Below are 57,671 nucleotides of genomic sequence, written 5' to 3'. Positions count from 1 at the left end.
TGGCATGTTGACCGGCGAGGAGGGCGTGAGCTGCTGGTCCAGCAGGACCTCCTCGACGCTGATCTTCCGCTTGACCACGACGCGGGTGGTGTTGGAGACCGTCCAGGACAGGGCGAAAGTCGACGTCGGGCAGCTGCCTGACACGTTCAGCGGCGTGACGGTGAACTCGTTGATCCCGGCCGGTCCCGACGTCCTGGCCTGGAAGGTGACGGGGTTCTGCGCCTCGCCCCCATCCCTGACGGGCCGTACGGCGATCAGGTAGTCACCCAGCGACCGAAGGCCGTCGACGCGCTGGTCGATCCGCCACGTGCCCGCGTTCGCCGGCACCTTCCGCACCTGGGCGTCGGAGGTGTCGAGGTCGACGATCCGCAGCTCGAAGGAGTCCTCGTCGCCGCTGTTGTCCTTCCACCGCACGGTCAGGGCCTCGTCCTCGACCTTGGAGACCGTCAGCTCGCTCGCCGCCGCGGGCGCGGCCTTGATGGTCCTGGCCTCCGCGACGACGGGCTCGGCCGTGCTGCGGTAGTTGTAGGCGGTGACGCGGTAGCGGTAGCGGGTGTCGGGCTTGAGCCCCCGGTAGACGTACTGGCGCGGGTTTTCGAGGGTGTCGTGGACGACCCACTCGCCCTCCCCGCGTTCGGGCGTCTCCATCGACTCGAACCGCACCCATCCGGTGGCGTCGCCGAAGGTGACCTTGACCGGCGTCTCGGTGGCCTTGGTGGGAGCGGGGAAGGTGACCTGCGGCTTGCTCACGTCGTCGGGAGCCACGAAGTACTGCTGGCCTATCGGCGCGTCGGGCCCGCCGATCTCCGGGGTCTTCACGGCGACCACCGAGTAGGAGTGGATGCCCACGGCGGCGGGCGCGGGCACGCTGGTGGTGAAGGCGTGGCCGGGGCCGTAGTCGGAGTACTCGGCGGCGACGTCGTCGGTCAAGGGGGCGTCGGCGGTGACGGTGGCGATGACCTTTCCGTCCTCCAGGATCCGTACCTGGATGGGGGCCTCGGTGTCCCGGTCGATGGCCCAGCCGCTGAGCGTGAGGGTGTCGCCGCCGCTCCAGGACAGCTCGGTCAGCGCGCCGACGGGGTCGGCCCGGCGCGGGGTCCGCTGCTCGAAGACGACGGGTTCGGCGGTGCTGCGGTAGTTGTAGGCGCTGATCCGGAAGCGGTAGAGGGTGTCGGGTTTGAGCTGCTTGTACAGGAAGGTGTTCGGGAGGTAGAGGGCGCCGTGGGCGACCCATCGGCCCTCACCGCCGGACGGGACCTCCATGCTCTCGAACCGGACCCAGGGCCTGGCCTCCCCGGCGTTGCTCAGGCTCACCCGCGCCTCCGCGGCCCGCACGACGAAGCTCACCGCGGGCGCGGTCGCGTCCGCGGGGGCCACGTAGTACTGCTGGCCCACCTGCTGGTCCGTGCCGGTCGCGCTGTTCACGGCGACCACGGTGACCGAGTGCACGCCCTGGCCAGCCGACGCGGGGACGCGGGCGGCGAAGCCGTGATCGGGGCCGTGGGCGGGATAGCGGGCGAGGACGTCCTCGTCCAGCGGGCGGTCGGCGGTGACCGTGGTGACCAGCCTGCCGTCGTCGAAGATCCGCACCTGGATCGGGTCGGCGGTGTCGGGATCGATGGCCCAGCCCGTGACCTCGATCTGGCCGTCGTCCGACAGGTCCAGGCCCGTGATGGCGCCGACCGGGTCGGCGATCACGAAGCTCGCGCACATCTCCGGGCCCGGCACGCTGCCCGTGCGGTCGTAGAGGCGTACGCAGAGGGTCTGCTGCCCGGTGCCGGCGATCGGGACCATCAGGTCGAAGCCGTGGTTGTCACCCGTGCCCCAGTGGGCGACGTCGGGGCGATGGGCGTCGGCGGTGGTCCACCAGGACGAGGTCCTGTCGTAGACCCGCACCTTGCTCGGCTCGGTGGTCGTCGCGTCCTGCATGGCCCAGCCGACGACGCGAACCTGGTTCCCCCAGCCCGGCTGGTGTTCGACCTTCTCCAGCTCGCCGTACGGGATCGAGGTGGTGGCGGTGTCCCCACTCTCGCTTCCGTCCGACTTGCGTACCTGGTCGGGGGGTTCGAAGCCGTCGGGCGGAGCATGGGTGATCTCCAGGTTCGCCAGGCCGCTCGGCGCTTGCCTGCTCTTGGCGGGAGCCTCGATGACCTGGGGGGACGGCTCCGGCTCGGGGGCGGCGTAGGCGTACGGGGCCGTGAACAGCAGCAGCACGGGGGCCAGCAGGGCGGCCGACAGCCTGGATGTCTTTCCTCTGAACAACCTTTCCATCCTTCACGCCTTGATCAGGTGCGGAGCCGCCGGCCGTACGGCGTGGCAGCCGGCCGCCGGCCCCGCAGCTGTCGTGCCGGCGGCGGGCGGGAGTCCATCCGAGCTCGAGCGACATCTCGATCACTCAGAGGCTCACGGGACGCGTCCAGGCTCCACGACCGCCCTTGAGATCCAGATGGAGCCGTCCGGTCACGTATCGGGCCCGTCGACTGAGAACCGAAAGGATTCACTGGTCAGCCGCAGGTCCTCACAAGTGGTTCGCAAGGTCGAAGGAAGCCTGTTCGAGCGGCTCCCAACCGATCCGGCCGCGACGTCCCTGACCCCCTGCCGAGTGCGCCAAGGGGGAGAACCCCACCGTGCTCGCCGCCATCTGATCGCCTCGCAGCGTCACTCGGCGCGGTAGCGCCACCAGGTGAGACTGTTGCGCTGTGCCAGGCGGCGCAGGAGTGCGCGGTGCCGGGCGGCCGTCTCGTGGTCGCCGGCGGCCGAGGCGAGCAGCGCCAGGTACCAGTCGACCGGCCCCATGCACATCACGGCCGACATCGCGGAGATCCGCCCACTGAACGGCAGCAACGCCGCGTAGCCGTCCCGGCAGGCCTCGGCCTGGCCGAGCGCGGCCCTGGCGGCGGCCTGGAGGCAGGTCGCCGACAACCACGACCAGTCGGACGGCGGCGTGAGCCAGCCCCGGGCAGCCAGCGCCCTGGCCTCGTCGTGGCGACCCTGGACACAGAGCCGCAGAATCCGTGCGTCGTTGCCCAACGTCGGATGCACGCCGGAGATCTCGTCGATGAGCGGACCCGCGTCGGCGATGGCGCCCTGCTGGTGGCATACGGCAAGCCGGCCCATGGCCACGGCCGCCCGCGCGTGCCACACCCCGAGGCCTGCGGCTTGGCGCTCCGCCTGCTCGTGCAGCGTCTCTGCGTCGTCGAAGCGGCCGTCCAGGGCGTGCCGGTTGGCCCGCCACAGCGTGTGCTGGAAGCGCGGCCAGGGCAGCGGCAGGCGTTCCAGCAGGTCGTCGCAGTGGGCGGCGGCTTCGTCGGCGCCCGCCAGGTCGAACATTTCGAGCTGGTTGTGGCTGCGCAACATCTGCGCCAGCAGCTCGAACGCCGGTGCCTGCGAGCTCGTGGCCAGGTCGTGCAGTTCGTCCCCGATCGCCACCAGCTCATCCAGGCGCAGCGGCTGGGGCAGCGCCAGGTGCCGGGCGTTGAGCAGGCGCATCAGTATGCCGCGGTCGCCGAGGCGCCGGGCCATGGCCACCGCCTGGGCCGACAGCTCGTCGCCGCGCCGATGCCCCCTGCCGTCATACAGCTCCTGAGCCAGGCCGCCCAGCAGCCGTGCCCGTTCGAGGCTGTCGCCTTCGGGCAACCGGGCGAGCACGGTCTCGAAGCGGTGCACCAGCCCCAGTTCCACCGCCTCATACGGGTCGCGCAACGTCCACAGGGAAGGCGCGTCGAGCGCCGTCAGCGCCCGTACGGCGAGGTCAGGGCGGGTCTCGGCCCGGTCCGCCACGCGTACCGCCGCCGCCCTGGCCTGCCGCGCGCCGATCGCGTCCCCCGCCTCCAGGAGGGCCCGCACCTGCCGCAGCAGCAGTTCCACGTGGGTCTCCGGATCGCCGCCCGAGCTGTCGTGCGCCTTGATGACCTGGCCCCACCAGGCCGCCGCCTCCTCGTACGCGAGGCGCAGGCCCGACTGCTCGGCCGCCGCCCTCGCCCAGCGCAGGGCCTCCTCCTGGGCCACGGGACCCGCCTCGACGGCGTGATGGGCGATGACGGCCACGTCGGTGCCCGGGCGCAGCGCCAGGCAGGCCGTCACGTCCCGGTGGATCATGCTCTTGCGCAGCGGGGGGATGTCGCTGACCAGCGTCTCGCGGACCAGGTCGTGGGCGAAGGCCATCCGCCCGGAACCGGGGACGAGCAGTCCGCGCCGGGCGGCCTTGTCCAGCAGGTCGTACGTCCGCGCCGGGCCGATCTCCGCGACCACCGACGGGTCGAAGTCCCTGCCGATGACGGCGGCGACGCGCAGGGCCTCGACCACCCGCGGCCCGAGCGCGGCCAGCCGTCCGCGGATCAGCTCGGCCACCCCGTCGGGCACCGCCTCCAGCGAGCGTCCCTGTGCCAGCAGGCGCGCGCATTCGCGCACGAAGAACGGGTTGCCTCCCGTGCGGCCGGTCAGCCGGTCCACGAGCCGGTCGTCGGTCTGGACGCCCATCTCGCGGGCGATCTCCCGTACGGCGCCGGGCCCCAGCCCGCCCAGGCGGATCCGCAGCAGGCCATAGCAGCTCAGGCTGCTCAGCAGCTCGTCGGCGCCGTGCTCGGACGGCAGATCGCGGAAGGCGGTCACCACCGTGATCGGCGCCTGCCCGGCCATCCCGCCGATCAGCACCAGGACATCACGCAGCATCTCCAGCGATGCGCGATCGGCCCACTGCAGGTCATCCAGGACCATCACCAACGGCCGCACCCGGGCCACAGCCACGAGCCACTGGGCCACCGCCCGGTTGCGCCGCACCAACGCCACGTCCGCCGCTGCCGCACGGCCCTCATGCAGCGGCCCCGGCGTACGACCTTCGGCCAGTAGCCCCGCCAGCGCCTCCCCATCCTCAGGTGCGTGTTCCCGCTCCACCGCCTGCAGCAGCTGTAACCACGGCCACAACGCTGGCATCCCCTCCGAGTCATGACACCGCCCCCGCACCACCAGCCATCCCGCTTCCGAACGCGACCGGGCGAAGGCCTCAAGCAGGCACGTCTTGCCGATCCCCGGCTCCCCGCTCACCGCCGCGACCACCACCGCAGACCTCTCCGCCAGCGCCCGCAACTCCGCCAGCGGCTCCTCCCGCCCGTACACCGCGGGGCCGTCGGCCTCCGACGTCTCCTCGGCGGCCATCGGGATCAGCAGGGGTGCCGATGGGCCGGTGGGCTCCAAGGACCGGGCTTGCCGCAGGATGTCATCCTTGAGCTTGCGGAGTTCTGGCCCGGGGGCCAGCTCGTACTGGTTGACGATGATGTTCGTGGCCTTGCCCAGCACGGCCAGCGCATCAGCTTGGCGGCCCGTGCGATACAGCGCCCGCGCCAGCAGACACCACAACCGCTCGCGCGACGGCTCCACCCCCACCTCCGCCTCCAGATCCGCCACCGCCGTCCCCGCCTGGCCTACCTCCAGCAACGCCTCAGCCCGCCGCTCCACTGCCACCCACCGCAGCTCCCGCAACCGCGCTACTTCCGCTGACGCCCACGGCTCTTCACAGAATTCGCCGAAGGGCACTCCCCGCCACGATCCCAGCGCCTCCTCCAGCAACCCCAACGCCGCCCCTGCCGGCACCACCGCCGACCGCCGCACCAGCTCCCCCAGCCGCACGGCATCCACATCCTCCGACACCAGCACATAGCCTGGCGGCCGGCCCACCAGCACCCGCGACGGCGAGCGCGGCACCCGACCCGGGTCCACCACCCGCCGCAGATGCGACACGTACGACTGCACCGTCGCCACCGCCGACGCCGGCACCGCATCCCCATAAAGATCGTGAATCAACACGTCGGTCGGCACGACCTGACCCCGCGCCGCCAGCAACCGCGCCAGCACCGTACGCTGGCGGCGCCCGCCCAACTCCACCACCACCCCGGCCTCATCATGAACCTCCACCGGACCCAGAACCCTGAACCGCATCCCCGCTCCCCACTCCCCGCTGCTCCGCCCGGCCAAGGCGCCCTCGGCGCTCACAGCGCGCAACTGTAGGCGGCGTCCCCTTTCGTGACCATCCGTCGCACGGGTGACCCGACCGACCAGGCCCGCCGCCCGGACGGCCACCAAATCGCCTCACCACGAACGACCACTGGTGATGCTGTACGACGGGCGGCCGGGGCCGTCACAACGGCCTACGATTGCGAAGGCATCGCCGTCCGGCAGAACAACGAGTGCCCGCGCACCAGACCGTCCCCTCTGAGCGGGCTGGCCTTCGGATGCCATTCCGTGGGCCCTGACATGACGTCTCGCATGCGCCATTGGGCGCGTGCCATGCGCCCATGTCGGGTTCCACCGAAGGGCGCGCAGTGGATTACCGGGGGCGTGGCGTGAGGGCTGCGCCTTGGCCACGGTGCAGAGTTCGTACATCACACTCGCGTGCCAATAGGTGATCGCACGGCGTTGGGTGGTGGAGAGGACGCTGGCTTGGCTGACCGCCTGTCGCCGTCTGGCCCGTGACTACGAACGAGACCCGAAGGTCTCCGAGGCCATCATCCGCTGGGCTGCCATCGCCGGTATGACCCGCCGTCTCACCCGCACGGGCCCCGCGCGGCGACAGGCCAGAATCGTCTGCGGACTAACGAAGATCGCCGATCTCAAACACTCACTTAGATCTTGCAACAGCGGTGGGCAGGGACGGAAGCCGGGGGACCCGCTGGGGACCACACGCCCTGCTCGCGCCCGCGCGACCTGCAGGCCGACGAATGGCGTGCTCAATGCAAGAGTGCGTTTGACGTGCGGAAACGGCTACCCCCGTGTTCTGGGGGTCAAGGGGTCGCAGGTTCAAATCCTGTCGTCCCGACGGTTGCAAAAGGCCGATTGACTTGGGCGTAAGCCCAGGTCAATCGGCCTTTTCTCGTTCCGCGATCTTGAGGGTGAGCTCCTAGGCAACTCGCAGCTGGGGACCACGTCGCCGCCATGTGCGCGCTGAGCGCACTCCCGGCCTCGGCGATGGCGCCGAGGTCCGGATGGAGGTAGCGCTGTGTAGTCGTCAGAGATCCGTGTCCGGCGATCTTGCGAAGGACATGGAGGGAACCCCCGCGTCGGCCATCCACGTCAGTCCCGTGTGGCGGAGATCGTGGCGGCGAAGATGTTCGTAGCCGAGCTTAGTGACGACCTCGTCCCAGTGCGTCGCGTCGCGGAGGACCGCGGTGCTGACGCGACCACCCCGTGGCCCGGTGAACAGCCGAGCCTCAGGATCATCAGTGTCGACGGCTGCGAGCCTTCGCCCGGGGACATCATCGAGACCGGCACCGACTCCTACCGCCTTGCCCAGACCCGAGCCAGAGCCGAACAAGCCAGCTGACCACACTTGTCGGCTCCCCACTCGGGTCCGTGTCACCAGCCGTAAACTAACGCTGAGTAACCGCCAATGCTTTGCGTGGTCGCTGAGATTGGTCATCTCAGGGGAGGCTGAACACGCCGGATCGCCGGGGTTTGCGGCTGATCGCGGCTCGCGGGCAGGTCGGGCCGAGGTGCGCGGCTGGCGGGTTGTTGAGGTGGTCACCCCACAGGACGCGCCAGCTGCAAGATCGCCATTCTCGAACACCCACATGGCGCGGCAGACGCCCCAGCACCATGGCGGCCCTCAGCGGTCGACCCTGTGATCACTGTGTGTTATTGGTCAACTACATGACATCTCTTGCTGGGGAGCCATGCAACCTGCGTCACCATCGGCCGACCAGCCCCCGGGAAGGAGGGGCAGGGCAGCGGGGTGGCTGCCTCGACCCGGTTGAGGTGCAGGATCACGTCGAAGGCCGCTCCCAGGGCCAGCGGCCGGTTGAACTGCTCGGGCACGTACGTGGCCGGGATGGTGAAGGTCGGACGGGCGGTGTCCAGCCACGCTCGGGTGGACGGAGTACGGCCGGCGCGGCGCAGGTCCACGTAGTAGTCGCGGTAGCGCACCCGGTCCAGGACGGCCTCGCTGCTGTCCGGGACAGGGGTGCCGGTGTCGAAGACTGCGACCTGGCCGGTCTTGGGGTCGATGGCGCGGAAGCGGCCGCTGTGGATGGTGGTGCCGATCGCCACATAGGAGGTGCCGGCCAGGGAGCGCAGGACGGCCCCCTGGGTGACCGGGTACAGGTCGGGCCACGCCGAGACGTAGCCGATATGCCCGTTGTGCGCGGCCGCCACGGTCTTGCTGCCGGTGTGGCGCTGCCACCACACGGTGTTCTCGGCCATGGCCCGGTCACGGTGACGGTGCAGGGCCGACCCGTCCAGTGCGTACATGGTGGTCATCTGGACGATGACGCGGGCCTCCTGCAGGACCCGCAGGCTCGCCTTGCCGCTGCCGTCCAGCAGGCGGTAGGCGGCCTGGGCGTCGGCGGCCAGGGCGGTGCGCCGCTCGGCCGGCAGTGCGGCCAGGGTGTTCATCCGTTCCTCCACACCGGCGGGCAGGGCGAGCAGGCCCGCGTAGCGGCGACGCAGTTCGGGCTCCAGCGACGGCTGGTGTTGCTTGGCCCAGGCGAGGATGCGCCGGTACTGCTCGGGGTGGACGTCGCCGATGTCGAAGCCCATCACGCGCAGCTTGCGTGAGGCGGTGCGGTTGTAGTCGCGCATCCACTCATACAGGTCCATCCATTCCTGGGTCTTCCACGCGCCGTAGGACTGCTGGAACTCCTCGGCCATGATCGTGCGCAGGTCGCCCTTGCCGGTGCGCACATACGCGTCCAGGCGGACGCCGGCCGACCAGGTCGCCTCCAGCGCCAGTGTGGTGAAGCCCTGGGTTTGCACCAGGTGCCGGAACATCCGGTGCCGCAGCGTGAACAGCTCCTTCGAGCCGTGCGTGACCTCGCCGATCCCCACGATGGTGGCGCCCTTGGTCATCGCCGACAACGCCCGCAGGTCGCGGGACGGGCCGCCCGGGACGGTGCTGCGCAGTTCCTGGGCGTTGCGCTCCAGGTCCGCCACCACCCGCTCCTGACCGGCGCCGACGGCCGCCGTGGCGACGCGGGCGGGGGCGGGGGCAGAGGTGGCGAATGCCGGAGCGCTCACGCTCGTCAGACAGGCCGCCAGCGCCAGGGTGGCCGGCACGGTGCGACGCAGAGTGTTGCTCGTCAAGACAGATCCTTACGTTGGGTGTCGGGTGAAGCAATCACCAACGTAGGGAGCGGCGCGGGCGGTTTCGATCCCGCCCGCTGGCAGGTCGATGGTGGTGCTGGCTACCGCACGCGGCCCGCGGCCCAACTCACAGGACCGTCTCCCGGAGGCCGGGTGTCAGCGGCCGGCCTCAGGCGCCGAGGTAGCGCAACACGGCGGCGACCCTGCGGTCGAGGCGGTCGCTGGGAGCCAGGCCGAGCTTGGCGAAGATGTTGCGGATGTGCTTGTGCACCGCTCCCTCGGTGATCACCATCTTGTCGGCGATGGCCAGGTTGCCCAGTCCTTCGGCCATCAGCGCGACTACCTCGCGCTCGCGCGGGGTGAACTCCGCCAGGGGGTCGCGGCGGCGGGTGAACAGCTGGGCCACCACGTCCGGATCGATGGCGGTGCCGCCGCCGGCGACCCGGTCCAGCGCCTCGATGAACTGCTCGACCTTGCCGACCCGCTCCTTGAGCAGATAGCCGACCCCGTGCGTGCCGACGGCCAGCAGGTCGGTCGCGAACGCCTGCTCGACATGCGCCGACAGCACCAGCACGCCCAAGTCCGGCTGCAGGCGCTTGGCCGCCACGGCCGCCCGGATGCCCTCGTCGGTGTGGGTGGGCGGCATGCGCACATCCACCACCGCCACGTCGGGCCGGTGCTCCTCGACCGCGGCCAGAAACCCCTCCGGGTCGCTCGCGGCCGCGGCCACCTCGATGCCCTCCCCGCTCAGCAGCAGCACCAGGCCCTCGCGCAGCAGCGCGTCGTCCTCAGCGATCACGACTCGCACGGCAGTTCCACCTCGATCACAGTCGGCCCCCCATCGGGGCTGGTCAGGGTCATCGTTCCGTCATGGGCCTCGACGCGGCGGCGGATCCCGGCCAGCCCGGTGCCCGCGCCATCGCGGGCGCCGCCCTTGCCGTCGTCCCGCACCTGGACGCGCAGTACCGGGCCTGCCCGTTCGACGACGACCTCCGCGTGCTGGGCGCCGCTGTGCTTGCCCACGTTGGTCAGCGCCTCGGCCACGGCGAAGTAGGCGGTGCTCTCCACCGACAACGGCACCTCGGCTAGCTCACTCACCCGCACCCGGCAGGGCACGGAGCATCCGGCGGCCAGCGCGTCCAGCGCCCCGGCCAGCCCCTTGTCCTCCAGGATCGGCGGCAAGATCGCGCGAACCACGCCGCGCAGCTCCGCCAGCGCCTGCTCGGCCGCGTTCCTGGCACGTTCCAGCGCGTAGGCGGCCCGGGCGGGGTCGCGCTGCAGTGCACGCTCGGCCGCGGCCACCGTGACCACGACCGCGTTCAGCCGGTTCTGCGCGCCGTCGTGCAGGGCCCGCTCGATCCGGCGCAGCTCGACGGTATGCGCGCGCAGCGCCCCCGCGCGGGTCGCGGTCAGCCGCGCGATGCGCTGCGACAAGTCGATCGAGGCGTGCGGGACCAGCAGTTTCCTGGCGGGCAGCGCCTGCAGGCGGGCCAGCGTGGGGAAGAGCCGGGCCAGGGCGACCACGACGGCCAGGCCGATCACCGAGGTGGCGATCGCGCCCGGCCAGGTGGTGACCGGGACGGCGAAGTTGGTGAGCTGATCCTCGCGCGCCAGCAACCGCCAGTAGAGCGGGTAGGTGACTTCCCGCAGCGCCGCCACCGGCATGACCAGCCCGAGCAGGCCGCAGGCCGGGCCCACCACGGCGTAGAGGGCCAGCCAGCCCAGGTCGCGCAAGGTCGCCGGGTCGGCACGGGCCGCCCGCATCCTGGCCGCCCAGCCTCGGGGCAGCTGCTCGGCAGGCAGCCGGTACGGGCTGACGATCTCGACACCCGCGCCGGACAGGCGCCTGCGTTCCCACTCGGCCACGCCCCTGGTCATCGCGATCATCGCCGGCACCAGCGCCAGCCCGACCCCGACCAGGCTCAACGCGGCCACCACCAGCCAGCACAGCGCGACGACGACGGCCATGAACGCGGTGCCCAGCCCTCCGGCCAGCCGTTCCAGGCTTTCAAGGATTCCCCGCAACACTATGGCGATAGTAGGCCAAAACGGACACAGCTTGCTCCAGCTCGCTATACCGCGGCCAGGTAGCGTGCGGGATTTCCGCGGATCGGGCCCGTTTCTAGGGTTCTGACCATGACCGATCCCTACCGCATCCCTAGCCCTGACTCCGACCCCGCCACCTCCCGGCCCACCACTTCCCGTTCCGCGGCGCGCAGGCCCGCGCTGAGCAGAGGCGCACTCGCGCTGCGCGCCCTGCTCTGGCTCGTCCTGATGGCCAGCGCGGTCGTCAACTTGATCGCCAACAGCATCGACCGCGCCTGGCCGCTTGGCCTGGCCTCGGGCGGCGTCGCCGTCGTGTGCATCGCCGCCCTCATCGTGCACCACGTGAGCAGGCGCAAGACATGAACCACATCGTCCCCCTCGCCGGCGTCACCAAGAAGGAAGCCCCATGGCATTCCCGCGGAGCTATGTCTGCTTGTGGACCGAGGACGACTTCGACGGCGAGATGTTCGGCTACAAGCCGGCTACTGCGACATCGCCCCGGCTCAACCCGTCCGGACCATCTTCAACAACACCAGCCAGCCATGTGCGTTCTACCGCTACTGCGTCCAGGTCCATCCCGACATCAACACTGTCCGATCCGTGCCGATCGCGACCCTGTACTTCGGCGCCGACTAGGGCAGCGAGATCTACGCCGCCGCCCGCACCGTGGGGCGAGGTGACGACCTTGCGGGCGGTTCAGCCCAGGTAGAAGTCCCGGCGAGCGGCCACGAACGCCTCGATCGTCCCGGCCGGCGCGCCGGTCACCCGTTCGACGTCGTCGGAGGCGCGGTCGTAACGGTTCTCACGGTGGAGCCGCACCATGGTGGCGATGTGCTCCTCGGTGTGCGGCGGCAGGCCCGCCTTGGCAAGCACCTCGGCCCGCCATCGGTCCAGGGGGACGTCCAGGTAGGACACGGTACGCCCCAAGGCCCGCGAGAACTCCTCCGCCATCTCCGTCATGTCGACCGTGCGCGGCCCGGTCAGCTCGTAGACATGCCCCACGTGCGGAACGGGGTCGCGCAGCACGGTGGCGACCACCCGGGCGACGTCGTCCACGGCGATCGGCGACGTGCGCCCAGTGCCGAAAGGCAGCTCGATCGTGCCGTTCTCTCGGATCGACCGTGCCGCCAGTGTGGTGAACAGCGGATTGTCCAGGAACGCCGTCGGCCGGATGTGTACCACCGGCAGGCCGGACCAGTCGAACACCTGCTCCGCCAGCCAGTGCAGCCGCTGCTGGTGCGACTCGGCAGTGCTGGTGGCGGTCATCTGCGACACCGTCATCTGCGACATGTCGACCAAGCCCGCCAACCCCCCGTACTCCTTCGCCACGGTGGCCACCACGGTCGCCGCCAGCAGGTGGTCCGGCGACACGGGCATCGCGAAGTACATGCGCCCGGCTCCTTCCAGCGCGGCGGCGACGGTCTCCGGCCGGGTCAGATCGCCCACGACCACCTCCGCGCCCCGCGCACGCAGGTCCGCGGCGCGATCACCGTCCCGGTGAACCATGACGCGCACCGGCACGTCCTGCGCGCGCAACTGGTCCAGGACCGTGCGGCCGACGTCGCCGGCCCCGGCGATGAGAACAAGGTTGCTGACGGCCATCGGTCGATCTCTTCCTGGTGGTTGACCATCTGTGCGAAGGTGCGATCGCACGGGCATGTCGGTGTGAATCGCGCAACGTGATCCCACGGCAGGTGTACCCCGCTTGAGCCGGATGAGCCAGGAGGGAGAGAGGTGGCGCGCTCTCGCAGCGGCCGACATCTGCCCGGCCGACGGTCGGTCGCCTGACTTGCCCCCACGTCGAACATCTTTTCACGCTCGCCCGGGTGTGGAGACTTCCGCCCGCATCGTCGCTGAACACGACCTATGGCACGCGGCCGCCGTCCCGTCGACCACCCGCACGTTTCTCAACTGGCGCGTGGCGGCTCCTGGGCCAAGATCCCGGCAGCGTGGCCGGGCGCGGGCGGATGCCGCTGGGAAGATCGGCTGCGCGCTGGGAAGGGATGTCGCGACCGGCTGTGTCCATCGGCACGCCGCGAGGGCTTGCTGGGACGGTCTCCTGTGTGGTGTCCAGGCGGCACGGAGGCCGCTCGGCGTCCTCGTCTGAAGCCATTGTGCCATCGAACTGCTGTCCGCTTGCTCCCTGTCAATGTCCGGAAGGGACAAGAAGGACGCCCGTGTGCCATTACGTTTTATGGGGCTTCACTCAATCTGCTCGTAAAGGTTTGCCCGGAAGCGGCCCTGAAGCGTATTTAGGATATCCAGATGGGATGCTTAACGATCGCTGATATGTGAGTAAGATCACGATCTCGTTGCATAGAATGACATTCCGGTTAGTCGACGGTAGCGTTCCGATGTGGGCAACTTGGACATTTCCGCTTGCAAGGAATGGTTCAGCGTCGCTTATGTGGAAGCGCTGGCGTACGCCGCGGGGTACGCTGTGACCATTGTCTATGTAGACCATTTCGGAGTTGATCTGGAGCTTCGCGATCGGGCTTTACGGGTGGATGTGCAGATGAAGTGCACTAATGAGCCGGAGACGAAGTCTGACCATATCGCCTACTCCCTCGACACGCGTACTTACAACCTGCTCAGCGATCCAGGGAGGAATGTCCCGGCTTATCTGTTCGTCGTGGAGGTGCCGTCGAGCAAGGCGGACTGGGTGAGCTGCGGCACCGATGGAGTGCATCTGCGGCGCTGCGGCTACTACACCAGCATGTCCACGCTGAAACCAACCCACAACAAGTCCGTCAAGGTGGCGAGGGCGAACCGGTTGACGGTCGCGTCGCTGGACCAGCTCATGCGCAAGGCAAGGGGCGGGCGGTGACCAACATCGACGCGCTTGCTTCCGAAGTCACTCCGGCAGGTCTACGGGCCTACCTGAAAGCCAACTCCTGGCATTTCGAGGGCAAGCCGCTCCCGCGTATGGAGTTATGGGCCAGAGATTCATGGGAAGTTCTGATCCCGCTGAACCGCCAGGCCTCGGACTATCCACGGAGAATCAGGAACTTCATCGAAGACATCGCAGGCGAACGTGGCTCCAGGGCCGAGGAGATCGCGACCGAACTCCGCTACATCGAAGATGACGTCATCGACCTGGAGTTCGATGACGATCGCTCCCGAATCCCGCTCTCCGAGGCGGCGAAGCTCATGGAAGGCGCCAGATCGTTCGCCGTCGCCAACGCCTGCTCGGCCATGCACCGCCGTTCCTACCACGGCCGCTCGCAACCACGCCGCGCCCGTGAATACGCCGATTTCGTCGGTATGGGACACACGCGGGAAGGCAGCTTCATCATCCCCATCGTCAGCCCGATCGGTGTCATGAAGCCCGTGATCATCGAGGGCGACCAGGAACCGTTGATCGACGTCCAATCGGAGATCAACTACTTCCCGAGGCGCGTCACCGGCATCATGGCCGACGTCCTGCGTGAGATACACGAGCTGGCCGTCGTCAGATAACGGATACCGCCGAAGGAAGATCTGAACCGTGCAGTCGTCGCCGGATTGTCGGCCGACGCGTGCGCCGCCCTGGCGGCGATGGTCTCCGCACCGAATGGCAGTGACCTGGACATCACCTTCCAATGGGCCCTGACGGCGGCCCCGCCGCGGGCGGGCGGTGACACCGTCGAGTTCCCGACGGAAGCAGCAGGAGCCATCAGAGAGATCGGCCACCTTCTTCGTGACCATGTCAGAGTGGAGGACACCGTCATCTACGGGTTCGTCAGCTCCCTCGATCGGGATCCGGACGACGAAGAAGGCGTCGTCAAGGTGAAGGCCCTGGTCGGCAACCGGGTACGGCCCGTCAAGATAGTCTTGAGAGGGGACGCGTACCACACCGCGGTGGAAGCGCACGACCTCAAGCTCCGTGTCATCGTCACCGGGCCCATGATGAAGACCGGCGCAGGGACGCTTTCCATGCCTCGAGTGCATCTCTTCAGAGTCGACGACTACCTTCCCTTGGAGACGAGCGCGCAGAGCCGATCGGCGTAGGAGAAGAGCCGCCGTTCCACCCCGTTCAGATGACGCGGCTGATCGTTCCCACCCCCTCGGATTCGGGGTTGCGCCATCCCGTCGTCAATGCGACATTCCTGAAGGTTCGGCCTGGTTGTCGCCGGGGCTCGCGCGGTGCGGCGGTGTTGATGATGCCCAGGCAGTTCGGGCCGATGAGCCGCATCGCGGAAGAGCGGCAGATGCGCGGCAGCTCCGACTCCGCGCCGGGATGCCCGGCCTTGGCGAACCCCGACGTCAGCACCACCAGCCCGGCGACGCCCGCCTTCGCGCAGTCGCGCGCCACCTCCAGCACCTTCGGCGGCGTTAAGGTTGACCGGGAAAACCGCCGTCGATGAGGTTGCGCCGCACCTTGGGTCCGACGGCGCGTTCGTTCCGGCTCGCGCCGATCACCGCCACCGGGCGACGCCTTCGGCCACCCGCGCGAGGAGATCGCCGACATCCTCGGCCGCAGCCCTCGATAGTCAGCGGTCCGGCAGGTCCAGCAGGTCGAGGAACGCGTTCGCCGCCGGGGTGCGTCCGACGCCGCTCCAGATGAGGTACTCGACGCGCATGGGTGCGTCAGTGATCTCGATGGTGGCCAGACCGGTCAGGTGGGGGACGTAGGCCGAGGGCAGCAGCGCGATCGCCAGCCCCTTCCGCACGAGCCGAGCCATCATGAAGTCCGCGGTGGTGACCTCGAACGCGACCTCACGGCTCAGACCCGCGGCGGCGAACGCCTCGTCCGACTGCGCCCGCGCGGCCGAGTGCGGAGGCAGGTCGATGAAGGTCTCGGTAGAGAGCCGGACGAGGTCGACGGTCGGTTCGCCCACCAGCGGGTGGTCGGGGGCGACGACGGCGACCAGCCGGTCCCGGGCGAGTTCACGGGCGTTGACGCCCACCGGTCGCGCGCTGGTGGGCAACCCGAGGAAGGCGACCTCGATCCTGCCCTGTCTGACCTGCTCGGTGAGTTCTTCGCTACCGCCGACCCGGATGTTCAGCTGGACCTGGGGATATCTGTCGCGGAACCGGCTCAGTGCGTCCGGGATGTCGACGGCGGCCACGGTGGGGATGAGGCCGAGGGCGAGCCTGCCGCGCACCTCGCCGGTCACCGCGGCGACGTCGGCGGCCGCCCGCTCCGCGGCGTTGAGGCTCTCGCGGGCCGCGGCCACGAACGCCTTCCCGGCCGGGGTGATGCGCACGTGGCGGCTGGTGCGCTCGAACAGCCGCGCGCCCAGTTCCCGTTCGAGACTGGCGATCTGGCGGCTCAGCGCCGACTGGACGACCAGGCACTGCTCCGCCGCCCGGGTGAAGCTGTTCGTCTCGGCGACGGCGAGGACGTAACGCATCTGCTGGAGTTCCATGCATCAATGATGGTTCGGCATCACTGAAGTGACAACAATGCGTTGGACTCATTGTCGGCGCGCCGCAAGACTCGAGTCGTGGCAAGGCCACCATCGGGACTTCGGAGGTGAACGGATCGTCATGGCCATGCGCCAGAGAAAGTGACCGCGATCGACGTTTGGGTCGATCCGCGCTGTCCGTGGGCGTGGATCACGTCGCGGTGGCTGCTGGAGGTCGAGCGGGTCCGGCCTGTGCGGACAAGGTTCCACATCATGAGCCTCTCGGTGCTCAACGAGAACCGGGAGGTGCCGGAGAAGTACCGGCAGGCGCAGATCGAGGGCTGGGGTCCGGTGCGGGTGTGCGTCGCCGCGGCGCAACAGTACGGGGAAGCGGTACTGCGCCCGCTGTACGAGGCGATGGGAGCGCGGATTCATCTCGAGGGCGCCGGCCTGGGCCGGGACATGATGCTCGCCGCGCTGCGTGCCGTCGCCCTGCCGGACACGCTCGTCGACGCGGCGGGGGACACCCGCTATGACACGGCGTTGCGGGCCGGCCACCACGCGGGGATGGCTCCGGTCGGCGGCGAGGTGGGCACCCCCGTCATTCACGTTCCCGGTCCCGCCGGCGACCGGATCGCCTTCTTCGGTCCCGTCATCACCCCGGCGCCGCGCGGCGAGGCCGCGGGCGCGCTCTGGGACGGGGTCGTCACCGTCGCCGCGACGGACGGGTTCTTCGAGCTGAAGCGCGGCCGCGACCGCGAACCCAGCTTCTCCTGACCTCGCACTCTTCTCCGCTCCTGCGGGGACGTTCGTAAGGACACGTATGACCACTGTCAGTACTGAATCACGCTCACAGTTCCGGGCGTGGCTGGGCGTCGCGGCCATCACCGCGAGCCTGTTCGTCTTCGTCACCACCGAGCTGATGCCCGTCGGGCTGCTCACCCCGGTCAGCGCGGGACTGTCCGTCTCCGTCAGCCTCGCGGGCATGATGGTGACGCTGTACGGCATCTCCGCGGGCGTGGGGGTGCCGTTCCTGGTCGCGTGGAGCCGTACGGTGAACCGCCGTGCTCTCCTCGCCATGCTGCTGGTGATCATGGCACTCGGCAACCTCGTCGCGGCCGTGTCGCCGAACTTCCCGATCGTCCTGGCCGCCCGGCTCGTCACCGGGTTCGCACACGGCGTGTTCTGGGCGATCGGCGTCGCCATGGCGATGCGGCTCGTCCCCGGCGAGAAGGCCGGCAAGGCCGCCGCGGTCGTACTCTCCGGCATGTCGATCGCCACCGTCGTGGGCATGCCGCTGGGCACGCTCATCGAGAGCCTCACCGACTGGCGCACCACGTTCCTCATCTGGAGCGGCCTGAGCCTGGCGGTGCTCCTCGCCGTCGTGCTCACGCTTCCGTCGCTGCCGTCCCAGAGCGCCATCCCGGTGCGCGCGGTGTTCGCGCTGCCGATCCGGAACGGGCGGCTGCGGGGCGTGATGATCACCGTCGCGCTGTACGTGCTCGGGCACTTCGGGGCGTACACGTTCATCCGCCCCTTCATGGAGCAGCGTGGCGGGGCGTCGGCGGCGTGGGTGACCGGGCTGCTGATCGTCTTCGGGGTCGGCGGCGCGGTCGGCAACTTCGTCGCCGGGCACACGGTCAACAAGAACATGCGCGCGACGTTCGTCGTCGCCTGCACCGGGCTCGTCACCTCGCTGCTGCTGCTCCTGGTGATCGGCGACAGCCCGGCGGGTCTGGCGGTCGCCGTGGTGATATGGGGGTTGTCCTTCGGCGCCGCCAACCTCTGCCAGGTCAACATGATGCTCGCCGCGGCCCCGGACACCTTCGAGGCCGCCATGTCCCTCAACACCATGGGCTACAACATCTCGATCGCGCTCGGCGCGCTCCTGGGCGGACTGTTCGCGGACGGCTTCGGGACCACGGGCGCGGTCTGGTTCGGCGTCGCGCTGACGGCGACCGCACTACTGACCGCCTTCAGCTCGCACCGCGACGCCGCGCACGCCTGAGAGGGGCACACGTGAACACCAGCACGCACAACAGGGCGATCCGCGTGACGGCACTGGACCACATCGTCCTGAACGTCGAGGACGTCGACCGCTCGCTGCGGTTCTACAGCGACATCCTGGGCCTCGAGGCCGAGCGGGTCGACAAGTGGCGCCGCGGCCAGGTCTCCTTCCCCTCGGTCCGTATCGACGCGGCCACGATCATCGACCTCGTCGAACGCCCGCGCGGGGAGTCCAACGTGGACCACATCTGTCTGGTCGTGGCGCCGCTCGACTGGCCGGCGGTCATCGACGCCGGAGTGCTCGACGTGGTCCAGGGCCCGGTTGTCCGCTCGGGCGCCCGCGGCGACGGCCAGTCGATCTACGTCCGCGACCCCGACGGCAACACCGTCGAACTGCGCTGGTACCCACAGGACCTCGACCAGCCCCCGCTCGACGGCGAGTTTGTGCGTGACCCCGCGACCCGCGAGCGGGCCGCGGCCGACTTCGGCCACGTCGTGCACACCGTCCCCGAGGCGGTGCTCCGCCCCGGCTCGGTCGCGGACGTCGCCGCCGTCGTGCGGTGGGCGGCCGGCGCCGGCAGGCAGGTCGCCGCCCAGGGCGCGGGGCACTCGGTGTACGGCCGGTCCCAGGTCGGGCGCGGCGTTGTCGTCGACATGTCCGGACACAACACGATCCACCAGGTCGGCTCGGACCGGATCGTCGTCGACGCGGGTGCGACCTGGCGCGACGTCCTCACGGCCGCGCTCCGCGACGGCCGCACTCCACCGGTCCTCCCCGAGTACCTCGACCTGACGATCGGCGGCACCGTCACCGTCGGCGGCGTCGGCGGCACCAGCTGGCGGCACGGCGTCATGAGCGACTCCGTGCTCGCGCTCGAGGTCGTCACCGGCGACGGACACGTCCGCACCTGCTCACCCGGTGAGCGCCCGGACCTGTTCGACGCCGTGCGCGCCGGACTCGGCCAGGTGGGCGTCATCACGCGGGCGACCCTGCGACTGACGGCGGCGCCCGAGACCGTCCGCAGGTACCAGCTCTTCTACTCCGACCTCGACGCGATGCTCACCGACCAGCGCCTGCTCCTCGACGAGGGCAGATGGGACTACCTCCAGGGCCGCGCCGTCCCCGGCCGTGAAGGCGGCTGGACCTACCTCGTCGACGGGGCGGCGCTGTTCTCCGGCGAGGCGCCCGACGACGACGCCATGCTCGCGGGACTCGCCGACGACCGCGCGAAGGCGACCATCGGCACACACGACTACCGCACCTACACCGACCGGTTCACGCCCCTGGAGAACGCCCTGCGTGACGCCGGGCGCTGGGATTCCCCGCACCCATGGCTGTTCACCTTCATAGGGGCGTCCCGCGCGGGTGCGGTCCTGGCGGAGACGCTCGCCGGGCTCGCCGTCGGCGACCTCGGCGACCACGGCGTCGTCTCGGTCCTGCCGCTGCGGACGAGCGCCGTACGCAGCCCGCTGTTCCGGCTCCCCGCGGAGCCGGTGGCGTTCGCGATGAACCTCATGCGATATCCGACACCGGGCCCTGCCGACATGGTCGCCGCCATGGTGGCCGATAACCGCGCCATGTATGAGAGGGTCGTCGCGGCGGGCGGCACGCTCAACCCGGCCAGCGCCCTGCCCATGTCCGCCCGCGACTGGCAGGCCCACTTCGGTCCGGTGTGGGACCGGCTCGCCGCCGCCAAGCGGGCGTATGACCCCGGCCGCGTCCTCACGCCCGGCTACGAGGTTTTCCCGAGGCAGGACGGGTGAGGAGTCCTGTCCAGGAAGCGGCACACCGGGTACTGGCAGAGACCGTTGATTGAGTGATCTGTATTTGCCCGTGCGGAAAGATCCGTGGTCACTTTGTGTGGTCGCCGCCGGCGTAACCTCCAAGGGCTTCCGGCAGCCGCGGCTTGAGGGGTGTAGCAGAGCATCCCGGCAACAACCGGGGCCGGGGCTTGGAGTACGAGTTGGCGCAGGGCGGCTTCCCGGGCGACGCCGCCGTCTCCCCGCACGTGACCCGCGTTTTCCACATCCACCTTGTGCCCTGTGCAGGGCAGCTACCGCGTAGGACATCGGACGTGGCCCATGGCGACGGCTGCCTGGTTCGGGTCGGTCATGGGAAGGCGCTCCTCCAGGTGGGCCGGTTGTGGCCTGCCCGCGGGGACGGCCGCACGGCGCGTCGGGATTTTGGAGCACGCGCCGAGCACGGCGGCCGTTGCCCAACGTAGCGCCGGCGTAGTTTGGGGCATGGGATTCGTCCTGTGAACCCACGAGGCAGTGATCGATTAGAGGACACTGTGCTCGGTGCGTGCTCGCGCGCCCCGTCAGGGTTGGGCGCACCAGGGCACCCAGAGCGCTCGCAGGCGGTACGAATCATCATCGAATGGCACGGCACGGCATTTAAGAATTTTGCTACTAATCCGACGGTCGCAGGTTCGATGCCTGCGGGGCGCGCCTTGATCATGACCTCGCCTGTAATGCCCGGGCGGCCTGGCCGAAGACTCATGGCAACCACGGTGGAGGGCGCAACGGCGTCAATGCCCAGAAACAGCTGCGGAGAGGCGGGGATGACGGCGGTGTTCAGGCATGTGCTCAGCGTGGGGGAGATGCTCACGGGTCCGGAGGCGGATCGGCGTGTTGTGGTGTGTTGTCCTGGACGGCGTGGGTGCGCGGCGTTACAGCTCGGCTGCCCGCTGCGCGACGGTGGCACGGGCCCCGCATCTGTGCAGGCTGTCGAGTGCCCGGACGTAGGGTTCGGTGAAGGCGGGCTGGTGGGCGGAGGTCGCCGAACAAGGTCTCGTCCTTCAGGAAGGGCCAGGGGTCGGTGAGCTGGCGGGCCGCCCGGTCCGGCAGCTCGGTCCGGCGCCGGTGCACCAACCAAGAAGGCGATGGGAGGTGGGGGCCATTGGTCTGGAATTCGGATGTGCCATACGGCTCGCATTCCCTCGCCGTCTGAGCAGCCGGCTCAGATGGCTGAGCTCGACCGCCTCAGGGCCTGCCTCGGTCAGGTAGAGGCGGCCGTCCCGGAAGCCGACCGCCAGGTCACCCGGGAACAGCACCCCTATGCCGAGAGGCCGGAACTCCCCGACTCTGACCAGGCGCGGCAGTGCGGGAACAGGCGCCAGGAACGGCCGTGCCGCGTACCGATCGCGTTGACGCATATGGCTGGGGCCAGGTCAGCTGCATGCACGCCGGCCCCTTCGAACGGCGTGCGACGGGACGCCGTCGATGCAGCGTGCAGTACCACTCCTGGAATCGCGGCAGCCAGGTGCCTCGCCGTGGCCGAGCGGATGGACCGGATGCCGGTCGCCGTACACGATCGAGGTTGGCGCGTTGATCGGTGACAGCAGGGTGAGCAGGGCATGGGCGTCCATCCACGACCGGCGCGCCGCCCTGACCGGGAGTGCGACGGCTGTGCGGAGTCCCGCTTGCGGTCGTGCCCCGGCCTCCCGGCCGGTCAGCGTTCGATGGGGACTGCCGGGTAGACGCCTCCGTCGGCCACTTCCAGCGTGATGCTCGTGCGATCGTCCGGCGGGGCGGGGTAGTAGACGTAGGCTCTGCTGGTCTCGCCCGCATCCAGGGCGGGCACGTAGTTCTCGACGAACTCCGTGTACATCTTGAGCGGGTGGTAACGCGCCTTGGTGACCGGATCGACAAGGATGAAGGCGCCGAAATCGGAGCCGGCGGAGAACTCGTGATCCCACCCCGAGAAAGGAACGGGGAACGGGACGAACGTGCCATCGTTCGTCTTGGTGATGTCGAAGGAGGCCACCACGTAGGCGCCGTCACGATAGAGCGGCAGCACGTCCACCTTGAGCTTGTCCGGCTGGCTGCGGAATGACCAGGTGAAACCGGCCACCCGCGCTCCTGGATCGGCGCGGAAGGGGGCCGCCGCTCCCGTGGAGCCGCGTACTTGGCCGGGGGAGGGGCTCGTGACGGTGGCCGCGTCCGGGCTCTGTCGCTTGATGGAGTAGGAGATCTCTACGCGGCGGTTCCTGGCCCGTCCTGCCGGATTGTCGCTGCCGTCCTGCTTTTGGTTCTTGGCGATCGGCTCGCTCTCGCCCTTTCCGTCCGGTCGGTACTGGTAGTCGCTGCCGAGCCTGGCGGCCAGATACTTCTGCACCGCTTCGGCTCGTTCGACCGACAGGGTCTGGTTGTAGTCGTCGGCGCCCTTGTCGTCGGTGTGGCCGGTGATGGTGATGGGTGGTTTGGCGGGGTCGGCCCGTCGCCTGGTCTCTTCGACCACGTCGTCTAGGACGGCCGCCGCCTTCGTGCTCAGCCGCGCTTTGTCGAAGGCGAACAGGACGTCGGTGCGCAGGCCGATCGTCTCGGTGTCGCCCGCCTGGGTAGTGGTCTTCACCGGTGTCTCCACCAGTTCGTTCACGTCGGAGACGGCTGACCAGATCTCCCCGTCCGGCACGACGACGGGCCACTGGAACGTGTCGCCGGTCTTCGGCAGCTCAGGGGAACTGCGCTCGCGGGCGGTCGGCTCAGCGCCGCCGTCGGTGACCGGGATGCCGGTCATCGGGCCCATCGGCATGTCAGGCACGATCGACATCGTCCTGGCGGCGGCGGGAAGCGGCGGGAAGTAGACCTCCACCGGATAGCGCACGCCTGGCACGAAGTCGTCGGGATAGTCGAAAGCGGACTTGCGGTGCCTGGTGCCGAAGGCGTCGCCGTTGTGGTCGTTCTCGCGCAGGGTGAAGTAGACCTTCCTGTCGATCGGGTCGAACAACCTGAACCTGGCGAAGGAGGTCGGCATGGTGCCGTAGCCGAAGTCGCCGGCGGTGTTGGTGGTCGCCGTGGTCATGATGTCCATGCGTAGCACGGTCAGCTTGGCGTGCCGCTCGATGGCCCGAATTTTGATCTTGAAGGGGTTGGCGATGTAGAAACCGACCATGCCCTCGCTCACGTAGCCCGCCTCCGCGGTAGCCGGGGTGGTGGGCGGCACCGAGGGGCTGGTGCTGGAGGCCGCGGCTGTCGGGGTGTCGCGCACCGGCTGATCCTTCGGCCCGCATGCGCAGGTCAGGGTCGCTGTGAGCACAAGAACGGTCGCTCGCAAAAGGTGCATACCGACACAATCTTTTAAGTCTGACAAGTCAGCCCTCCAGGCTATGGATCACCTGAGTGGCACGCCTGCAGATCGGCCGAACCATCCCGTCGATTCACGAGCGGACGGCGCCGCCAGGCGTCCGGCCTCGGGCATGTCGACCCGCACAGCCAGATGCCGCCCCCCTGGGGTGCCTACGACGCCGCCGAGCACGACGAACGCGTGCGCAGCCCAATAGTTTCACTCTCCACTTATATAAGTCAATGCCGATAAAGCGGAGGATGGGCGGGGAAGATCTCGGGAAGTGGTTCGAGCAGGCGATCGAGTGCCGTAGTTCTGCTGGGTGTGCCTCGACGCAGACTCATCGTCCTCGCCCGGCAGGCCGAGCCCCGCCGCGTAAGAGCGTCACGGACGGCGGCCAGTGGATCTCAGGCCGTCGAGCACGTGGAGCGAGAACGGATCAACCCCCGTGACGAACTGCTCCTATTGGATGAGCCACTGCTGGTCACGGTAGCTGCTGTTGCAGGCCCACAGGGTCACCCTCTTGCCGGGTGTCGCCTCGCTGTGCGAGATGACCAGGCACAAACCTGTCGCGGCGTTGACCAGCCGGCCGCCCTGATGGCTCCAGTACTGGACGGAGCCGCCGTTGCATGGGTTCTGGACGGCGGGCTTGCCCGGCTTGCCCTCGCCCTTGCCCAGGCACATCCCGGACGCCTTGTTGACGAGCTGGCCGCCCTTGCGGATCCACTGCTGCTCGGGGCCGTTCGTGCAGGTCCACTGGATCACCGCCTTGCCCGCGACGGCTTCGCCGTGGGGAACGGCCAGGCACAGTCCGGTCGCCTGATTCCTAACGGTCGAGGCGCGCTGGGCAAGCGTCGGAGTGGGAGCGGGGGTGGGCCGTACGGTCGGCTCCTGGGGCTTTGGCGATTCCGTGGGACGCGTAGGGGTGGGAGTGACGGTCTTGGTCACCGTGGGCGTCGGCGTGGGCCTGCGCTTCTTCCTGGTCGGGGTCGGGACCGGCTGCGGATAGACCGGGACCTGCACCGTCACCGTGGGGTTCGGGGTGGGCCGCTTGCGCTTCTTCCTCGCCGGAGCGGGCGTGGGCGTGGGGGTCGGTGTGGGGGTCGGCGTGGCGGCCGGGCGCGCGTTGTTCGCGAGCAGCGTGGTCTTGGGTGGCTCGTCCCGGCCGCCCAGCAGCAGCCATCCGGCGACCACGCCGATCACCGTCACCACCGCGATCCCGGAGATGACGGGCACCCGCAGGTCGCGCTTCTTCCTGGGCGCGGGCGGCCGCACCTGCGGTTGCTTCCGGGCGGCCGGAGCGGGAGCGGACGGGGTGCCGCTGATCAGCAGCTGCTGCGCGTACTGCGCGGGCGGGCGAGCGGCCGGGTCCTTGGCCAGGCAGGCGGCAACGACGTCGCGTAACGCGCCGGACATCGTCCCCAGGTCCGGCTGGCCGCGCAGGATCCGGTCGAAGACGGCGGCGGGCTCGCCGTCGCCGAACGGCGGGCGTCCCGTCGCGACGTGGACGATGGTGCAGGCCCAGGCGAACATGTCGCCCGCCGGGGTGAACTCGTCCGCGGCGACCTGCTCAGGGGCCGTGTAGGCCGGGGCGCCGCCGCGCGAGAGGCCGAACCCGGTCACGGTGGCACCTTCCGGGCCCTGGATCACGTTGCCGGGGTGCAGGTCACCGTGGACGATCCCGGCGCCGTGCAGCGCGCCGAGCGCGGTGAGCGTCCTGATCGCGGCCTGGTCGAGCTCATGGCCGCCACGCGGTCCTTCGACCGACACCAGCTCGGCGAGGGACGGCCCGGGCACGAACTCGCCGGCCACGTACGCCCATTCGCCCACGCTGCCCACCTCGACCACGCGGGCGGTGCAGAAGGGCGGCAACTGGGCCAGCAGGTCGTACCCGCCGGGTGGCAGGAACGCGTGGATCGCCACGGCGAGGCCATCCGCCCGCCGCCCGCAGAAGACGCGCTCGCCCAGCCGTCCTTCGAGCCGGTACCCGCCGATCGCGACGGGGTCGTTGCCACGTAGTGCCTGGATCATCGCCAAACCTCCGGAGGCCCAAAGCTAGCAACAATTGAGGCGGACGTGGCTTATGTTGACAATCTCCGTCAAACCCGATCCGGGTGCCTCTATTGTTGTGCGCTGCGATCACCACGAATGGTTCGGAAGGGACAACAAATGCCCCCCAGGCTTGGCGCGACCCCCGAGGCACTTGAGACGATGGGCAAGACGTTCGCTCAGCAGGGCGAGGCGGCGCAGTCGATGAAGGCGGCGCTCGACGCCCAGGTCCAGCAGATCCCCGACGTCTGGTCCGGCGGCAACGCGGAGAAATTCAAGGCGGCGTGGGAGACGTACAAGAAGACGTTCGACAATCTCCAGCGCGACCTGCAGGAAGCCCAGCAGGGCATCCAGAAGCAGAAGGCGGCGCTCATCGCCACCATGGGCGGGGGCGGCTGACCGGCGCGTCCCGCCGGATGAAGGAGCGGCGGCCGTCCCGCCGCTCCTCGCTCCTCAGGGAACGGCCACCTGCACACGTTCCCACGTGCCGCCCCTGAACAGCAGAGCCCGGCCGGGCGGCCCGATCCCGGTGGCGACGCTGCGCGGGAGCTGGACGCCGAACAGGTCGCCCTGGCCTGGCTGGTTGGGCCGCAACAGGAGTCCCGACCGGGTCCGCTTCATGGCCACGACGGGGCCCGAGTACATGCTGTCCAGGTCGTCGACGTTCCCGGCGCCGATCACGAGGTTCCCGCTGTCCCGCGACTCGCCGACGTGATCGGTGATCCAGTCCGCGAGCGGGCCGGAGTTCCCCAGCAGCTCCAGGTCGTCGATCAGCAGCGCGCAGCGGCCCGGGGCGGCGACGGCCTCGCGTACCCGCTCGGCGTCGGCGTCGCCGCCGAAGCAGGCCCGGACGCCCGGACGGTCGCCGAACTCGCGCAGAGGGCTGAGCCGCGGGGTGACGAGCACCGCCTGCCAGCCCCTGTTCAGCAGGCACGTCAACATCGTGCACAGGGCCGTGCTCCGGCCCGACTTCGGCGTCCCGGCGACCACCAGCGCCGGGCCGTCCTCGCCGGTACGGAAGAACCGCGCGCCCAGCGTGTCGCCGCCCACCCCGACCACGACCGCGTCCGGCGGCGGCTCCTGACCGGCCAGCGCGAGCGTCTCGGCCAGCGTGATGCCGGACGGCAGCGCGTCCACGCGGAACGGCCGCCGCCCCGGCGGCAGGCTCCCGTGCCGGCCTTTCGCGGTACGCGCCACCTGGTGCAGGGCCGCGACCTGCGCCGTGCCGGCCGGATCGCGGTCGAGGAGCGCGACCTGCACCTCCCGCAGCTCGGACGTCGCGCGGAAGGCGCGGCCGACGGGCATGTGCTCGGGAACGTCCCTGGTCTTCATCCCGACGTAGGTGTAGTCGGTGGGGTCGGTGAGCCTGAGCACCAGCCGGTCGTCGAAGAGCGTGGCGATCCGCCCGACCAGTGTGCTGCGGTCACCCGTCAGTACCACCTTCACCCCGGCGCCCGGTCCCTCCTGGAAGATCTGCATCCACTGGTCGATCAGCACGCCGTGGTCGACGGACTCGAAGGCCGCGTGGAAGCCCTCCCAGCGGTCGAAGAGCACGAGGACGTAGGGCAGCCGCTCCTCCGGCCGCACCGCGGCCCGCTGCTCGGTGACGTCGGCGAAGCCCTGCGCGGACAGCGCCTGCTGGCGCTCGACGATCGTCTCCAGGAGGCGTTTGGTCAGCCGTCCCAGCCGGTCGGGTGAGTCGCGGCCGACGACCGCGCCGCAGTGCGGCATCCCGGCCAGGGGCAGCAGGGCGTTGTTGCCGCAGTCCACGCCGTACAGGTGCACGTCGGCCGGGCCGCACAGGAGGCCGGCCGACGCGGCGATCGCGCGCAGCACGGTCGAGCGCCCGGTACGCCCGCCGCCCACCACGAGCAGGTGCCCGGCCGTGGCGAGGTCGTAGTACTCGGTCCGCCGCGACTGCTGGGACGGCAGGTCGGCCAGGGCGAACGGCAGCCGCAGCGCCCGCCCGTCGGAGGGCGGCAGCTCGGACATGGTGACGAGCTCGGGCAGCGGAGGCAGCCACGGGCTGCGCGTACGTTCGAGCCCGAGCTGCGTGGCCGCCGCGCCCACCGCCTCCACCAGCACGGACAGGTCGGTCAGCATGGTGGCGTCGTCCTCGTCGCCGCCCGCAGGGGCCGCGGGCGGAGTGATGCCGAGGTCCTGCCAGGCGACCGGTTGGACGCGCACCTCCCGCGCCGCCGCCCGGCCCTGGCCCGGACGCCTCCCGCCGATCCGGGCCGACTGCACCGCGTGCAGTGAGGAGGCTCCTGACCTGATGAAACACCGTCCCGGAGTGGTCTTCGAGATCGCGGCGGCGTTGCGGGAGTCGATGACGTCCATGGACTCCTCGTTGCTCGTCACGCGCAGCGCGATCCGCAGGTTGGTGTTGGCCGCGATGTCGGGCGTGACCACGCCGCCGGGGCGCTGCGTGGCCAGGATCAGATGGACGCCGAGCGACCGGCCACGGCGGGCGATGTCCACCAGGCCGAGGATGAAGTCCGGCAGCTCGGTCACCATCGCCGCGAACTCGTCGATGACCAGGAGGAGCCGGGGCATCGGCTCCAGCGGCCGGCCCGCATCGCGGTAGTCGTTGTAGTCCTCGATGTCCTTGGCGTCCCCCCTGAGCAGCAGGTGCTCGCGCCGCCTGAGCTCGGCGGCCAGGGACTCCAGCGCCCGCTCTGTGAGGTGGCCGTCCAGGTCGGAGACCATGCCGACGGTGTGCGGCAGCTTGGCACAGTCCTTGAACGCGCTGCCGCCCTTGTAGTCGATGAGCACGAAGTTCATCTCGTCGGGCCGGTTGTGCACCGCGAGCGAGGCGATCAGCGACTGCAGCAGCTCCGACTTGCCGGCGCCCGTCGTTCCGGCGATCAGCCCGTGGGGGCCGTCGAGGCGCAGGTCCACGCTGTGGATTCCCTCCGCGCCCACGCCGATCGGCACCCGCGTCGTCCGGCCCCTTTCCCACAGGGTGTGGATCTGCTCGGGGCGGGGGCTGGGCAGGCCGAGCAGGTCCAGCAGCCGGGCCGAGGACGGGATGACCGAGTCGGCGTCCTCGCGGCCGATGTCCCGCAGGGGCGCGATCGCCCGGGCCAGCCGGTCGCACCACTCCACGCTGACCTGGTCGCCGACGGCCTCGGGCGGCACGTCGTGCTGGGCGCCGCCGCGCAGCCGTACCAGGCCGGGGCGCTCGTGCTCGCAGACGGCCACGACCGTGCACTCCTCCGGCAGCAGCCGCTGATCGTCGTCCACGCACAGGGCATAGATCCCCACCGTCGGCCCAAGCTGCAGGATCTGCGGGACTCCGGGCAGCCCGCGCAGCGCGCGGGCGCCGTCCAGCACCACCAGCACGTTGTACGGCTGCGCGCTGGCGTACCCGCCGGACGGTCCCTGCCCGAAGGAGAAGAGCGCACCGGCGTCGGGCGACCGGTGGCGTTCCCTGCGCGCGTTGATCTTACCGATCAGCTCGCCGATGCGCCGTGCGGCCGAGTCGGGGTCGTTGCCGACCAGGGCCACGCACTCCTCGCCCTCCCGGGGCACGCAGTGCGGCAGCCACCGGACCCAGTCCCAGTTCGCCAGGCCCTGCGGGTCGGCGCTGAGCACGACGACCGCCAGGTCGCGCGGGCTGTGCAGGGCCGCCGCCTGCGCGACCAGCCAGCGGGCCAGCGATCGGGAGGCGGCCGGCCACCCGGTGAGGCCGATGACCCCGGCCTGGGGGAGCGGCAGCACCACGGGCACCGCGTGCGACACCGGAACCGGCGGCTGCTCCTTCGTCGCGGACATGACGCCCTGCTCCGGGACAAGCTCGATCTTGGACGGCAGGTCGGCCAGCCCGACCCGCAGATGCAGGGTGTCCGGATCGTGCAGGCGGCGCTCCCAGAGGCGCTGCCGTGGGCCGACGGCGTTCAGGAACACCTCGGCGGGGTCGGGGAACTCGGCCCGGCGATCCCGCTGGTCGGCCCTGCGCAGCTCCTCCAGCCGTTGCTCGAAGGCCGTCATGCGGGCCTGGTACTCCTTCATGGCCTGGCGGTACTGTCTGCGCCCGTACCGCCGGTCGCTCCACCACTGCGCGACCATGGTGATCGGCGTCAGAAGCGCCATGAGCAGGAACCAGGGGGTGGACAGGGCGACGGCCATGACGACGCCGCCCGCCCCGAAGATCACGCTCGCCAGCAGTTGGAGGCGGTGGTAGTCCTGGCGTGCCGGATGGCCGGGCACCTCGACGGTGTGCACGACGGCCGGCTTGTTGAGGCGCGGCGGGCGGTTGTAGGCCAGGTTGCCCTCCGGCATGACGCTCACGTGCGCGTCCGGGGGAGTGGGCGCGGCCAGCGTGAGGAGGGTCATGCCGGCCTTGAGCACCCCGCCGACCGGCCACGGGACCGGCTCGTAGAGCCGCTCGCCGTCCAGCGTGACGCCATCGGCCATGGGCGCCACCATGACGCCGCCCGCCTCCACCCGTAAGTCGGCGACGCAGTCGGGTGCGGCGGGGTCGTCGACCGTGATCGTGCACCACCGGCCCGATCCGACGGTGGCCGTCCCGTAGCCCAGGCGATGCACGCCGCCCGCGGACGGGCCGCCGCTGACCCGCACCTCGGCCACGCCGGCGGGCTGGTCGCCCTTCCTGGTGGCGGTGGCCGCCGTGGCGCTGAAGGCCACGACGTCGCCGTCCCTCAGCGCCGCGGCCACGGGCGCGTCCGGGTGCAGCGGCACGCCGTCCGCCCAGAGGCCCTGCGCCGGAACCTGGAGGTGCTTCTGGAAGGCGTGGACGAGGTGGCCCACGGTGGCGCTCTCGTCGCCGCTGATCACGACGTCGCGCAGCCCCCGGCCGGTCAGCGCGCTGAGGGAGAGGCGCATCAGGAACACCGCCCATTGTTCGCTTTCGCCACGCAGGCAGCATAGCGACCGCCTTTCTCCAGATTTGTCATGATCATTCAGCTATCATGACGCTCCAGGGTGAAATGATCATTCGGAAAGGCTGCTGCGCATGGGTTTTCTAGGCGGAAAACCGGACAACATGGACGCGGGCGCCCAAGGGATGGCCGGCGTTCACTCGAGCCTCACGGGGTTGATGACCGAGGTGACAAGTGCTTTGCGCGGAGTCGCGGCGGCTTCGGAGAACAGCGTCCCTCCGGCCGCCAGTGACGCCACCGCCGGTTTCCGGCGCACGGCCGGGCACCTGACGGCGGACGTGAATTACCTCGGCCAGGCGCTGCGGGCCATGTCGGCGAATCTGCGCAAGACGACGGGAGGCGAATGAGGTGACCGCCCCTTTCAAGGTCCCGAAAGGCGACCCTGGAGCGCTCCGCCGCGAGGCCGCCCGCCTCGGCCGCGCCGCCGAGGACCTGCTCCGGGCCTCCAAGCAGGTCGAGGCCCACGCGGTCACCGCGCTCAACGGCTGGACCGGCATCCACGCCGCCATGTTCGCCGTCAGCGCCGGCGGCACCTTCACCGCGCTGGAAGTCGAAGGAAACGCCCTCAAAGCGGTCAGCCAGGGGGTGAAGAGGTACGCCGCGGCCCTGGAGAAGGCGCAGAAGGAAATGCGCGACTGGATCATCCGGGGATACGAGGACGACGAAAGGGAGCTCGCCAAGCCCGGCTTGTCCGCAGAGCGGCAATCGTACCTGAGAGGCCGATTATTTACCTTTTGGCCGCAAATGGCAGAAGGGAACAAGGGCGACCTTCTGCGGGACGGCGACAAGGCCACCGCACCCCTCTATGCGCTGGCCCAGCTGAAGCTGGAGAAGAAGGCGGACCCCGACCCGAAGGGCCTGCTGGACCGTTTCCGGCACTCGGCGCAGTACAAGGGTTACGCGGCTTTCAAGGGCGCCACGGACCCCGTGCTCGCCTTCCTCGGGCTCCTGGACGGGGGCACCAAGGCCGCCACCGTGTTCCAGTACCTGAAGCAGGGCGTGCTCGGCAAGATGGCCAAGCGCAAGCTCTCCAGGGCCGAGCTCGAGAAGGCGCTGATCACCCAGCTCTGGAGGGAGGGCGGCACACCGCGCGGCGAGCTGGGGGCCAGGGCCCGCGAGCTGGCCGGAAAGATCGCGGCCGCGAACCAGCGGGTGGAGACGGCCGAGCGCATCATGGCCGAGGCGCGGCCCCAGCTCGCGGCCGACCTGGGTGAGGGCCTGGCCGCGGGCAGGTACGCCAAGGTGGCCAAGGGCCTGGCCAAGGGCTCCGCGGTCCTGGGCATCATCGCCGGGGTCGACGACATCCTCAACAATCAGGACACGGGCTGGGTCCGGACCGGCAACTACGTCGCCGGCGGCTCGGGAATCGCGGGCGGCCTGCTGGTCCTGTTCGGCGGCGTCATCGGCTCGTTCACCGGCGCGACGGAGGCGGTCGTCATCACCGGCCTCGCCCTCGGGACCATCTCGGCGGGCTGGACGTTCGGCAAGTGGGGGGTCGAGAAGGGCAAGGAGAACAAGCAGGCCAGGGGCGTCGGCAACTGGCTGAAGAAGCACACGACCGACAAGGCCGCCGACGGCTGGCGGAAGCTCACCTGGTCCTTGACCCATCCTGCGAGGTGACATGGAATCCCTGCTCGAACGCGCGCGGACCGCGTACGTGCCCGTCATCGCTCTCACCGACGAAGAGCTCACCGTGCTCGACGGCCCCGACGCCGACCAGCTCGCCCCCCGCCCCTGGTACGACTCCCAGGACCCGGCAGCCAGGGACACCGCCTGCATGGTGGCCCTGCGCAGCCTGGTCGCGCGCGGCATCGCCCGCCCGGAGCCGACCGGCGAGGGCGACGACGACGTCGCGCTGCTGCTCTCCGACGACCTGCAGGACCTGCTCGCCGCCCGCCGTACGCCCCGGCACGTCGTGATGGCCGAGCGGATCCTCGCCGACAGCAGGCAGGCCCGCGTCTTCTACGTCGGCCCCGGGCCCGTGGCCGTGGAGGAGAACGTCAACGAGAGCGGCCTGCACGGCCTGGCCATCGGGCCGATCGAGCGGCTGGCCGAACGGTTCGCCGAGTTCTGTGACCCGCACGCGGGAGCTGGGCAGCGGCAGGGGAACGGGCTGCGGCGGGTCGCACTCACCGACATCGCGCGCGGCGTGGGCCAGGACATCTTCGCCGAGGCCCTGGCGATCACCCAGATCAGCCACCACCGCCTCGGCCCGGCCGACGAAGTCGAGGAGACACGCTGGACGATCTACGCGCCACAGGGCCGCGTGGTGCTGGCCGAACCTGAGGCGGACGGCGAGGACGGCGTGCTCGTCCTGACCGATCTCGGGCCGCGCGAGCTCCGCGAACACCTCCTCGACCTGCTCCGCCCGTCTGTCTGAGCCCCCACGGCCCCACCCTGAACGGCCTGCCACCCGCCGGCCGCGTACCCGACCTCACTGGACAGAACAACTGGCGACGCGCGACGCCGTGCTCGTCAGCGCGGGACTCGACGCGGTGACGACCGCCGCCGCTGTCCGAGGGACACATGCCAGGTCAGAGCAGGTGAGGCAATTCTCGGCGCCCACAGGTGGCGCACCCCATGCCGGAGCGCCCGCGTCCGGGAGGGCCCGCTGACAGCGGGGTCCTGTCGTCGATCAACGCGCCAATCTCGCCCATGTACCGGATGACAAGATCCATACTGGCTGGCCGAACCGTGCGGCGGAGATGATGTCGCTGACACCCATGCTGGTCATCTGGGGGCGGTGAGGTCGGCGTTCTTGAGCCGCGCCAGACCGTGGACCTCGCCATCCACCTGTAGCAGCTGCACGACGCCCGAGCCCGTGGCGAGCGTCCTCCCGCTGATGCCCTGCTCGGCCTGCCACCTTGTCGGGCGGTCGGCTCATATGCTGGCGGGCCTCCGGTCAGAAGGCCCGCCACGCCGAACTCACCTCAGAATGTAGAGGCGGTGGACCGGCCCCACCAGGATCTTCTTACACTTGTAGTCCTTCGCGTAGTGGACGGCCTTGTAGTAGCGCCCCGCGACCTGGCACGCCTGCTTAACGGCGAACACTCCCGAGAAATACCACTTTGCCGCCGCGGTAGCCGTCGCAGCAGTCGAGGCAGAGGTGAGGGAGACGGAGACGCTGCTCGTGACGGCAGGGCTTGCCTGGGCGGAGGCCGCCGAGATGCCCGCTACGCCCGGCGCCAACGAGACCGCCACAGCTGCGGTGAGCGCTGCCGTGATCATACGAACCTGCATGACGATCGCTTCCTCTCACGAAATGGATGAGCACCTTGCCTGACGTTGCGATGCAACAGTCGGGCGGATCATGTGGAGAATTCGTTGAGGATGTGTTGACTCCGTGTCATTGAGCACGTTGCTCGGGGACCGCACGGTACTTCAGTCGGCCGCCGTTGCGAGCGGCCTCCCGGCTCACCGTGGATACCGGGCGGCCGATCGACAACGCCGCCTACCCGAGCTGGCACCGGCCCTGGCCCGCCCGCTCGTGGTCGGGCCGATGACCGCGGCGCAACTGCGCCAAGCCGTCGAGAAACCGGCCCACGCTCGCGCAGCTCACACTCGAGGCGGGGCTGGCGGAGCGCATCCTGGAGGACTTGGGAGCGACCTGTGCCGAGGACGGCGTCTTCCCCACGGTCTCAGCGACCCCGGCGGCGTCCTGCCGTTGATGTCGCACACCCTGCTCACCACCTGGAAGCACCGCGAGGGGCAGCAGCTGACCTTGGCCAGCCATCAGGCGACCGGCGGGGTCAGCCGGTCGCTGGCCCACACCGCCGATGCCGGTCTCGGCAGAGTGGGACTGGCCGACCGCGCCCGGCGGATGCTGACGCGGCCCGCCAGGTCCTCGACCAGTTCGTCAAGGACCGGCCGGTGTCCATGGACAGCGACGTTGTGGACGACAATGCGGACGGCACGGCCGAGTTCACAGAGCCTGTTACGGGCACTTGCCAACCTCACGCTGGAACTGGCCGGCAACGACCCAGGAGTGGTCGATCGCTCCCGCGCCCGGCTCAAGAGCCGGGCGCGATGGCAGGTTGCGCTGGTTCGATGCACGCCACCCGCGACTACACCATCGTCCTCCGCACGCGGGTGGGACGACCTCATAGGGGGTCACCTAGCAGGTCGAGGAACCTTCGCAGGCTCCGTTCCGGGTGTAGACGACCTCGTAGAAATGGGGTCGGGCCGGCCAAGGCCGAGCATGGGGCGCATGCGGTCGGCGTAGGAGCGCTGGACGTGCTCCAACGTCGTCGTGACGAGGGCTGCCTGTCGGGCTACCGCGAGAAACTACCGGCCTTGTTCATGGGAAAGCCGCCGGGCACTCGCCCAGGCATGCCGGACCCTAGCCAAGATCAAGACTTCGCAACTGAGGCCACTGGCTGACTGGAGACGGGAGTCCAGCAGCGAGCGAGGACGGCGTGCCGGATGACGGGAGCCGGATCGGCCAAGAGGATTACGTCCGGGTCTGTGGGAGCCGGGGGAGACCTCCTCCGGCCACCCAACAGCCCTTAAGTCGACCCTTCTCACTCCGGCAGGGCGTCAGAACTCCCAGGTGTCGTCGCGCAGGAGCACCACCTTCCCGCCGGGCCCCAGCCCGGTGACGGTGACGTCCGGGCCGCCCACCATGAAGTCGACGTGCACGCGCGAGGTGTTCACGCCTGCCGCGTCCAGCCGTGCGGGGTCGTCCGTGCGCAGGTGGGCGGGCACGCCCGGAGGCAGCCCGGCGCCCCAGGCCAGGTGGCAGGTGGCGTTCTCGTCCAGAAGGGTCTCCAGGTAGGTGATGCCGCTTTCGCCCACCCGCGAGGAACGGTCGACCAGAGCGAGCTCGCCCAGCCGGACCGCTCCCGCGTCGGTGGCCTGGTGTGCGCGGACGACGTCGGCTCCGGTGCTCGCTCTCACGTCGGTCACGACGCCATCGGCGAAGGTCAGCTCCAGGTCGCGGATGAGGGTGCCGTCGAGGGACAGCGGCCGGGTGGCGCGGACCGTACCGGTGACGCGCCGGTAGTCAGGGGTGGTGAATACTTCCTCGGTCGGCAGGTTGGCCTGGAACGGGCGGCCATTGACGTCCTCCAGGCGGGCGGCGGTCCAGTGGGCGTCCGGGAGCAGTCCGATGGTCAGGTCGGTGCCGGGGCCCTCGAACCGCACGGCGTCCAGGCGCATCTCGGTGAGCCGTCGAGCGCGATCGAGCAGTTCGGCGATGCGCTGCCGCCACGCCTCGCGCGGATCGGGCTCGTCCAGACGGAGGATGCGGCGCAGGTGCCGCCACAGCGTGGCCTGGTCGGGTTCGCCGAAGACGGCACGGGCCCACTCGGGGGTGGGGTAGGGGACGATCGTCCAGCGGACCAGGTTGTTGAGCTGGAGCCGCTGCCGTGAGGTCAGCGACGGCATGCGGTCCAGTCCGACGCGGATCGGATCCAGCCCGGCCAGGAGGTCGGGGGCAGAGGCGCCGCGGACGTTGACGATGATGCCGCCGTTCCGCCCCAGTTCGTCGTTGCGGGCGTCGAGCCACGAGGGCACCTCGGCCAGGCTCGCGGTGTTGGCGTGCCGGAGTCGGGATCGTTTGGCGTGCGGATCGAAGTACCAGATGTCGGCGTAGCGGGCGCCTCTGGCGTAGGCGGCCTCGGCCAGGGCGCGGGCGAGCGGGGCGTGCTCGATCTCGGCGTTGATCAGCACCCGGTCGTCCGCCAGCAGGGGCACGGCCACGTCGAACACGACGTCGGCATAGCCGGACAGGTCAGCGGGGGGAATGGTCAAGGGGGGCTCCTTCTGTTCGTTGTGGCGCATGGGCAGGAACAGCAGCACTCCGGCAGCGGACACGGCGCCCACGAGGGCGAAGCCGCCGGCCAGGCCGAACCGGTCGGCGAGGACGCCGAGGGACAGGGCAGCGCTGAGGAATCCGACGTCGAAGAAGGCCGTCGTGGTGGCGACGGCGGATCCGCGCTCGCCGGCGGGCAGGCCGTGCACCGCCATCCTGAGGAAGGCGGGCAGCCCGAGGCCCTGCCCGGCGCCGATCAGCGCGATCGCGCACCATGTCCCGACCGGCGAGGGCCAGGCGGCAAGCAGGATCGATCCCGTCCCGGTCAGCAGGAGGGAGGCGACGGCCAGGCGCGTCGGGGCGGCCGTGGCGAGCAGGCGATGTCCGGCCAGTCGGACGGCGACGAGGACGCCGCCGTAGACCAGGAAATGGAGGCCGCCGGAGCCGCCGCCGAGCGCGGCGAGGTGCAGCGGCAGGAAGGCGCTGATGGCGGTGTAGCCCCACACGGAGGCCAGGTAGCCGAAGCCGGGTCGTAGAGCGGACGCGTGGTACAGCCGGGCCCGCCCGGTTCCCGGATCCGGGCCGGTCCTCTCCGTGTCAGGGCTCATGGTCTTCGGCAGGGTGAAGCCGAGCCCAGCCGACCCCAGCGCCACGGCCGCGGCGGTGATCCAGACGGCGGCGAACCCGGACGCGGCGTACAGTGTCTCGGCGATGACAGGCCCCGTGAGCAGGCCGGCGTTGACGACGACGGAGAAGTGGTTGATCGCCGCGCCGGGCCGCCGGTGGTCGCTGGCCAGAGTGGCGAGGCCCACGTAGGCGAGCGCCTCACCGACGCCGGCGACGCCGCGCAGGACGAAGAAGAGCGGCAACTGTCCGACGGCGAGCAGCGCGAGGGACGTGCCGGACAGCAGCAGCGCGCCCGCGCACAGGGCCGTGCGGCGTCCGGCCCTGTCGGCCACCCGTCCGGCCATCGGGCGGGCGAGCACCCCGGCCGCCGCGGTGACGGCCAGCGAGACGCCCACCATGCCCGCCTGCTGGCCCAGCGGGCCCGTGAGGTACCGCGGAACCGCCGGGACGAGCAGTCCGATCGACAGGAACGCGCCGGCCGCGCAGCCGAGCAGGCGGCCGATCATCGTTCGTCACGTAATTCGAGCAGGATCGCGGTCATGCTGACCTTGACGCCGTCGTGCGGCGGTCCGGCTTTGTCGTGCAGGAGCGCCACGGCCTGGTCGATCAGGCCGACGATCTCCTCCCAGACGGGCCTGGCCAGCCACACCTCGGCGTCCATGGACGTGCGCCGGCGATCGGCCTCAGCCAGACGCCTGGCCAAGTCGGTGCTCATCGCCTGGTGGAGGAGTTGCCGTCCCTCGGACCGGTCGAGGCGCTCGCCGCTGGATGGGTCGTACCGGTAGCGCAGCTGCGGGCGGCCCTTGCCTGCCCGCGGACGCTCGTCCGTCTGCTGGAGGAAGCCCGCTTTGACCAACTGGCGCAGGTGGTAGCTGGCCGAGGCGTGCGCGATGCCGAGTTCGTCGGCGACCTCGGTGGCCGACATCGACGCGCCGGTGAGCAGCGACACAATGCGGATACGCAGCGGGTTGGCCAGGGCGCGCAGGGGAACAAGGTCATCCCGATTTTCCAAAGGCACCTTGGGATACTAATTTTCCCAACAGCTCTTGGGAAGAGGTGGCTTGCCGGTCTGCCAGAACGAGCGACATCCGTTAGGGTTCACCGATGCTGCTGACGATCCTTGGCGGATGCGGTGCGTGGCCGGCGGCGGGCCAGGCCTGCAGTGGTTACCTCGTGGAGCACGACGGGTTCAGGCTGCTCGTCGACCTCGGATCTGGGACGGTGCCGCGACTGCTGGAACGGGTCGACGCCGATCAGATCGATGCGGTGTTCATCAGTCACGGACATCCCGACCACTGCGCCGACCTGAACCCGCTGCTCAGGGCGCGCACAATGCGTGATGACCCGCCGGCGCCGTTGCCGGTGTACTCGCTGCCCGGCGCCCTGGACGCGGTGCTCGCGCTGGACCGCCCAGGAGTGCTGACCGACGCCTACGTCCTGCGCGAGTTCACCGACGGCAGCAGATTCGACATCGGTCCGTTCCGCGCACAGACTCGCCTGCTGCCGCACTCGGTACCCAATGCCGGCATACGGCTGGCAGCGGGCGGACGGGTGCTCGCGTATACCGGCGACAGCGGCCCGAGCCCCGACAGGGTGGAACTGGCGCGTGACGCTGACCTGCTACTCGCCGAGGCCACCTATGTGAACCAGGTCCCGGAGGATGCCCGGCGTCACCTGTCCAGCGCCCGTCAGGCAGGCCGGCAAGCGCTGGAAGCCCATGTCCGGCACCTGCTGCTGACGCACCTGCAGCCAGGCGCGGACACCTCGGCCGCGCGAGCCGCCGCCCGGGCCGAATACGACGGTGAGATCGGCATCGCCACGTCCGGTCTCACCGTCGACCTCTCGTGCGCCAAGGTCGCAGGGATCGAAGAACGTTCACCGGACGCAGGCTTGGACAGAACTCCACCCTGTGGGAGCCCGAAACCCGGCCGTTGAGGTTGACCTGGGGTTCGGCGTTCCTGTCCTGGCGGGCATGATCGCTGTTCATGGCGTTGCGGTTGCCATCTGATCTTCGTCAAGCCAAGCCGGCGCACGTTGTGATCAGCAGGGCGATCCGGATGACCTGCGTGGACGACATTGTCGGCCAGGAACGCCTACGCGAGCACGAACACTTTCACAACCAGCACCGCGCCCATCGTCCTGAACCAAGCAGCCCCGCTGCGTCCCCTCGTGGACCCGATCACCCACCCTGAGCGAACCACCAGCCTGAACATACGCCGACAGGCCGGCTCGACGGCGTCCTCTACAAAGATCCGCATGCCGCTTGAACTGCATTGATGAGATTTCCGGCAGGTGCAGAGTCGACCAGCCCGCCTCACGCGACCCAGTCGAACTCACCACACAAGCAGCATCACAGAAGTCGATCGCCTGGTTACACCACTCCACGGACGACATCCTGACCGATCGCAACTACATCAGGATTGACTTATATAAGTTGCGACTGAAATTATGGCTCCTGCGCGCACTCGACGTGGTCGGCGGCGCCATCGGCATCTAGTTGGAGCGCTTTCGCAAATTCTGGAGCCGGCACCTGGACGCGCGGGCCACTGAAGTCGCGCGCGGCCCGGCGCGAGCGCCGACCAGGCTCGAACGACGAGAAGAAGGACGAATGATCGACATCGTCAATCAAATAAACGCCACCCAGCGGGAGATCGGCAACCAGTCGGTCGCCATCGGCGCGGGACGCTCACTGCTGCTGCGGCGCACGTACGACGCCACGATCGAGGCCGTGTGGAGCGCCTGCACCGACCCCGACCGGATCAGCCGATGGCTCACCCTGATCGACGGCGACCTGCGGCTCGGCGGCACGTTCCAGCTCAAGGACAACGCCGGCGGGGAGATCCTGTGCTGCGAGAAGCCCCATCTGATCAAGGTGACCTGGGTATTGGGGGAGGGCATGCTCACCGAGGTCGAATTGCGCCTGGCGCCCGGCGGTGACGGCGGTGGGACCGTGCTGGAGCTGGAGCACGCCGCACCTGCCGAGATCGTCGATGAGATGGCACGTACGTACGGGCCCGGTACCACGATCGGCATAGGAGTCGGCTGGGACCTCGCGCTGCTCGGTCTCGACCTGTTCCTGCGCCGCGTCACGTTCGACCCCGCGACCTGGGGCCACACGCCCGAGGGGAAGGAGTTCGTCACCGCCAGTTGCCACGCCTGGGGACCCACGGTCCAGGCCGTTTGGGGCGCCGGCGACGACGACTTCGCCGCGGCCGTCGCCTTCGCCGCGCAGCACTTCGCCCCCGAGACCGGCGGGGACGGCGACAGATGACCCGCCGCGCGGTGAGTCGTCCCGTTCTCAAGAAAGGAGCAGGTCGGATGACCGACAACCCCACCACCACAGCGGTCAGCAGGGCGACGCGGACGCTGCTGATGTGCGGCACCGCCGCCGGCCCGCTCTACATCATCGTGGTCCTGCTGCAGATGCTCACCAGGGACGGGTTCGACATCAGCCGGTACCCGGCCAGCATGCTGAGCAACGGCGACGAAGGGTGGATTCAGATCGCCAACTTCGCGGTCAGCGGCCTGCTGTTCGTGGCCGGAGCGGTCGGCCTGCACCGGGCTCGTGGTCCGGCGGGCTGGGGCGGCGCCTGGGGGCCGCGACTGGTCGGCGTCTTCGGCGCCGGGATGATCGCCGCTGCCTGCTTCTCCGCCGACCCTGCCGACGGCTTCCCGCCCGGGACGCCCGTCGGCCCGCCCACAAGCATGAGCACGCAGGCGATGCTGCACCTCCTTGTCTCCGGGATCGCCTTTCTCGCGCTGATCGCCGCGTGTTTCGCGTTCGGCCGGCGGTTCGCGGCGGCCAGCCGCCGCGGCTGGGCCGCCCTCAGCCTGGTGACCGGCGCGCTCTTCGTGACGGCCTGGATCTCGATCTTCGCGGCGCAGGGCTCCAGGGTGGCCAATGTCGCCTTCGCCCTCACCATCGCGCTCAGCATGGCATGGGCGTCGCTCCTGGCCGCGTACCGGCTGGCTTCGACCCGACGTCATCGCGGCGTCGCCCTGACCGTGGTTTGAGCGGGCATCGACCATGTCACCACGCACCTGAGCCATCCGCAGCCAAGCACTCCCGAGCGCCACGGCTACCGGATCGAGTTCGAATGGCAAGACAGTGGTCCGCCCCGGAATGTCCTGGAGCTCCTGCTCGACCCCGTCGGAGTCATCATCGGTGGGAGCTCGAAGGCCGAGAGAGTGGTGCGGGCCTGTCTCGATTGTGATGATCGGCATATTCGCCCAGCATGGTGCGGAGGTGCCGCTCACCCAAGATCAGCAGCCTGCTGGTGCACTCCGTGCGTGCGGTGCGGACCCATCGCTCGGCGAACGCGTTGGTGCGTGGTGCGCGCGGCGGGATCTTCAGCGCCCTGAATGTCGTCGCCTGTGAACACCTCATCGAAGCCGCTGGTGAACCCTTAGCGGCCGGTGTCCTGATCGCCATCATCTCCTCTCCTGCTTCGTCGGCCCAGGCATCCGCACGGCGGCCAACCCGTGCGGCCAGAGCTACGTCCTGCGCAGCAGTGTTCTGGTTAATCAGCGATGGACTGGAACAAGAAGAACAGCCGGACCTTCGTGGCTCCGGTGGCCACGATCAACATCTACTCCCGCGCCGGGTGGGGCCGAAGAACGCGAATCAAGCGCATTATCCTGCAGGTGCACTGGCCGACCAAGCCCGGCCAGGATGCGGAAGGTAGAGCCTGCACCACCGGGACTCGGGTGCATGCGTCCTGTCGGCGAAAGCGCCGCCTCTTCTAGCGTCAGGAGGGCTCGTTGACGAAGGGAACACCGCCATGCCCGACCCGTACCGTGACCAGAGCGCCGCGCGGCGACGCCCGTCCTCCTTCGGCCGCCGTGTGCTGCGCGCTCTGCTGTGGACCGTGATGGTGCTGAGCGCTGCCGCGAACGCGGTCGCCTCGCTGTCGGGCATGTCGACCCCGGTGCGACTGGTTTTCGGCGTGACGGCGGCGCTGTGCGTGCTCGCGCTGGTCGTCGACAGCGTGCGCGGACGTCGCCGCCGCTGAGCAAGGAGGTGGCCATGCCTTCCCCCTGGGGACTGCTACTTCGCGTCTGGTGGCGTGCTCGATGGCCGCCAGGACGTACTGGCGTTGTCCGCCGAGAGTGATGGTCTCGATGAAGTCGCAGGCCAGTAGGGCGTCGGCTTGCGAGCGCAGGAAGTCGGCCCACGTGGTGGTTGCCCGTTCGGGTGCCGGGTCGAGGCCTGCCTGTTTGAGGATCTCCCAGACGGTGGACGGCGCGATCTTGATGCCGAGTGTGGTGAGCTCTCCGTGGATCCGCCGATAGCCCCAGCTCGGGTTCTCTGTCCATTAGGGCGCGGTGCCGGCGCAGGACGGTGTCCGGCCGGACGAGAAGCCGCAGGCGGTGCAGAACCTCACGCGGCAGCGAGGTGAGGAGAGCGGCGAGAAGGGCCCGGTCCTCGGGTGTGAATCGCACTCTCGTGTCAGCGCCGAGTTGGCGTTCAAGGACGGCGATCTGGTGACGCCGAACGAGAATTTCCATTCACTCATGGGCAGCAGTCGCAGCGCGGCGAAGGCGTTCGTGACGGTCAGGTAGGCCAGGCGAAGCAGCACGGCGGATCATCCTGCCGTACGCGCTTCCGTCTCCCGGGTGACCGGAGCTCGCGTACGTTGAAGCGAAAGCCCTCGCAGAGCAATGACCTGGGCGGATGTGGTTATCGGCAGGCGCAGTGTTCGCGGTGGCTCAACGTGGCCGGCGCGTGGTCCATCACCTCGACCAGCTGACGGATCCCCACCTCAGGCCTCGCCGTGGATCGGCTCACCGGTCGGGCCGCCGTCGGGGTGTCCAGGGGCGGCATGCCGAGCATGGCCTGGATGGGCGCGGTGGTCATCTTGGGTGCCGAGAGAGCGTCAGGCATGTGAGGCAGGTAGGGGTAAACCGCACATGCCTGACGGTATCCAGGGGTTGTCAGCCATGTAGGTCATGTAAGCCGAGTGTGCCGGTGTCAGCCAGGTCGAGACCGTGCTCAACGTCGTCGGACTCGGGCGGGTCATCCAGAGCGGTTCGCCGGGCTGGGCGGGGTCCTGCTGAACGATCCCCTGATGTTCGGCTACTGCTACACGCAGCTCACCGGCGTCTTCCAGGAGCAGAACGGGGTCTACCGCCTCGACCGTACGAGCAAGCTGGACGTGTCCCGGATCCGCGCGGCCCAGCTCCGCCCCGCCGCCACCGAAGCCGCCACCGAAGCCGCCACGGGGGTGGCCACCGAGGTGGCCACCGGGGGCGGCCACCTCGGAAGCACATGGCTAGCTCGCCAGACCCGAGTTGATCTCGGCGAGCACCTGGGTCGCCTTCGTGTAGCGGACGAGGTTGTCCAGCGCGGGCGGCTGCGCGAGGGTGGCCTGGGCGTGGCGGACGGCCTCGCCCACCGTCCGCACCCCCAGGGCCCGCGCGGTGAGGCCGTCCACGGCAGTGCCGGCGTTGATCCGGCGGCCGGCCAGGTTGAGCGTGGTGGCCAGCAGTTCGGCCCGCAGTGTGCGCGGCTGCGTCAGCGGCAGGGTGAGGACGGCGGTGGACTCTCGCAGGGAGAGCGCGCCGTTCGCGGCCGAGCCGTCGGCGCCGTCGAAGCGGTCGTCGGTGGCCTGGACGCGGGCGAGCGCCTCGGCGGTGCGCAGGTCGGGCCGCAGTGCCCAGAACGTGACCAGCCCCGGGTCGCGGCTGGGAGAGACGGTCGTGATCCGCGTTTCCGCCGTCGCGGTGGCGGGGCTGGTGGGGCACGGGCCGGAGCCGTCGGCGCTCAGCGAGACCGGCACGGTGACCGTCGCCGCGTCCAGGAGCAGCAGGCTCGGCCGCGCGGTGAAGGCGATCGTGCCGGTCCCCGTGCCGGCGGGCAGCGTGCCGATGGCCCAGCGCAGTGTGGTGGTGCCGTCGGTGTTCCTGCTCACGGAGCCGGGGCGGGGCCCGGCGCCCTGGTCGAGCGCGGCGCTGTAGTAGAGGCCGGCGGGCAGCGTGGCGGTGAGCGTGGCGCCGGAGGCCGCGGCCCCGCCGGTGTTGCGGTAGGTCAGGGTGTAGGCGGCGGCCTCGCCGGCGTTGACGGTGGCGGGCGCGGTGGCCGCCACGCCGATCACCGACCGGTGCACCGTGATGGACACCTCGGCGGTGTTGTCGGACAGGGTGCCGGTCTCGGCGTATCCGCGCTCATTGGTCCCCGACACGGCCGCCTTGTTCGTCAGGACCGTCCCGTCCGTGGTCGCACAGGGGATGTCGTAGGTGAACGTCTCCCGCGCGGAGCCGCCCGCCGGAACGTCGGACGTCGTGCGGTGGACGACGTCGCCGCCGGGCATCGTGTCGTCGATCTTCACCGCCGTGGCGGTGGCGGGTCCCTTGTTGCCCACGGCCACGGTGTAGGTGAGCCGGTCGCCGGGGGAGGCGTCCTGCCTGTCCACGGTCTTGGCGGCGGTGAGGTCGATCGGCGGGTTGAGACTCGCGGCGGCCTCGGCGGTGATCTCGGCGCTGCCCAGGCCGAGCACGCCCTTGTGCGCGCCGTCCTCGAACCAGGGGCTCTCGCGGAAGTTGAGGTTCAGGTGGTCCCAGTCGTTCCAGGAGGTGAGGGTCTGCTTGGGGGAGACGGGGCAGGACGTGGTGTCGGGGCCCATGATGATGTGGTTGACGTCCCCGGACTGGCTCGTCGCGCGGGTGCCGTCGCCATTCCAGTCGACCGGCTTGTTGGCCGGCGTGGTCAGCGCGACTCCGGGTTTCCCGGCCACCACCGTCCCGTACACGACCGTCGCGCTACCCGCTCCCGGCAGGGCGTCGCCCACCTCGTCGAGGCCCTGGTCCTCGTTCATGGGGGCGCGCTCCTGGGGCTGGTAGTCCAGGGGGCGGGACGCGGTGGACGCCGTGGGGAACTGGTAGGAGTAGTTCATGACGCTCAGGTAGTTCGGCTTGCAGTTGACGCTGTCCAGGCCGCCGTGCTGCAGCCCGAGCGTGTGGCCGAGCTCGTGCATGAACGTGCCTGCCTCCGCCGCGGTCTGGCCGCCGTTGGCGGTGATCCGCGTGTTGTCCCACGCGCCGAGCGAGATGACGAAGTCGTTGCCGCCCGGCAGGGCGACTCGGGCCAGGTGGGCCAGGTCGACGTGCTGCTGGGTGTCGTCGCCCGCCTCGGCCTGGCCCGATGTGGTGCCGAGGCCGGTCAGCCCGTGCACCGACACGGCGTAGCGGAACGCCAGCCGCTTGGCGCCCAGAATGTTCTCGCAGTTGCGTGAGATCCGGTCGAGCACGTCGCCGAAGTTCCCGTCGCAGGCGATGGCGGAGTCGCCGAACTTGACATCGTCGAAGTCGTCCCAGCTACCGGGGCTCTTGGTGTCGAACGTGATCCGCTCCGCCTCGCCGGCCCGCTCCCCGGTATGGACGTGCAGGGTGATGCCGTGCGCCGCGAATGCGGTCACCACCTGGCTGATGGCGTTCGGGTCGAACTCCCTGGAGCGCTGGCAGTACGACGCCAGGCAGAACATCGCGTCCAGCTCGACGAAGATGTCCTTCTTGTTCGGGTCGGCGCTGTACGGGGGCTGGTTCAGCGCGAGATCGACCGTGCCGTCCTGGTCGTAGTCGATGCCGTTGATCTCCCAGTCGTCCAGCAGCCCGTCCTGGTCGGTGTCACGGCCGGTGTGCACCTTCAGGGTGGTGGAGCAGGTGCCGATCGTCGTGTCGCCCGACAACGTCGAGGTGATGTCGATGCGCAGGCCGCTCGCGTCACCGAGGCCCTCCGCGTACGCCGGCGGCAGGTCGAACTCCCCCTGCACCAGCCCCGTCTCGGCGGATAACAACTGCCGGTAGAACGGCGTGGCGTGCCAGTAGTGGAACCCGGCCTCCACCGTGGCGGTGAACCAGCCGCTCTCCTGACTGTCGTTGAGGAAGGTGATACGGGCACGGGGCCGCTCGCCCTCCGCGAGCGACAGGGGCGAGGTCCCGAGGAACTCGCACTCACCGTGCACCGCGCCGTCGGCGTGCCCCGCGGGGGCGCCGAGCAGGGCGGCGACGACGAATAGGACGAGCGGCACGATCACGCGGCGGATAAGCATGGGCCGAGTGTCTGCGCCCGCGCTCGTGCCGTCATGAGTAACCCGTACTCATCCTGTTCCGGTGGCGGCCACAACCTGGCCGCCCCCCTGCGGCGGTGGTTCCACAGCCGGGCAACAATGAAGGAGCCGAATATGTCCGTCCAGTCCGTCGTCGTTCACCCCGGTGGCGACCAAGACGTGCACGTTGATGATGCGGCCGCCCTCGCGCGCCTTCTGGGTCAGGGCGTCCAGCCAGACGAAGGCGTACGGGCCGGCGTCCAGCGTCCGGGTCCGGAACGCTTCGACCTGCTCATCCAGCGTCTTGGCCATCGCCGAGACCTGGCTTTGGAGATGTGCTTGATGCCGAGTTGCTCGATCAGCTTGTCCACGCGCCGTGTTACGCGCCGTGTCGAGACGCCGAGCAGGTAGCTGGTGGCCACGACGCTGATCAGTGCCTGCTCGGCTCGGCGGCGGCGTTCCAGCAGCCAGTGGGGGGGAGTAGGAGCCCGACCGCAGCTTCGGGATGGCCAGCTCGATCGAGCCTGCGCGGGTGTCCCACTCGCGGGTGCGGTAGCCGTTGCGCCGGTTGGTCCGTTCGTCGCTGCGCTCGCCGTAGCCTGCCTCGCGCAGGCTGTCGGCCTCGGCCGACATCAATGCCTCGGCCATGGTCTTGACCATGGATCGCAACACGCTGGGGTCATCGGTCTGCGGCCATCGCCTTGGTCTCCTTCGTTGTTCGCACTCGAAGGATCACGCGATGGCCGTCTCCATTTCACGGCCGCCACGCTTGTGACCAGGTCAAACTCGTACACCACTCCCGTGGACGCAACCAGATCTTGGCGCTGAACGTCGAGGACCTCGACCTGGAGCATCGACGCGCGCCTGTGCGGTCCAAGGGCGGCGCCGTCGAGTGGGTGTATTGGGATCGCGGCACCGCCCACCTGCTGCCCCGCCTGCTCCGGCTCCCGGACGACAGCGCCCGTACGCACGGCCCGCTGTTCCTGTCCGAGCGGCGTCCGGTTCCGGCCCGTCGGCCCGGACCCGGCGACATCTGCCCGCACACCGGCCGCGCCCGCCTCGGCTACGACCGCGCCCGTGTCCTGCTGGAGAAGTACGCCGGGCTCGATCTGCACCAGTTGCGCCACAGAGCGGCCACCCACCTCGGCGAAGCCGAGATCCCGCTGCAGCTCATCATGGGCCTGACCCGGCACCAGAACCCCCGCACCGCCATGCGCCATGTCAAACCCGGCGCTGAGGCGATCGCCAAGGTCACCGAGGTGCTGGCGCCCCGCCGTCGTACCCACTGATCAACCCAGTGGCGGCTGGCCGGAGCGGTAGGAGGTCCCCGGCCATCACGTCACGGATCCCTAACAGGTGAAGGAGCCCCAGGTCGCCACCGCTCATTCCGGCACTCAGCCTCCTCGAAGGCCGACTGGGCTGGGAGACCAAGGCAACCTTCGCGGCGTGCTGTGCGTGTATGGGGTCATGATTTCGAAGGGCGTTCAGTGACGCCGCATACGGACGGGTTCACGGAGTTCGTGGCCGCCCGCAGTACAAGCCTGATGCGCACGGCGTACCTGACCTGTGGTTCGTTGGAGGAAGCCGAAGATTTGCTGCAGACCGCGCTGGAGCGGGCGTGCCTGCGCTGGGACAGGCTGTGCCGTGGCGGCGACCCCGAGCCCTACATCCGGCGGATCATCGTCAATCTGGCGATCAGCCGGGCGCGGCGGCTGGCCCTCGTGCGATTGATTCCGATGCACACCCCTCCCGAACTGCCCACCGCGCGGGAGGACATCGAGTTACGGCACATCGTCGTAGACGGGTTGCGGGCGTTGCCGCCCCGGCAGCGGGCTGTGGTGGTGCTCAGGTTCTGGGATGACATGACTGAGGCCCAGACCGCGAAGATGCTCGGCTGCTCCGTCGGCACGGTCAAGAGCCAGACGTCCAAGGCACTGAAACGCCTGCGGGCGCTGCTGGGTGAGGAGGTGGCGAACAGTGCGCGGTATTGAGGAACGACTACGCCAGGGAATGACCGACGCGACCCGGCCAGTGCGGGGGGCGCCGGAGCTGGCCGTACGGGTGACGGCCCGGGTGGCGCTGCGCAGAAGGCGGCGCAGACTGGCGGCGAGCATCGCTGCGGCCGCCGCCGTGCTGGTGGCGATCGGCGTCGTGTCGCCGTACATCGTCACCCGGCCTGACCCGGTCGCCACCTCCCCGGAACTGGAGGGTGTGCGGATCGGCTACATCCCGGAGGGGCTGGGTGCCCCGCAACGCCTGCGGGCGCAGGAGAAAGACGTCGAAGGAGAGATCCGGCTGCGCGGTGAGGCGCTGAGATGGCAGGCCGGCGGCGACTTCGCCCAGGTTTCGGCCTACCGCACAGACGGTGTCGTGCGCGACGCGATGGACATTCTCGCCCTGAACATGGTCGACTCACCGGTCGAACCGCGATCCGTCGACGGCCCAGTGCTGTCAGGCGACGGCACCAGCGCCATGTGGGTCGCCGACCACCGCCTTGTACTGAAAGTCGCGGTCTCGGCGGCCCTGAAGGGCGAGCGCGACCGGATCATCGACGGGCTGCGGGTGACGGGCTGGAATCCCGCCTTCGCCGGACTACGCGTCACATACATGCCAGCCGGCATGTGGGCCGTGGGGAGGGCGGGCACGGATCTTGAGGCGCTTGCCCGGCTCTGGCAGGGCGAGTCCGGTCGGCGCGTCTCCGTCGAGGTCGTATACGGCCGGGCCGCGGCGACGCTTGCGAAATTGCGTGCCGCCGAACCGCCGAAGGAGTCGCTGACTGATATACGTCCGGCCTCGGTGCATGGCCAGCCGGCCTACGCGGGAGCCACCGGGCAGGCAGGCCGGGTGTTGCTGTGGCTGGTCAAGCCGGGAATCGGCGTGCGGGTCAGGGGGGACCACCTGCCGGAGGGGGACCTGGTACGGATCGCCGAGGGCATCCAGTCGCCTCCCGAAGGCCAGGGCGAGTCCGTCGACGGCATCGCGATCTCCTTCAATGATCCGAATTTGCGGTCGGGTCCTGTGGAGACCGTCATGGCACCACGCTGGCGTTCCACCACCCGGCGGTGGATTGGCCCGGACGGCGAAGACACCGTCACTGTCTCCATCCAGCGTGGGGCGGCGGTTCCGAGCGCCACCTGGTGGAGCAGCGTGTCCAGAGGTGAGCCGGAGTCGGCGACCATCGCCGGGGTGCAGGGGGAACTGCTCGACACGGGGGCCTCCACGCCCACCCGGAAGTTCGCCTGGACTCCAGAGTTCGGTCTGGCCATCGTGGTCACCGCCCCCGCGCGTGATCTGCGGCGAATCGTGAAAGGCATCGCGGCGCCATGACGCTGAAACCCCTGCCAGCTTCAAAGACGCACACCATGCCATCGCTGCGAAATGTGGGCGGGACCGCAGCCCCCTCGCAATTCTGCGGACCGGCTCGTGTCCACCCGATCCGGCCCGGGCCGATCGGATGGACTGCGGTGAGCCATACCCGTACCCGCCGTCTCCCCGGGAACCCGCAGGTGGAGTTCCGCTCACCCATGACAGGCTGGTGGCCCTGTATGGCACGGTTGAGCTCGATGGCCAACCGCACACCAGCGAGCTCACCCTCGACCATGTCCTGGACGTACCGGCACTAGCCTGTCCTCAAAACCAGCGAAGTGCCGACGCCCATCGGCGAGTCGGCACTTCGGCCGGACGGCTCCCGCACACGCCGGAGCTGCCCGGCCACCCTCATCAGCCTCCCGGACTTCGAAGGCGCCGGCGAACATTGCAGCTACGGAGGCCGCGCCACGTCCACCAGCACATGTTCACCGGCCTCGTACGCCGACTTACCGATCAACAGTGCCTCACGACGTAAGCCGAAACCGTGGCCGCCGGGCCTGGACTCACCGCGTTCCCCGCACCGCCGCGCCCAGCGGCCAGCCGCCGATCCAGTGGTGTGATGGCGGCTGGTCAGGGCGAGGCCAGCGCCTTTGTCGGGGCCAGGTGGCTGGCACGGATGGCGGGGTAGAGCCCAGCCAGGCCGCCGATCATCAGGGTTGCGGCCAGACCGCCTACCAGTGCCCAGATGGGGATCACCATCGGCAGGGCCTGGATGGCCGCGTACACACCGGTCACCGCAATACCCAGGAACAGGCCGCCGATACCGCCGAGACCGGACAGCAGCAGCGCCTCGGCCAGGAACTGGACGCGGATCTGCCCCTGCGTGGCCCCCAGTGACCGGCGCAGCCCGATCTCGGCTTTGCGTTCCAGGACCGCGATGACCATGGTGTTGGCCACGCCCACACCCCCGACGACCAGGGCGACCGCGCCGAGGCCGAGCAGCAGGCCGGTCAGGGCCCGGTCCGTCGCCTGTCGGGCGGCGAGCGCGTCGGATGGCCTGGACACGTTCACCTCGCCGGGCACCTGAGGTTTGGCGGTGGCGGCCAGCACAGCGCGCACCGCTTCCACGGCCGGGTCCTCGGTGCGGGTGTAGATCGTGGTCGGATGCCCATCGAACGACAGGTACCGTGCGGCAGCGGGCCAGCCGATCATCGCGGAGGAGTCCAACTCCGGCGCGAGCGGTGCCGGGTCCAGCATCCCGATGACGGTGAACCAGTGTCCACTCAGGTACACCTGCCGTCCCAGCTCTGTGACGCCCAGCCGTTCAGCCGCCGTCGAGCCCAGCACGACGGCTGGGTACCGGGCCGTCGCGCCGTTGAGCCAGGTGCCTCGCGCCACAGCCGCCCCGACGAGATCGGGGACGGTCAGCTCTGTGGCGACGACGGCGATGCCGCCGCTCTCGGCCGCAGGGATCCGGTCGTTGCGGTAAACGTGCGCGTCGGGCAGCAGCGCGGTAGCGGCGGCACCCGTCACCGGGCGGATCCTGCGGATCATGGCCGCCGCCCCCTGCGGCAGCTGCGCCTGCTTGCCGAACACGGTCTGGCCCGGCGCGACCGTGAGCAGGTTGGTGCCGAGCCTGGCCAGGGTCCGGTCCAGCTCGGCTCGGCTGGAAGCGGAGATCCCGACGACCGACACCATCGCGGCGATCCCAATGGCGACGCCGAGGGCCGACAGGAGGGCGCGCATCGGCCGGGTGCGCAGCCCGGCCCCGCCCACCCTGATCACGTCCCTGGCCGACAGCGCCGTCATGGCAGCACCCGCCCGTCCCGCATGCGCACCTGCCTGGGCAGGGCGTGCGCGATCTCCAAGTCGTGTGTGATCACCACGATCGTGGTCCCTGACGCGTTCAGCTCTCGTAGCAGCGCGAGCACGCCCGCGCCCGCCGCCGAGTCGAGGTTGCCCGTCGGCTCGTCGGCCAGCAGCAAGACAGGCCTGCGCACAGCCGCCCGTGCGATGGCCACGCGCTGCCGCTCACCGCCGGACAGCTCGTGCGGCCGGTGCCGAACGCGACGGCCGAGCCCCACCTGGTCGAGCGCCTCCAGCGCCAGGGCGCGCCGCCGCCCGAGCGGCACCCCTGCATACAGCAGTCCGTCGGCCACGTTGTCCAGCGCCGACGCGCCTGTGGTCAGGTGGAACTGCTGGAACACGAACCCGATCCTGGTGGCCCGCAACTCCGACAGGGCGCGGTCCGGCAGCGTGTCCACGTCCTGGCCGTCGAGGCGCACCCGGCCGCTGGTGGGCCGGTCCAAGGTGCCGAGGATGTGCAACATGGTGGACTTTCCCGACCCCGACGGCCCGACGATGGCCAACAGCTCGCCCTTCTCGACCTCCAGCGAGACGTCATCCAGCGCGATGACACCACCGGGGTAGGCCTTGGTGACGCCCTCGAGCCGCGCGATCATGTCGGCATCCCCACCTTCAGTCCGGCGGTGAGCCCCTGGCCCGACACCTCGACACGCCCACCGGCGAAGAGCCCCGTCCGGACCGGAACGACCCGGCCGTCCGCGAGTTCGACGCCGTACCCGCCCTCGGACAGCGCCAGGAGCGCCGCGACCGGCACCGTGAGAACGTCCTTGCGCACCTCGGAGACGAGCGTCACATCGACCGCCGCCCGGTCGTAGCCGACGGCCCCGATCGCCACGGTCAGCTCCACCTTCGTGGTCGTGCCTCGCTGATCGGAATTGACCACGAACTGTGCCGTGGTGACCTTCCCCTGAACCTGCTCGCCGGCCGGTGTCCTGACCGTCGCCGCAGCGCCGATCTTGGCCAGCCGGTACTCCGTCTCGTCCAGCCGCACGGTGACCAAGTGCGCGGTCCCGGTAACGGTGAGGAGAGGAGAGCCCGGACGGACCAGCGTCCCAGGCACTGCCGTCTGGTCGTTGACGCGGACGGCGTCCGGCTGGAAGACGACCCGGCCGAGCTCGACCACGCCGGTCTGTTTGACGCCGAGGTCCTTCTGCCACTTGCGTACGGCCCGCGCGCTCTCCCCGCTGAATACGTCATCGATGGTGAAACCGTGATAGCCGAGTTCGCGCAGGTTCTCTTCCAGCTGCCGGACATCGGCTCCTCGCACGCCGGACCGCAGCGTCCGGTAGGCGGGCATCTTGCCGTACAAGAGCACGGTGGGGACCTGGTCGACCTTGAACAGCACGCCACCGCGCCGGACCGTCGAGCCGATGGCGGGGAGCGCGGTGACCGTGCCGGGAGCGGCCGCGGCCAGCGGACGCTCCCGGCCGTAGCCCACGATCCCCGTGGCCGTCGTGGTGTCGGCCAGGTCCTGCTCGGTGACCTCGGCGAGAGCGGCGGGCACGGCGTCGCGGGCGACCGGTTCGTCTCCGCGCCCGCCGAACACGATGACCGCGGTGGTGGCGCAGACCGCCGCGAGGATCAGCGACCCGGCCGCGAGCCGGCCGGTCATGCCGCGCGGCACTTTTCCATGGCGGCCTTGAACTTCGGGTCGTCAGGGCCGGCTCCGAGGGCGCCGACGTCCAGCTTGAGCCTTCCGCTGGAGTCGGGGTCGGGGAACGTGGGGTACCCGTTCTCGCGCATGCACCTGGCCTGCTTGCGCGCGCTGTCGAGATCTTGCGGACTCGGCTTGCCTCCCTGACCGCCGGGCAGGAGGCGACCGCACTTGGCCATCGCGGCGTCCATCTTCTTCTTCTCGGCGATGTCGCTGCTGACCTCGAAGCGGCCGTCGGTCGGGTCCTTGATGTCGACGCCCTCACCTCGCATGCACCGCGCGAAGGCCAGCTCGCCGTCGCCGGCGGCCGAAGGGCTCGCGGCCGCGCTCGCCGTAGCGCCGCTCGCGGTGGCGACCCTGGTCTCAGGTTGGGCGCCGCAGGCGGCAAGGACGAGGCCCATGGCGAGGAGCCTGATCAGCGTCTTCGTCTTCATGGCCCGGAGTTCATCGCAGAGCCGATTACCGTGGCGTTAGCGCGAACGTTAACGGTGGCGATACACCCAACCGGATAGAACTTCTGAGCGTGCGTGTTCTGATCGTCGAGGACGAACCGGTGCTGGCCGACGGCATCGCCGAGTGGCTGCGTCGCGACGCGCTGGCCGTTGACGTGGTCAACGACGGCGGCTCGGCGCTCGAGCGGCTCGGCGTGAACGACTACGACGTGGTCATCCTTGACCGTGATCTGCCCGCCGTCCATGGCGACGACGTGTGCCGATCGATCGTGGAATCGGCCACACGAACCCGCGTTCTCATGCTGACCGCTGCTGCGGCCGTACGGGATCGGGTGGCGGGCCTCCAACTCGGCGCCGACGACTACCTGCCCAAGCCGTTTGCGCTGGCCGAGTTGTCGGCCAGAGTGCAGGCGCTGCTGCGGCGCACCGGGCCCGCCACGCCTCCGGTCCTCAGCCGCCGTGGCATCCGGATGGATCTGGCCAGGCGGGAGGTGTACCGCGATGGGCGTTACGTCGCGCTGTCGCGCAAGGAGTTCGCCGTTCTCGCCGAGTTGCTGCGCGCCGACGGGGCGGTGGTGTCGGCCGAGGACCTGCTGGAGCGGGCCTGGGATGAACACATCGACCCGTTCACCGGCGTCGTGCGGGTGACCATTCTGAAGCTGCGCCGCAAGCTGGAGGTCTCCGTGATCGACACCGTTCCCGGAGCCGGGTACCGGATCGCATGAAGAAGCTCACGATCAGGGCCAGGCTGACCCTGGTGTACGCGGCGTTCTTCCTGGTGGGCGGAGTGGTGCTGCTCGGCGTGACGACCCTGCTGGTGTCCCAGCAGGTGCCGTCGGCCGTCAGTGGCAAGCACATTCTGTCGTCCACGCCGTCTGGACCGCCGATGGACGAGGGACGGCAGATGCTGAGCGAACGGATCCGTACGGCGACCACCACCTCGCTGATATCGCAGGGCGCGATCGGGTTGCTGCTGGTCGGCGCAGCCTCGGTGGGGTTCGGCTGGCTGGTGGCGGGCCGCGCGCTGCAGCCCCTGCACCGCGTCACCGAGACCGCGCGGCGGCTGGCCGTGGGCGCGGGGCGGGGACTGCACGAACGGATCGTCATGAACGGCCCGCAAGACGAGGTACGCGATCTGGCCGACGCCTTCAACCTGATGGTGGAGCAACTGGACGCGGCCTTCGACGGACAGCGCAGGCTGGTGGCCAACGCCTCTCACGAGTTGCGCACCCCGCTGGCAATGAACAGGACGCTGGTGGAGCTCGCGGTCAGCAGGCCGGGCGCCTCGCCGGACTGCATCCAGCTCGGCACGTCGTTGCAGACCGTCAACGAACGGCACGAACGGCTGATCGACGGCCTGCTCACGCTGGCCGACTCCGAGCACGGCATCACCGAGCGCACCCCCGTCGACCTGGCCGACATCGCCGGCCACGTGTGCGACCAGCGCGGCGTGCCCTGCGACGACGCGGCCGCTGCGGTCACCAGAGGCGATCCGATCCTGCTCGAACGGCTGGTACAGAACCTGGTCGAGAACGCCGTCGAGCACAACGTGCCCTCCGGGCTCGTCTCCGTGACCACGAAGACCATCGGCGAGGACGCGGTGCTGACCGTGGCCAACTCGGGGCCTGTTGTGCCGCACTACGAGATCGAGTCGCTGTTCCAGCCGTTCCGGCGGCTCAACCGCGAGCGTACCGGCGGTGGGAGAGGGTTCGGCCTCGGCCTGTCCATCGTGCGCTCCATCGCCCGCGGTCACGGCGGCTCGGTAACGGCCGTCCCTCGACACGGCGGCGGCCTGGTGGTGACCGTACGGTTGCCCGGCCCAGGCACCGCCTCGCCGCGACAGGCCGTGTGACGCACACGGCCGGCCATCCGCCGGCCGAGCTATCCTGGGCCGCCGGCTCAGCCTGTGTCGGTCGTCTTGCGCTTCCAGCGCTTCGTGCCGTGCTCGGTGTCGTCGGGCGGCGGGCGATGCCGGCGTCGATGGTGCCGCGCTCCAGGCCGATGTACGCGACGATCTACGTGCAGAGGTCTTGAGCAGAATGCGTGGGCAGTTCAGCGGCGAGCAGGTCGAGGCGGAGCCCGGCGGCGATGAGGACAAGTTGGACACCGCATGGTGAACAGGCCGGAGGACCGGGCCCTTGAGCTCGCACCACGTCCGTGGACGTGGTGCATGAATCACGTAGATGGCAGTATCTCCCTCTCAACGGCCATCCACGGGACGTTCGAGTCCCGATTCGCCACCTCCCCGGCGCGGACCTCTTCGCACACCTACGAGCAAGACTCCGGCCAACGCGGCGGCCACTCCGATGGCCAGCCAGCCGGGTGACCCGCCGGTGATGGGCCGGCAGTCGGCGACGCACAAGATGGGATCGATTCGTACCAGGTCGGCACCCTGGAGGATCCACAGCAGACCCAACAGGATGAGGAGTGTCCCCCCGGCGATCCTGGCGCCCCTGCGCCACCTCACTGGACGCGCGGGGGAGGGGTGAGGCATCTCGTCTCCTTCGGCTATGCTGAAACTATTCAGGAAGCTTTATAAGGTGAGGTTATAAGGTGGCCGAACAATCTACAACCGATGAGCCGCTCCTGTTGCAGCTCATCGGGCAGACGTTCAACCTGATCCTCGACGGGTTGCTCCGCCACCTGGTCGAGAACGGGTGCAAGGATCTACGCCCCACTCACTACCTGAACGTGTTCCGGCTGATGGACTGCGGCGGCACCCGGCCCACCACACTGGCCCGCAGAGCCGGGATGACCCCGCAAGCGATGAGCGAACTCGTGGGTCACCTGGAACAACACGGCTACGTGCGACGCGTTCCCGACCCGGCCGATGGCCGAGGCAGGGTTGTCGTCTTCGCCGACCGGGGCACCCGGGCCGCCGAGATCAGCGCCGCCTACTTCGCCGGACTGGAGGCCCGCTGGGCCGGCGTCGTCGGGGCCGACGGTATCCAGGGCGTCAAGTCCACCCTCACGCAGATCCTCGCCGACCTGTCGGCCGACAACACCGCAGTAAAGGGCAGTGTCTGAGCAATTACGCCGGGACGATCCGCGTACCCTCTTCGCCTGAGATGAGCGAAGCGGAGCCCGAACATCACTTCTGCACGGACATCGGGACGCGGCCGGTCGGTCATTCAGATCGTCCGCGCGGACGGCGCTCCCAAACGGCGCACCCATCCCTGGCAGGCAAGCAGTGACCGGTAAGCCTGGCACACGGGAGCCGGAACACCGCCCGACAGGCGTTCCTGCACACCTTCGTCGCCAGTAACACCGACGGACGCACCAGAGTCGTGGGGCGCTGGGTGGCCCCACGATCCTGAGACCGTTCCCGCCAGGACCTCCTGCGCCGCCCGCCCCGGGCGCGGGAGTCCCTGGCTGTGTGGCTGGAGGTAGGCCTCGAACAACTCACGCGACCGGGCAGGAGGTGAGCGCACGACGTGCTACGTGACGCTCGTCCACCTACCCATCGACCGGACCGCCGATCGCGTGCGTGACGCCCTGGTGGAGACCATGGCCACGCTGCCCGCCCATCTCAGGCGCTCGCTGACGTGGGACCAGGGCGGCGAGACGGGCCGTCGCCGCCGAGTTGCACACCGGACCACGAAAGAAGCTCGACCGGGACACGCGCCGAGCTCTTTCTCTCTGCAACCTGTGCCTGACCCGGTGGGACGCAATGCCCGCAGCGGGGCTGTGACTTTGTGGCTGGACGGCGTGATTCACCCGGCGGAATTCGGCGTGCTGTCAGCGGGCCCGATCGGTGGATGGGGCGGCCCGAACGTCCGAAAACCTCTCGTCAAAGGCGGCGTCCGCGTCCAGCAGCCGCTGCTCGAGTTCTACCAGGGTCACTTCGATGCCACTCATCCAGCCAACTCCTTGTTGTGGGGTGTGCGGCCCACGCTGTCAGATGTGCCTGACGTCGTCTGGCAGGTACAGCCGGCGATCCTGCAATGCTGACTCTCATGTCCACCGCTGTCCACGCCGGCGTGCGCGCGGCGAAGCCGACGACCACCCCCAGGCCCAGGAACGCGGCGGAGACCGGCACCGGGACGGTCGTTGTGCTGCCTGATCTCATGAACGCACGGTAGAGAGAGGCGCGACAGCGCCCGCTCAGCACTCGGTTAGCGCGGCGCTTACCTTCCCGCAGGCGCAGGCCGGAGCAGGTACGGGGTTCCGGCCAGTATTAACCCCACGTTGTGGTCCGCCGAACCTGCCGCTGTCCCATGTCTCCCCAGACTGGGGGCGTCAGTACGACGTCAATGCATCGGAGATATTTCAATGCGTAAGTCCATGCTCATCCCCGGTCTTGCCACCGTGGTCGTCCTCGTGGCGGGCGGCGGAGCTGCCGCGTACGCCTCCTCCCTCGACCAGAGCCCCGCCCCCACCTCCTCCCAGTCCTCCGCCACCCCCTCCGAGCAGGCCCCCGAGAACGAGGCCGCCACGCCCGCGGAGAGCGCGGACCCCAACGAGGGCACGCAGGAAGACGCGCAGGGCCAGCAG

The 57,671-nt window shown here is 69.7% G+C and carries 45 protein-coding genes and 3 pseudogenes (1 of these 48 running past the window's edge); 27 read left to right on the top strand and 21 right to left on the bottom strand.

Features of this window, described 5'->3' with window-relative positions; translation table 11 throughout:
- Positions 1 to 2,262: the 5' portion of a fibronectin type III domain-containing protein gene (locus ABZ815_RS38230; protein WP_357706089.1), read on the bottom strand. It extends 123 nt beyond the left edge of the window; the window shows 2,262 of its 2,385 coding nt (coding positions 1-2,262); the start codon lies at positions 2,260 to 2,262; its stop codon lies off the left edge, out of view.
- A gap of 396 nt (positions 2,263 to 2,658) precedes the next feature.
- Positions 2,659 to 5,910, bottom strand: coding sequence for a BTAD domain-containing putative transcriptional regulator (locus ABZ815_RS38225; protein ID WP_357706088.1), 3,252 nt, complete (start codon positions 5,908 to 5,910; stop codon positions 2,659 to 2,661).
- 481 nt (positions 5,911 to 6,391) lie between these two features.
- On the opposite strand from ABZ815_RS38225, the pseudogene ABZ815_RS38220 reads away from it, so the two are divergent.
- A pseudogene (locus tag ABZ815_RS38220) lies at positions 6,392 to 6,478 on the top strand (IS5/IS1182 family transposase); the annotation flags it as partial.
- A 597-nt stretch (positions 6,479 to 7,075) separates the two neighbouring features.
- Entirely contained in the window at positions 7,076 to 7,315 is a 240-nt protein-coding gene (locus tag ABZ815_RS38215; RefSeq protein ID WP_357706087.1) for a hypothetical protein, read from the top strand.
- A gap of 311 nt (positions 7,316 to 7,626) precedes the next feature.
- Here ABZ815_RS38215 and ABZ815_RS38210 read toward each other — a convergent pair whose 3' ends face one another.
- The 3 genes from ABZ815_RS38210 to ABZ815_RS38200 form a co-directional block, all read right to left on the bottom strand.
- Entirely contained in the window at positions 7,627 to 9,069 is a 1,443-nt protein-coding gene (locus ABZ815_RS38210; RefSeq protein WP_357706086.1) for an erythromycin esterase family protein, read from the bottom strand.
- Positions 9,070 to 9,238: 169 nt separating this feature from the next.
- Complete coding sequence (locus tag ABZ815_RS38205; protein WP_357706085.1) at positions 9,239 to 9,877, bottom strand: response regulator transcription factor; 639 nt, start codon at positions 9,875 to 9,877, stop codon at positions 9,239 to 9,241.
- Positions 9,865 to 11,097: a sensor domain-containing protein gene (locus ABZ815_RS38200; RefSeq protein ID WP_357706084.1), complete on the bottom strand. Its 1,233-nt coding sequence runs from the start codon at positions 11,095 to 11,097 to the stop codon at positions 9,865 to 9,867. Before ABZ815_RS38200 ends, ABZ815_RS38205 begins: the two co-directional genes overlap by 13 nt.
- Positions 11,098 to 11,205: 108 nt before the next feature.
- Here ABZ815_RS38200 and ABZ815_RS38195 point away from each other — a divergent pair, with 108 nt between their 5' ends.
- Entirely contained in the window at positions 11,206 to 11,478 is a 273-nt protein-coding gene (locus ABZ815_RS38195) for a hypothetical protein (protein ID WP_357706083.1), read from the top strand.
- A 333-nt stretch (positions 11,479 to 11,811) separates the two neighbouring features.
- On the opposite strand, the gene ABZ815_RS38190 is transcribed toward ABZ815_RS38195, so the two are convergent.
- On the bottom strand, positions 11,812 to 12,717 hold the full coding sequence (locus tag ABZ815_RS38190; protein ID WP_357706082.1) for an NAD(P)H-binding protein: 906 nt from the start codon (positions 12,715 to 12,717) through the stop codon (positions 11,812 to 11,814).
- 754 nt (positions 12,718 to 13,471) lie between these two features.
- Between ABZ815_RS38190 and ABZ815_RS38185 the strand changes: the two genes are divergently transcribed.
- The 3 genes from ABZ815_RS38185 to ABZ815_RS38175 all read left to right on the top strand — a co-directional run bounded on the left by ABZ815_RS38185 (position 13,472) and on the right by ABZ815_RS38175 (position 15,105).
- Positions 13,472 to 13,942 carry a DUF4365 domain-containing protein gene (locus ABZ815_RS38185; protein ID WP_357706081.1) on the top strand — a complete coding sequence of 157 codons (471 nt, stop codon included), beginning with the start codon at positions 13,472 to 13,474 and terminating at the stop codon, positions 13,940 to 13,942.
- Positions 13,939 to 14,574, top strand: a complete 636-nt coding sequence (locus tag ABZ815_RS38180; protein WP_357706080.1) for a hypothetical protein — start codon at positions 13,939 to 13,941, stop codon at positions 14,572 to 14,574. The genes ABZ815_RS38185 and ABZ815_RS38180 overlap by 4 nt, the downstream gene beginning before the upstream one ends.
- Positions 14,575 to 14,652: 78 nt before the next feature.
- On the top strand, positions 14,653 to 15,105 hold the full coding sequence (locus ABZ815_RS38175) for a hypothetical protein (protein WP_357706079.1): 453 nt from the start codon (positions 14,653 to 14,655) through the stop codon (positions 15,103 to 15,105).
- Positions 15,106 to 15,130: 25 nt separating this feature from the next.
- Here the strand turns inward: ABZ815_RS38175 and ABZ815_RS38170 are convergent, their stop codons facing one another.
- Together ABZ815_RS38170 and ABZ815_RS38165 are read right to left on the bottom strand one after the other, a co-directional pair.
- Positions 15,131 to 15,409: a hypothetical protein gene (locus ABZ815_RS38170; protein WP_357706078.1), complete on the bottom strand. Its 279-nt coding sequence runs from the start codon at positions 15,407 to 15,409 to the stop codon at positions 15,131 to 15,133.
- Between the two features lie 178 nt (positions 15,410 to 15,587).
- The gene (locus ABZ815_RS38165; protein ID WP_357706077.1) at positions 15,588 to 16,466 is read right to left on the bottom strand and encodes a LysR family transcriptional regulator; all 879 of its coding nucleotides are present in this window, start codon (positions 16,464 to 16,466) and stop codon (positions 15,588 to 15,590) included.
- Between the two features lie 141 nt (positions 16,467 to 16,607).
- Between ABZ815_RS38165 and ABZ815_RS38160 the strand changes: the two genes are divergently transcribed.
- From ABZ815_RS38160 to ABZ815_RS38150, 3 genes are read left to right on the top strand one after another with little or no spacing between them, the layout of a single operon-like run.
- Positions 16,608 to 17,222 carry a disulfide bond formation protein DsbA gene (locus tag ABZ815_RS38160; protein ID WP_357706076.1) on the top strand — a complete coding sequence of 205 codons (615 nt, stop codon included), beginning with the start codon at positions 16,608 to 16,610 and terminating at the stop codon, positions 17,220 to 17,222.
- Positions 17,223 to 17,268: 46 nt separating this feature from the next.
- Positions 17,269 to 18,453, top strand: coding sequence for an MFS transporter (locus ABZ815_RS38155; protein WP_357706075.1), 1,185 nt, complete (start codon positions 17,269 to 17,271; stop codon positions 18,451 to 18,453).
- 11 nt (positions 18,454 to 18,464) lie between these two features.
- Positions 18,465 to 20,216, top strand: a complete 1,752-nt coding sequence (locus ABZ815_RS38150; protein ID WP_357706074.1) for an FAD-binding protein — start codon at positions 18,465 to 18,467, stop codon at positions 20,214 to 20,216.
- 1,690 nt (positions 20,217 to 21,906) lie between these two features.
- Here ABZ815_RS38150 and ABZ815_RS38145 read toward each other — a convergent pair.
- Positions 21,907 to 23,445, bottom strand: coding sequence for an OmpA family protein (locus ABZ815_RS38145; RefSeq protein WP_357706073.1), 1,539 nt, complete (start codon positions 23,443 to 23,445; stop codon positions 21,907 to 21,909).
- Between the two features lie 537 nt (positions 23,446 to 23,982).
- Complete coding sequence (locus ABZ815_RS38140) at positions 23,983 to 25,551, bottom strand: ricin-type beta-trefoil lectin domain protein (RefSeq protein WP_357706072.1); 1,569 nt, start codon at positions 25,549 to 25,551, stop codon at positions 23,983 to 23,985.
- Positions 25,552 to 25,689: 138 nt separating this feature from the next.
- On the opposite strand from ABZ815_RS38140, the gene ABZ815_RS38135 reads away from it, so the two are divergent.
- Positions 25,690 to 25,968, top strand: coding sequence for a WXG100 family type VII secretion target (locus tag ABZ815_RS38135; protein WP_357706071.1), 279 nt, complete (start codon positions 25,690 to 25,692; stop codon positions 25,966 to 25,968).
- Between the two features lie 54 nt (positions 25,969 to 26,022).
- Here ABZ815_RS38135 and ABZ815_RS38130 read toward each other — a convergent pair whose 3' ends face one another.
- Positions 26,023 to 30,417, bottom strand: coding sequence for an FtsK/SpoIIIE domain-containing protein (locus tag ABZ815_RS38130; protein WP_357706070.1), 4,395 nt, complete (start codon positions 30,415 to 30,417; stop codon positions 26,023 to 26,025).
- 130 nt (positions 30,418 to 30,547) lie between these two features.
- On the opposite strand from ABZ815_RS38130, the gene ABZ815_RS38125 reads away from it, so the two are divergent.
- The 3 genes from ABZ815_RS38125 to ABZ815_RS38115 are packed head-to-tail and all read left to right on the top strand — an operon-like array spanning position 30,548 to position 32,853.
- On the top strand, positions 30,548 to 30,820 hold the full coding sequence (locus tag ABZ815_RS38125) for a hypothetical protein (RefSeq protein ID WP_357706069.1): 273 nt from the start codon (positions 30,548 to 30,550) through the stop codon (positions 30,818 to 30,820).
- A 1-nt stretch (position 30,821) separates the two neighbouring features.
- Entirely contained in the window at positions 30,822 to 32,093 is a 1,272-nt protein-coding gene (locus tag ABZ815_RS38120) for a hypothetical protein (RefSeq protein ID WP_357706068.1), read from the top strand.
- A 1-nt stretch (position 32,094) separates the two neighbouring features.
- On the top strand, positions 32,095 to 32,853 hold the full coding sequence (locus ABZ815_RS38115; protein ID WP_357706067.1) for a hypothetical protein: 759 nt from the start codon (positions 32,095 to 32,097) through the stop codon (positions 32,851 to 32,853).
- A gap of 545 nt (positions 32,854 to 33,398) precedes the next feature.
- Here ABZ815_RS38115 and ABZ815_RS38110 read toward each other — a convergent pair.
- Positions 33,399 to 33,713 carry a hypothetical protein gene (locus ABZ815_RS38110; RefSeq protein WP_357706066.1) on the bottom strand — a complete coding sequence of 105 codons (315 nt, stop codon included), beginning with the start codon at positions 33,711 to 33,713 and terminating at the stop codon, positions 33,399 to 33,401.
- Positions 33,714 to 33,816: 103 nt separating this feature from the next.
- On the opposite strand from ABZ815_RS38110, the gene ABZ815_RS38105 reads away from it, so the two are divergent.
- Positions 33,817 to 34,695, top strand: coding sequence for a hypothetical protein (locus tag ABZ815_RS38105; RefSeq protein ID WP_357706065.1), 879 nt, complete (start codon positions 33,817 to 33,819; stop codon positions 34,693 to 34,695).
- A 314-nt stretch (positions 34,696 to 35,009) separates the two neighbouring features.
- Here ABZ815_RS38105 and ABZ815_RS38100 read toward each other — a convergent pair whose 3' ends face one another.
- Positions 35,010 to 37,358, bottom strand: coding sequence for an aminopeptidase (locus ABZ815_RS38100; protein WP_357706064.1), 2,349 nt, complete (start codon positions 37,356 to 37,358; stop codon positions 35,010 to 35,012).
- Entirely contained in the window at positions 37,355 to 37,864 is a 510-nt protein-coding gene (locus ABZ815_RS38095) for a helix-turn-helix domain-containing protein (RefSeq protein WP_357706063.1), read from the bottom strand. The genes ABZ815_RS38100 and ABZ815_RS38095 overlap by 4 nt, the downstream gene beginning before the upstream one ends.
- A 92-nt stretch (positions 37,865 to 37,956) precedes the next feature.
- On the opposite strand from ABZ815_RS38095, the gene ABZ815_RS38090 reads away from it, so the two are divergent.
- From ABZ815_RS38090 to ABZ815_RS38080, 3 genes are all read left to right on the top strand, one after another.
- Positions 37,957 to 38,787, top strand: a complete 831-nt coding sequence (locus tag ABZ815_RS38090) for an MBL fold metallo-hydrolase (RefSeq protein ID WP_357706062.1) — start codon at positions 37,957 to 37,959, stop codon at positions 38,785 to 38,787.
- 673 nt (positions 38,788 to 39,460) lie between these two features.
- Positions 39,461 to 40,123 (top strand): SRPBCC domain-containing protein, encoded by a 663-nt coding sequence (locus ABZ815_RS38085; protein WP_357706061.1) that lies wholly within the window; start codon positions 39,461 to 39,463, stop codon positions 40,121 to 40,123.
- Positions 40,124 to 40,170: 47 nt separating this feature from the next.
- Positions 40,171 to 40,866: a DUF998 domain-containing protein gene (locus tag ABZ815_RS38080; RefSeq protein ID WP_357706060.1), complete on the top strand. Its 696-nt coding sequence runs from the start codon at positions 40,171 to 40,173 to the stop codon at positions 40,864 to 40,866.
- Positions 40,867 to 41,011: 145 nt separating this feature from the next.
- On the opposite strand, the gene ABZ815_RS38075 is transcribed toward ABZ815_RS38080, so the two are convergent.
- Positions 41,012 to 41,239, bottom strand: a complete 228-nt coding sequence (locus tag ABZ815_RS38075; protein ID WP_357706141.1) for an integrase core domain-containing protein — start codon at positions 41,237 to 41,239, stop codon at positions 41,012 to 41,014.
- Between the two features lie 394 nt (positions 41,240 to 41,633).
- Between ABZ815_RS38075 and ABZ815_RS38070 the strand changes: the two genes are divergently transcribed.
- Positions 41,634 to 41,864 carry a hypothetical protein gene (locus tag ABZ815_RS38070; protein WP_357706059.1) on the top strand — a complete coding sequence of 77 codons (231 nt, stop codon included), beginning with the start codon at positions 41,634 to 41,636 and terminating at the stop codon, positions 41,862 to 41,864.
- A gap of 313 nt (positions 41,865 to 42,177) precedes the next feature.
- Positions 42,178 to 42,414: a hypothetical protein gene (locus ABZ815_RS38065; protein WP_357706058.1), complete on the top strand. Its 237-nt coding sequence runs from the start codon at positions 42,178 to 42,180 to the stop codon at positions 42,412 to 42,414.
- 710 nt (positions 42,415 to 43,124) lie between these two features.
- On the opposite strand, the gene ABZ815_RS38060 is transcribed toward ABZ815_RS38065, so the two are convergent.
- Positions 43,125 to 45,899 (bottom strand): hypothetical protein, encoded by a 2,775-nt coding sequence (locus tag ABZ815_RS38060; RefSeq protein WP_357706057.1) that lies wholly within the window; start codon positions 45,897 to 45,899, stop codon positions 43,125 to 43,127.
- Between the two features lie 153 nt (positions 45,900 to 46,052).
- A pseudogene (locus ABZ815_RS38055) lies at positions 46,053 to 46,574 on the bottom strand (transposase); the annotation flags it as partial.
- Positions 46,575 to 46,714: 140 nt separating this feature from the next.
- Here ABZ815_RS38055 and ABZ815_RS38050 point away from each other — a divergent pair.
- The 3 genes from ABZ815_RS38050 (at position 46,715) to ABZ815_RS38040 (ending at position 49,223) form a co-directional block, all read left to right on the top strand.
- Positions 46,715 to 47,185, top strand: coding sequence for a tyrosine-type recombinase/integrase (locus ABZ815_RS38050; RefSeq protein WP_357706056.1), 471 nt, complete (start codon positions 46,715 to 46,717; stop codon positions 47,183 to 47,185).
- A gap of 198 nt (positions 47,186 to 47,383) precedes the next feature.
- The gene (locus tag ABZ815_RS38045; RefSeq protein ID WP_357706055.1) at positions 47,384 to 47,887 is read left to right on the top strand and encodes a SigE family RNA polymerase sigma factor; all 504 of its coding nucleotides are present in this window, start codon (positions 47,384 to 47,386) and stop codon (positions 47,885 to 47,887) included.
- Positions 47,874 to 49,223: a hypothetical protein gene (locus tag ABZ815_RS38040; protein ID WP_357706054.1), complete on the top strand. Its 1,350-nt coding sequence runs from the start codon at positions 47,874 to 47,876 to the stop codon at positions 49,221 to 49,223. The genes ABZ815_RS38045 and ABZ815_RS38040 overlap by 14 nt, the downstream gene beginning before the upstream one ends.
- Before the next feature lie 612 nt (positions 49,224 to 49,835).
- Here the strand turns inward: ABZ815_RS38040 and ABZ815_RS38035 are convergent.
- The 4 genes from ABZ815_RS38035 to ABZ815_RS38020 are packed head-to-tail and all read right to left on the bottom strand — an operon-like array spanning position 49,836 to position 53,159.
- Positions 49,836 to 51,014: an ABC transporter permease gene (locus tag ABZ815_RS38035; RefSeq protein ID WP_357706053.1), complete on the bottom strand. Its 1,179-nt coding sequence runs from the start codon at positions 51,012 to 51,014 to the stop codon at positions 49,836 to 49,838.
- Complete coding sequence (locus ABZ815_RS38030; protein ID WP_357706052.1) at positions 51,011 to 51,667, bottom strand: ABC transporter ATP-binding protein; 657 nt, start codon at positions 51,665 to 51,667, stop codon at positions 51,011 to 51,013. The genes ABZ815_RS38035 and ABZ815_RS38030 overlap by 4 nt, the downstream gene beginning before the upstream one ends.
- Positions 51,664 to 52,683, bottom strand: coding sequence for a peptidoglycan-binding domain-containing protein (locus ABZ815_RS38025; protein WP_357706051.1), 1,020 nt, complete (start codon positions 52,681 to 52,683; stop codon positions 51,664 to 51,666). The genes ABZ815_RS38030 and ABZ815_RS38025 overlap by 4 nt, the downstream gene beginning before the upstream one ends.
- Positions 52,680 to 53,159 (bottom strand): hypothetical protein, encoded by a 480-nt coding sequence (locus tag ABZ815_RS38020; protein WP_357706050.1) that lies wholly within the window; start codon positions 53,157 to 53,159, stop codon positions 52,680 to 52,682. The genes ABZ815_RS38025 and ABZ815_RS38020 overlap by 4 nt, the downstream gene beginning before the upstream one ends.
- An 89-nt stretch (positions 53,160 to 53,248) precedes the next feature.
- Here ABZ815_RS38020 and ABZ815_RS38015 point away from each other — a divergent pair, with 89 nt between their 5' ends.
- The 5 genes and pseudogenes from ABZ815_RS38015 to ABZ815_RS37995 all read left to right on the top strand — a co-directional run.
- Positions 53,249 to 53,902, top strand: a complete 654-nt coding sequence (locus ABZ815_RS38015) for a response regulator transcription factor (RefSeq protein WP_357706049.1) — start codon at positions 53,249 to 53,251, stop codon at positions 53,900 to 53,902.
- On the top strand, positions 53,899 to 55,029 hold the full coding sequence (locus ABZ815_RS38010) for a HAMP domain-containing sensor histidine kinase (protein WP_357706048.1): 1,131 nt from the start codon (positions 53,899 to 53,901) through the stop codon (positions 55,027 to 55,029). Before ABZ815_RS38015 ends, ABZ815_RS38010 begins: the two co-directional genes overlap by 4 nt.
- Positions 55,030 to 55,730: 701 nt before the next feature.
- Positions 55,731 to 56,204, top strand: a complete 474-nt coding sequence (locus tag ABZ815_RS38005; protein ID WP_357706047.1) for a MarR family transcriptional regulator — start codon at positions 55,731 to 55,733, stop codon at positions 56,202 to 56,204.
- Between the two features lie 396 nt (positions 56,205 to 56,600).
- A pseudogene (locus ABZ815_RS38000) lies at positions 56,601 to 56,741 on the top strand (IS30 family transposase); the annotation flags it as partial.
- 708 nt (positions 56,742 to 57,449) lie between these two features.
- The coding region (locus ABZ815_RS37995; RefSeq protein ID WP_357706046.1) for a hypothetical protein at positions 57,450 to 57,671 on the top strand (222 nt) is incomplete at its 3' end.

It is taken from the genome of Nonomuraea sp. NPDC047529 (genome assembly GCF_040642995.1).
Taxonomy (GTDB): Bacteria; Actinomycetota; Actinomycetes; order Streptosporangiales; family Streptosporangiaceae; genus Nonomuraea.
Note: the sequence above shows the minus strand (reverse complement) of the source record. Positions and strands in the feature narration are given on the sequence as shown.

Coding starts and splice junctions, on each gene's coding strand:
- ABZ815_RS38190 (WP_357706082.1), bottom strand. CDS start 12,717: ATGGCCGTCAGCAACCTTGTTCTCATCGCCGGGGCCGGCGACGTCGGC.
- ABZ815_RS38060 (WP_357706057.1), bottom strand. CDS start 45,899: ATGCTTATCCGCCGCGTGATCGTGCCGCTCGTCCTATTCGTCGTCGCC.
- ABZ815_RS38010 (WP_357706048.1), top strand. CDS start 53,899: ATGAAGAAGCTCACGATCAGGGCCAGGCTGACCCTGGTGTACGCGGCG.
- ABZ815_RS38020 (WP_357706050.1), bottom strand. CDS start 53,159: ATGAAGACGAAGACGCTGATCAGGCTCCTCGCCATGGGCCTCGTCCTT.
- ABZ815_RS38100 (WP_357706064.1), bottom strand. CDS start 37,358: ATGATCGGCCGCCTGCTCGGCTGCGCGGCCGGCGCGTTCCTGTCGATC.
- ABZ815_RS38110 (WP_357706066.1), bottom strand. CDS start 33,713: ATGCAGGTTCGTATGATCACGGCAGCGCTCACCGCAGCTGTGGCGGTC.
- ABZ815_RS38140 (WP_357706072.1), bottom strand. CDS start 25,551: ATGATCCAGGCACTACGTGGCAACGACCCCGTCGCGATCGGCGGGTAC.
- ABZ815_RS38030 (WP_357706052.1), bottom strand. CDS start 51,667: ATGATCGCGCGGCTCGAGGGCGTCACCAAGGCCTACCCCGGTGGTGTC.
- ABZ815_RS38035 (WP_357706053.1), bottom strand. CDS start 51,014: ATGACGGCGCTGTCGGCCAGGGACGTGATCAGGGTGGGCGGGGCCGGG.
- ABZ815_RS38135 (WP_357706071.1), top strand. CDS start 25,690: ATGCCCCCCAGGCTTGGCGCGACCCCCGAGGCACTTGAGACGATGGGC.
- ABZ815_RS38130 (WP_357706070.1), bottom strand. CDS start 30,417: ATGCGCCTCTCCCTCAGCGCGCTGACCGGCCGGGGGCTGCGCGACGTC.
- ABZ815_RS38155 (WP_357706075.1), top strand. CDS start 17,269: ATGACCACTGTCAGTACTGAATCACGCTCACAGTTCCGGGCGTGGCTG.
- ABZ815_RS38175 (WP_357706079.1), top strand. CDS start 14,653: ATGGTCTCCGCACCGAATGGCAGTGACCTGGACATCACCTTCCAATGG.
- ABZ815_RS38125 (WP_357706069.1), top strand. CDS start 30,548: ATGGGTTTTCTAGGCGGAAAACCGGACAACATGGACGCGGGCGCCCAA.
- ABZ815_RS38080 (WP_357706060.1), top strand. CDS start 40,171: ATGACCGACAACCCCACCACCACAGCGGTCAGCAGGGCGACGCGGACG.
- ABZ815_RS38025 (WP_357706051.1), bottom strand. CDS start 52,683: ATGACCGGCCGGCTCGCGGCCGGGTCGCTGATCCTCGCGGCGGTCTGC.
- ABZ815_RS38085 (WP_357706061.1), top strand. CDS start 39,461: ATGATCGACATCGTCAATCAAATAAACGCCACCCAGCGGGAGATCGGC.
- ABZ815_RS38115 (WP_357706067.1), top strand. CDS start 32,095: ATGGAATCCCTGCTCGAACGCGCGCGGACCGCGTACGTGCCCGTCATC.
- ABZ815_RS38195 (WP_357706083.1), top strand. CDS start 11,206: ATGACCGATCCCTACCGCATCCCTAGCCCTGACTCCGACCCCGCCACC.
- ABZ815_RS38165 (WP_357706077.1), bottom strand. CDS start 16,466: ATGGAACTCCAGCAGATGCGTTACGTCCTCGCCGTCGCCGAGACGAAC.
- ABZ815_RS38075 (WP_357706141.1), bottom strand. CDS start 41,239: ATGAGGTGTTCACAGGCGACGACATTCAGGGCGCTGAAGATCCCGCCG.
- ABZ815_RS38070 (WP_357706059.1), top strand. CDS start 41,634: ATGCCCGACCCGTACCGTGACCAGAGCGCCGCGCGGCGACGCCCGTCC.
- ABZ815_RS38090 (WP_357706062.1), top strand. CDS start 37,957: ATGCTGCTGACGATCCTTGGCGGATGCGGTGCGTGGCCGGCGGCGGGC.